Genomic DNA, 55,659 nt, shown 5'->3' on the forward strand with positions numbered 1-55,659 from the left:
ATGCAACATGCGCCGAGCGTCAATCAACAAACGCTTGTCAGCGTCAATCAACATCGGCATCATCAACCTCGCCGCGACATTCTCATCTTGTTTGTCGCGCGTCTCTCATCCAGATTGTCGCGCCACACTATGCCGTGAGCGTGCGCTCGCCGCTCGCGGCGCCGCGCGGTGCGGACCGGCTATGCCGCGCGTTCCAGGGCGGCGGTCGGGTCGGCGCGGCGGGCATCGATCATCTCGAGCGCGGCCGTTTCGACGAATTCGTTCGCGCGTTCGAGGGGGCTTTCGGCAGTGGGCGTGCGGACAGCGCGGCGTCATGACGTCGTCGAAGAGGCGACGCGATGCACGAAGGGTTGACCTGAGTCAACGCCAAGCTCCCGCTCGGGTCGATGATGAAATCTTCATTGACGTAAAGGAGGATTGATGATGAGCGAGCCAACCAGCAAACTGCCTGTCAAGAAAGCGGACTCGCTCACGCCACGTGAACACGTTGAGTGCAACAGCAAGGAGTTCCCATGAACGATCACATGAGGCCCTTCAAGCCGGGGGACCACAGAGACGTGTATCCCGGGCTCGAGCAAGATCCTTACGCGCTGAGGGGCAAACTTCCCGAACCCGCGGTTTGCAAGATCTGCGGCGCCGTCCATCAGGGCGGACGCTGGCAATGGGCGAAGGCCCCCAAAGGCGCCGAAAAGGTTCTCTGCACCGCGTGCCGTCGCACAGCGGATCAACTGCCGGCCGGGTATGTCCATATCGACGGCGAGTTCGCGGCTGCGCACCACGAAGAGGTGTTGCGGATCGTGTGCGCACATGAAGCACGCGCGAAGGCCGAGCACCCGATGCAGCGGATCATGTCTGTGAGCGAGGATGATGGAACGACGGTTGTGACCACGACGGACCTTCACTTGGCCCGCGACATCGGCACGATGCTGAAGTCGGCGTTCCAGGGCGAACTCGAGTTGAAATACGGCCGTGACGAGTCGCTCGTGCGCGTCTATTGGCGACGTTAGCGAGGCGAGCGTGACACCGCGTACGTCCTACCCTATCGAGCGCGCGCAATTGCTCGGGGCGGCACGAGGCGTGACGGAAGCCGCGTTGTGAGCAGGGAGAGACGCGCACGCGACATGGACAGCTCCGCGATCCGGAGGCGCGGCACCGTCTCGCTCGCCACGAAGGTGAGGCTGCTGAGCGATCCGCGGACCTGGCCGGAGTGCCCGCGCATGGTGACGGCGCTCGAAACCCATATGTCATGGGTTTTTCTGACCGTCGAGCATGCGTGGAAGCTGAAGAAGCCTGTTCACTACGGGGAACTGGACTTCCGTCGTTTGAGCGCGAGGCAGCATTTCTGCGGCGAAGAGGTTCGCTTGAACCGGCGTCTCGCGCCGTCGGTTTATCTCGACGCGGTCCCGCTTGTCGTGGATGCTCACGGGGCGCTTAGGCCCGGCGGTGACGGCCGCGTGGTCGACTGGCTCGTGAAGATGCGGCGTCTGCCCGCGAGCGCGATGCTCGATGCGCTGCTGGATAGCGCTCGCGTGACGCGGCGCGATGTGCGCCGGATCGTTCGGCATCTCGTCGCCTTCTATCGAACCCAACCCGCCGCCCCGATGAGCGGCGCGGCCTACAGGCGGCGCCTGCGCGAGGGCATCGACGCCAACGAAAGCGAGCTGCGTCACCCCGGGTGTTCGCCGTCTACGGAAGCCATTGCCGCGCTATGCGCTACGCAGCGTGCGTTGCTCGTTCGCCGGCGCGATCTGTTCGACCGGCGCATCGACGCAGGCCGGGTGGTCGAAGGCCACGGAGACTTGCGCCCGGAGCACGTCTATCTTGGACTACCGTTCGCGATCATCGACTGCCTCGAATTTTCGAAGGATCTGCGAACGCTCGACATCGCCGACGAGCTCGGCTTCCTGGCGCTGGAGGGCGAGCGGGTGGGCGTTCCCGAACTCGGCGCCGCGCTGTTTGCCGCATACGGCGAAGCCACCGGCGACACGCCGCCGCCCGTGCTGGTGCATTTTTACCAGAGCTATCGTGCCGCGATCCGCGCCAAGCTCGCGCTATGGCATCTGCGCGAACCCGCCTACCGGGATTCGGCGCATTGGCGCGCGAAGGCGCAGTGTTATCTGGAGCTCGCGCAGCGGCATATCGAACACTGCGCGAGCGCCCTGACGCCGGATGCTGTCAGCGCTGAAGCAGTGCGTTGATCGAACCGCCGCCGTGCAGGCGTTCGATCGCCTGCGCAAAGAGTACGCTGCAGTCGATTACGGTGAGTTTGTCTTTGAGTGTGCCGTCGGGCACGCGAAACGCCGGTACGCTATTCGTCACCACGACGCCGGTCAATGCCTCGGCCCCGAGCGCCTCGGGCGCGGACCCTACGAACAAGCCGTGCGACGCCGCGGCGTACACGGCCTTTGCGCCGAGCGCGCGGCAATCCCTTGCCGTCGCGGCGAGGGTGCCGCCTGTGCTGATGAGGTCGTCGACGATGACCGCGCAGCGATTCCTGACATCGCCGACGATCGGCTCGTGCGTGAGTACCCCCAGCGCGCGCAGCTTGCCAGCAAAGGCCGCCGAGACGGTGCGGCCGAGGGCGAGCGCAAGACGCTCGCGGAAATCGTCCGCGCGCCTGACGCCGCCCGCGTCGGGCGACACCACGACCACATCCTCGTCGCGCAAGCGCGGCACGAACCAGGAGACGAATAGCCCGTTCGCTTCCAGATGCTCGGTGCGGCAGCGGAACGCGTTCTGATACGCAGCGAGGTTGTGCACGTCGAGCGTGACGATCCGATCAGCGCCTACCGATTCGATGAGGCTTGCGACGTAGCGTGTCGTGACAGGGTCGCGCGGCTGTGACTTCTTGTCCTTGCGCGCATAGCAGAGGTAAGGCACGACCGCCGTGACGCTGCTCGCCGACGCATCTTTGAGCGCGCCGATGAAAAAGAGCAGCCTGCAGAGCTTGTCGTTCACGCTTTGCTCGCCTTCGCCGTATAGAGAATGGACGACATAAACATCGCGCCCCCGTACGCTGATGAGCGGCCGGGCTTTGTGCTCGCCGTCCTCGAAGCCGCGTTCCTCGTGTTGGGAGAGGGCGAGGCCGAGGTGTCGCGCCACGCTTTCCCCGAGGGCGCGGCTCGCGTCCAACGCAAAGATGATCGGATCGGCTGCAATCATGGTGGCGAACATGGCCTTGGCGGAGACCGGGGACCGCATCGAGGCCGGTGGCCCGGGAAGTATTCAGTGTGGCCGCGTCCTGTCGTCCATGATTGATGTAAGTCAACGGCTTGCCTTGCAACACCCGGGACGCTCGTCTGACCGGGAATGGAGCCACGGGCGGCGCTTGGTCCGCTCCTGCTGGTTCTGGAAGAAATCCGTAAAGTGATCGTTCGCCTTGATTGACCGCAGTTACATACCGAGGACTCGATTTCCGCCCGCCTTCGGATCGGCGTACGCGCGCAGCGCCTTCAGCGCCACGGCCACCGCGGCCCGATTTTCGTTCTCCGCGTGCCAGTAGATCGATACAGAGCCGGAGCCCTGCAATTTCATCGGCAGGATCTGAAGCGCGTTCAACTGTTGGAAGCGGAGTGCTGGCCGATGTGAGGCGACGCCCAGCAAATCCGTGTTGTTCAACAGCGTGAGGTTCAGAACCGACGAATTGGATTCGACGCAATGAGTCGGCAGCGTGCGCCCGGCGGCTGCGAGCGCCGCCTCCAGCGCATTGCGCACCGGTGTGCCTTGCGGCCAGACGACCCACGAGTAGGCGAGCACGTCGTCCCACTCGAGCGTGGCCTTTTGCGTCAACGGATGATGGGGACGGGCGACGAAGTCGATTAGTTCTGTATAGAGCGTCTCGCTTTGCAACTGCGCGTCTTCGTACTGCTCCCCCGAGCGGCCCACGACGATATCGAGCTCGCCGCGAGCCAGCTGCGGCATCAGCTGGTTCATCGTGCTTTCGACGAGACGCACCTGCGCCCGCGGCATGCACGCGAGCAGCCGCGACACGGCGAGCGGCACCGTGTCCGCCGCCGCTACGCCCGACGTGCCGATGCTCACGAGGCCACTGCCGCCTTCGCGCAGCGCATGCATGTCGTCGCGGGCGGTGTCGAGATGGGCTTCGATGCGCCGCGCGTGCTCGATCAGCGCCTCGCCGGGTGCTGTGGGCCGCAAGCCTCGCGCATGCCGCTCGAAAAGGGGCAGGCCGACGTCGTTCTCCAGCTCTTTCAGCCATTTCGACAGCGCCGGCTGCGTCGTATTGAGCGCCGTGGCCGATTGGCTCAGGTTGCCCGTTTCCGCCAGGCTCAGCAGCAATTGCAGGTGTCGCAGACGCAGACGGTATGTCCAGTCCATCGCGCAGTCCTCCGGTCACGATGTCACCAGGATTCCGGAGGTATATCCGAAAACACATGGATTAGATGATTTAACCATTTTACTAAGCATAGGTCTATCGCATATAAATAGCGCACAAGGTCCATCGAACCATCTATTCAATGCGGCGCCTGTACATCGCATCCGCCTAACGAGACACCGAAACGAGACGCACATGGCCAACAATCGTCCGGGCGCATCGCGCGCGGCCTACTACGAACAGATCGCCCGCCAGCATATGGCTGCGCTATGGGAATCGCTGCACAGCCTCGTTCCGAAAGCGCCGCAGCCGAAGGCTCGGCCCGCGATCTGGAAGTACGCACAGGTACGCGACCTCGTGATGGAGGCGGGTGGGGTGATCAGCGCCGAGGAAGCCGTTCGCCGCGTGCTGGTGCTCGAAAATCCCGGGCTGCCCGGCAAGTCGAGCATGACGCCGAACCTCTATGCGGGGCTTCAGCTGATTCTGCCCGGCGAGATCGCCCCCAGCCACCGTCATACGCAGTCGGCGCTGCGCTTCATCGTCGAGGGCAAGGGCGCGTGGACGGCCGTCGACGGCGAGCGGACGACGATGCGTCCCGGCGACTTCATCATCACGCCGTCGTGGACGTGGCACGACCACGGCAATCCGTCGATGGAAGAAGGGGGCGAGCCCGTGGTCTGGCTCGATGGCCTCGATATTCCGCTCGTCGCGCAGATGGACGCAGGTTTCGCCGAGAACTACCCTGAGGCGACCCAACCCATCTCGCGTCCCGAAGGCGACAGTTTCGCGAGATTCGGTCACAACATGGTGCCGATGCGGCATCGCGTGTCCGATCCGACGTCACCGATTTTCAGCTACCCGTATGAACGCAGCCGCGAAGCGCTCGATGCGCTGTACCGCAACGGCGAGCTCGACGACTGGGACGGCGTGAAGCTGCGCTACGTCAACCCGGCGACGGGGGGCTGGCCGATGCCAACGATTGCCACTTTCATGCAGTACCTGCCGGCCGGCTTTACGGGCCGCGCCTATCGCAGCACGGACGCCACCGTGTATTGCGTCGTCGAAGGCACGGGCAGCGTGAAGATCGGCAGCGACGAATTCACGTTCGAGCCACATGACGTTTTCGTCGCGCCATCGTGGGAGCCCGTGCAACTTTCGGCGTCGAAGGAAAGCGTGTTGTTCAGCTACTCGGACCGTCCGGTGCTCGCCGCGCTGAATCTGCTGCGCGAAGAGCGCAGCTAGACGGGCGCATCCTTGATCTTTGCGCGCCCGATCACAGGGCGCGTCCTCCATCCTTTCACTCGTCGAGTCGACCCCATCATGACTTTTGTTTTCACTCCTGAAGCGCCCGTCGCCGTTCCCGTCGCCGGTCGCGACGCTCAATTCGCAGTGCGCCGCGTCTATTGCGTGGGCCGCAACTACGCGGCGCATGCGCGTGAAATGGGCTTCGATCCCGATCGCGAGCCGCCGTTCTTTTTCTGCAAGCCCGGCGATGCCGTCGTCCCTGTCGCCTATGGCGAAACGCTTGAACTGATTTATCCGTCGCAGACGCAGAACTATCACTACGAAGCGGAACTCGTTGCCGTGATCGGAAAGGGTGGGGCGGACATCGAAGTCGAGCAGGCCCTCGATCACGTGTGGGGCTACGCCGTCGGCGTCGATATGACCCGTCGAGACCTGCAGATGAAGATGCGCGAAATGGGGCGCCCCTGGGAAATCGGCAAGGCGTTCGATCGTTCGGCGCCGATGGGCCCGATTCATCCCGCAAGCGCTGTCGGCCACATCCAAAACGCGGGACTGTGGTTGACCGTCAACGGCGAGACGAAGCAAAAGAGCGATGTGTCGCATCTGATCTGGTCGGTCGCGGAGACGGTCGCCTACCTGTCGAAGTTCTTCCGCCTCGAACCGGGTGACGTCATTTTCACAGGCACGCCGGAGGGCGTCGGCGCGGTGAAGGCGGGCGATCTGATGAAGATCGGCATCGAACATCTGGGTGAATTGGCCGTTCGCATCGTTTGACGCAGGGCATCCCTATCAACGGAAGACACGGCCGTGCAACTTCATAGTTTCTTCAACAGCTCGACCTCATACCGCGTGCGCATTGCGCTGGCACTCAAGGGCCTCGCGTACGACACGCTGCCCGTCAACATTCGGATCGGCGAACATCGCGCGACCGACTATGTGGCGAACGTGAATCCATCGGCGTCGGTGCCGGCGCTGATCGACGGCGAATTCAGTCTGGGCCAGTCGCTGGCGATCCTCGACTATCTCGACCGGAAATATCCCGATCCGCGCCTCATTCCGCTGGAACCGGAACGGCGGGCGCGCGTGCTCGAACTGGCAACAGCCATTTCGTGCGACATCCATCCGATCAACAACCTGCGCGTCTTGCGTTATCTGGAAACGGAGCTGAAAGTTACGCCGCAACAGAAAACACAGTGGTATCGACACTGGGTTACGGAGGGCATGGCTGCCGTCGAGCGCCTGCTCGAACGCAGCAACGAGGGCCCGTGGTGCTTCGGCGCGCAGCCTACGCTAGCGGACGTGTGCCTGGTACCGCAGATGGCCAACGCGTTGCGTGTGGACTGCAGCCTCGGGGCGTACAAGCGCAGCCTGGCGGTCTATGAGCACGCATCGCGAGACGCTGCATTCGTTGCCGCGCAGCCGCAGCGTCAGCCCGATTACGTGGCTTGAATGTGTCGGACCGAAGGCGATGCGCTTCGAATAGAGGATCGTCATGCAAAATGCGCTGATTGCGGCCGCTGCTTCAATGACGATCGATCGAACCCACGACAACGTCGTGCTCTCAATCGACTGATGTTCCGCAGTGGCTTGTTTCAGGCAGTTCCGATATCGAACCCTTGAAGAGTGCCTTGAACTTCGGGCACTCCACCAGCGGCGTATGCGTGCAACTCGCCGCGTGCCTCAGGCCATCGCGCATTCGCGAGAGCCGTGCGATCTCTTCGTCGAGTCGTTCGGCCTGCTCCGCCATTCGCGCTTGCAGATCGACATTGTTCGGCGTTGCGGCTAAGAAGCGTCCGATCTGTGCAAGCGTGAAACCTGCTGCTCGTGCGCAACTGATAAGTGCCAGCCGGCTGACCACTTCTGGATCGAAAGTGCGACGCAATCCGTTTCGGCCTCTCGAGACGATCAATTTCCGCTTCTCGTAGTACCGAAGCGCGGACGGCGCGAGGCCAGATTGCCTGGCGACCTCGGCGATATCGAGGAGCATGGCGGCCCTCCCTTGACTTGAACCGAGCTTCAATTTGCACAATGGCTGAACCCTTGTCGATCCTAGCTAAGGAGATCTGCGCCATGCCATTGCACCCTGAAGCACATGCACATCTTGAACGCCTTGCAAAGACCAGCTTTGCGGAACTACACACGCTCCCGCCGGAGCGAATCCGAGAGGGAATGCGACGCATGGCCAAGAGCCTCGGTGAGCCCGAGACCGTCGCCGATGTCAAAGATCGAACGATCCGCACGGACCGCGGCGATCTCACTATTCGCGTCTATCACCCGGCGCGGGCGAAGTCCGGCCTTATATCAGCCGTGTCACGCAAAACTGGTTCATGAACAACTATCTCAACAGCGAAGAGGAGAAGCTCGATCCGCTCGTATCGCCGCTGCTTGCGCCGAACCTCGCGGGCCTGCCTGCTGCCTTCATCATTACCGCCGAATATGATGCCCTGCGTGACGAAGGGGAGGGATATGGCGAACGTCTCCGCGAGGCCGGCGTCACCGTTGCGGTGAAGCGATATGAGGGGATGATTCATGAATTCATCCGATGGCCGTTCGACGAGAGCAAGCGGGCGCTGGGCGATGCCACCGATGCATTGCGTGCCGCGTTCGGTCTTTGAGTTCCGAACCGTGACGCGTCGAGCTCACATTGAGGGTGCGCGCGGCAGTGAATCTGCCGAATAGCCAGCGCCGTTGCCTCGCGAGCGCGCGCAACGCAGGCTTGCACGCGTTGTTGGACGGCCGCTTCAGGCCTTCCGACGCCCCTTTGCGACAGGTTCTCTATTCACTCGTAACCTGAACTGAAACGTATCGCCCTTGAAATACAGGTATTCGAAGTCGATGGGGCGATCGTTGCTGTCGTGCGTCAGCCGTTCGACGCGGAGCACCGGTGCATCGCGTTTGATCTCGAGTGCCCGTGCAACAGGGGAGCGTGCGGGTATAGCGTTGATGCTCAGGTCCGCGCTGCCCAGGGCAATGCCGCAGTCGTTCTCGAGCATGAGAAAGATGTCGCGCGTGGCGAGATCGGCACGCATCAGCTTCTTGCCGAGAGATTCGGGCAGGAAGGTAATTTCGTAGGAGGTCGCCTCGCGATTGAGCAGGCGCACACGATGAATCTCCGCCACCTTCTCGCCCTCGTGAAGCATGAGCTTCGCGGCGACCTCGGCGTTGGCTGGAACGAAAGTGAAAGAGACCACGCGATTGACGATCTCGTGTCCTTCGCTCGACATGGCCTCGGCGAAGCCTTGCAGGGACGTGATGTTCTGCGCCGCTTTGGGCTGTGACACGAATGAGCCCTTGCCGTGCACCTTGAAGATCAGCCCTTCCTTCTGAAGATCGCCGAGCGCCTGCCGGATCGTGATGCGGCTCACCTCGAACATCGCCTGCAGTTCGCTCTCCGAGGGCATGCGGCTATGCGGCGGGTACCTTCCGTCGAGGATACCGCTACGCAGCGTATCTTTGATTTGCTGATAGAGCGGAATCGGCGAGTCGGGTTCGAAGGCGATCTGGCTTGTCTGCATGGTCGATGAGCGAGAGCACGGGAGATTCCACGATGCAGCTTTGGCGATGGAAGATTATACCGCTGCATATCCACGTTGGCGACGCGAAAACCCATCATGTCATGTCATGGGATAGCGTGTCATTTCAAGAACTCATTCTCTGACGACAATCGGTTTCGATCAGACGGCGCCACGCACCGACTTATGGCGAAAATGACTGATGCGTGTGCCAAGTCGCACCCGCTTGGCGCGCACCGCCACAAGGAACGCCCGCGCGAACCGCATTTCAACGATGGCATCGTCCTTGCTTAGAACTACACGTCATGCCTTGTTATGACGAGTAGAAGAATGAAGCACTAACGGAGAGAACATTGGACGCTTTGCCCGCCCTGATCGTCACCGCGACCGCCGCTTACGTTTCGACCAACGTCGATGGATATGCACTGCTGATCGGATTCTTCAGCAACGAGCGTTATCGCTCGATGGAGATTGTCGCGGGGCAATTCCTCAGCATGGCGACACAGTTGGGGATATCGATCGCGGTCATGCGCTCGGGATGGGTGGCGCATTCACCATTGGTCGGTCTAGCCGGCGCCGTGCCGCTGTTCGCCGGGCTGAAGCGAATCGCGCGATTGCGCCGTCGAAACGGGCCCCGACAAGAAAATGCGGTGTGTCGGGCGAGTCCGGGTCACGGAACGTTCGGGCGCGTCGCGACGGTGACCGTTGTGACAACTTCCGTCGCGATCGACAACGTGATGGTTTATTCGAGCGTCATCATGGACCTCGCACCGTCCCAGATGACGTTCATTGCGGGGGCGTTTGGATTGCTCACGGCATTGCTCTGTCTTTGCGCATTCTGGACCGCAGGCTCCCGCTCGTCGATCCCGGTGTTGCAGTGCGCGGCGAATCGCGTTGCACCCTTCATGGCGGTGGCTATCGGCGTGTCTTTGTTTATTCGCTTCCGTACGTTTCCGTGGATCTATTCGCTTGCATGAGCCGCACAAGCTTGCACCAAGCCGGAGCCGTTTCTGCACCGGCAAGCCGTGCGCGCGCGCAATCGTGAGGCGCGAGAGACGCTGAAAGAGGGCAAGTCGGCCGGTCGGTGCCCCCGGTAAACGTTGGCATACGCCTTGCATCGATTCGACAACTTGTAATGACGAGTTATGTCCACGGAGATCGTGTCGAAGGACAGACGGTCGATGTCGACGGTTGATGTTTCTGGCTGGATCACACGCGGGCGGAGCAGGGACCCGATTCATGTCACTCACTCTTAGGGTTACACCATGCGAATCAGAGCTTTGGTAGGCCAGGCGTTGAGCAGTGCTTCGCTCGTCGCAATCGGCGCCATGCCGGCGTTCGGAGGCGCCGCGCACGCGGAAACGATCGACATCGGTATCGGCACGCAAGACACAACGACGAACACAGTCACGGGCGGCATCGTCATCAAGCAGCTCCATCTGCTCGACAAATATTTGCCGCATACGGGAAAGTATAAGGATGTCACCTACAACGTGACGTGGCAAAACGCGACCTCCGGGCCGCCCATCACCAACGCCATGATCGCGCGCAAGCTGCAGATCGGCATGATGGGCGACTATCCGCTGCTCGTGAACGGGGCTACGGGGCACGCAACGAACAACGATACCGAACTCGTGGCGGTCATCGCCTATAACGCGCACGGCGGCGGCAACGGCATCGTCGTACCGAAAGATTCGCCTTACTACGATTTGAGCGATCTGAAAGGCAAGCGCGTATCGGTGCCGTTCGGCTCGGCCGCGCACGGCATGCTGCTCGCCGCCTTGCAGAGCCGGCATCTGCCGAGTGACTACTTCGCGCTCGTGAATCAGTCGCCCGAAGTGGGCAGCACGAGCATCCAGGAAAAGCGAATCGACGCTCATGCGGACTTCGTGCCGTTCGCCGAGTTGCTGCCCTATCGCGGTTTCGCGCGCAAGATCTTCGACGGCGCCGAGACGGGACAGCCGACGTTTCATGGCGTGGTGGTCCGCAAGGACTTCGGCCAGAAGTACCCCGAGATCGTGACGGCTTACATCAGGGCTTTGATGGAAGCCGACGATTGGGTCCGCCGCGATCCGGAACAGGCCGCGGAAAAGATTCAGTCGTGGACCAAGGTGGACAAGGAGGTGGCGTACATCTTCCTTGGCCCGGGCGGCATCGATACGCTCGACCCAACCATCAAGCCACGCTGGGTCGCCGCGTTGAAGGCGGACTATGCGGTGCTCAAGAAGCTCGACATGGTGAAAGACCTCGACATCGACAAATGGGTGAACGACGCCTTCGTGCGGGAGGCTTTCAAGGAGGCCGGGCGCGATTACGACGCGCAGCTCGCAGACTTCTCCAACTACCAGGTCCAAGGCAACGACACCGTGTGCAACGCGCCGATCGGCGATCCCTCGCAGGCGGGACAGATCTGGGCCGCAGGCGGCAAGGTCGCTTCGTTCAGCTCCGCTGCATGCACGCTCGAAGGTGTGAACGCGTATCGCGCGCAAGGCAGGAAAGTCGATGCGGTCTATTTGATGGACAAGACGCTCGGCGTCAAGGTCTTTGCGGATGCCGCGTTCTATACGCTCGGCGCTGCAAGTGGAAAAAGACCGGACATCGGGTCATTCATGCTCAAGCGCGATGCCGAGGCGAGCGCGAAGAACTCGGGTGAGAAAGTCGTGAGCTTTGCGCAGGCGTTGAGCGCAGTCGGCAAGGGAGGGAAGTGACATGGAAGGATCCCTCGATCTCGAGATCAAGAACGGCGCATCGTCGTTGCCTGGAGAGCAACCGCCGGAAGCTGCGTCAAGTAACCGGGTCCGTAAGGGCGCCTGTGCGCCGAACGGTGCGCAAGCGCTCGCCGTGAGGCTCGTGTTCGCGATTGCTTCGCTCGGCGCGCCGTTCCTGATCTGGTACCTCGGCACGCGCTATCGGGTTCAGTTCTATATCCGCTTTCAGGACGTGCCGACTCCACTCGACGTGTTTCATGCGGCGGTACATGTCGCCGCGTCAAGCGCGTTTTCGACGAACATCGGCAACAGCTTGCGACGCATCTTCCTGGGCTTTTTCATCGCACTGCTTTCGGGCGTCGGATTGGGCTTGGTGATCGGGCGATATCGCATCGTGAAGCAGTTACTCATCCCGGCGATCGAAGTGCTGCGGCCGATCCCGGCGATTGCCTGGGTGCCGTTGTCGATCATGTTGTGGCCGACGACGGAATCGTCGATCGTGTTCATCACATTCATCGGCGCGTTCTATCCGATTCTGCTCAATACGGTAGATGGCGTCGAGTCGCTCGATGGCGTACTGCTGCGCGCCGGCCGCTGTCTCGGCGCGAGCGAAGCCCAACTGTTCTGGCATGTGATCTTGCCAGGCGTCCTACCCAATATCTTCACGGGGCTCGCGGTAGGCATGGGAGTGGCTTGGGTGTCGTTGATCGCGGCCGAGATGATCGCGGGGCAGTACGGCGTCGGCTACTACACGTGGGAGGCCTATTCGCTCGTCAACTATCCGGCGATCGTCCTCGGCATGATCACGATCGGCTCCCTTGGCCTCATATGCAGCGGCGCGATCCGTCTCGTCGGGCAGTTCTCGATGCCCTGGCTCGCATCCGTCAACGGAGCGCGCAAATGAGCAACGCAAACAAAGGCCGCATCGAGTGCCGCAACGTCGGCGTCGTGTTCGGCTCGGGCAACGCCGAGACCGAAGCAGTCAAGGACGTATCGCTGACCGTCGAGCCGCATGAGTTCGTTTCGTTGATCGGTCCATCGGGCTGTGGCAAGTCCTCTTTGCTGAGCATCGCGGCGGGCTTTACGAAGCCGACGCGAGGCACGGTCACGCTTGACGGCGTACTCATCAAAAAGCCCGGCGCGGAACGCGGCGTGGTGTTTCAGCAGTATTCGCTATTCCCTTGGCTGCGCGTGCGAGAGAACGTCGAGTTCGGCCTGAAGATGGCAGGCGTCTCGCGTGCCAAACGCGAAAGCACTGCCCGCACGCTGCTGGGACTTGCGGGGCTGCTGGCTTTCGAAAACCACTATCCGGATCAATTGTCGGGGGGCATGAAGCAGCGCATCGGCATCGTGCGCGCGCTTGCGGCGAACCCACAGGTGTTGCTCATGGACGAACCGTTCGGCGCGCTCGACACGCAAACGCGGACCGTCATGCAGGAGATCCTGACGAACATGTGGCAGCGCTTTCGGTTGTCGGTGCTGTTCATCACGCATGACATCGAGGAAGCCGTCTTCCTGTCGGACCGCATCTACGTGATGACGGCGCGGCCTGGGCGCATCAAGACTGAAATACACGTGCCGCTGCCGCGTCCGCGTTCGCCAGCGATGCTGAATACGCCCGAATTCATCGAATTGGTCCGTCGCCTGAAAGACCTGATTCGCGAGGAATCGCTCGCCGCGATGGGATCCGAACTCGGGCCGGGCGGCGTCGAGGGTTTCAGTATGGAGATGGGACCGAACGGCGTCGAAGAGATGCTCTGATCCTGTCAAGCCAGCATTTGGAGCAGTAAGACACCACGCGAAAAGCGTCCCTAACCGAGGGCGGGGGATAACGTTCTCGATCCGATGGAGTTTTGCAATGAGCAAGAAACCGAACATCCTGTTCTTCCACGTCGACAATCTGGGTATGGGGGAACTCGGCTGCTACGGCGGCGGCAAACTGCGCGGCGCGGATACCAAGCGTATCGATGCCTTCTGCAAGGAGGGCACCAAACTCACGCACTACGTGGTCGAGCCGCAATGCACGCCGACACGTTCAGCGTTGATGACGGGCCGCTACCCGATCCGTTCCGGCAATCACACGATTGCGCTGGGGGGCAACGGGGGCGGCCTCGTGACCTGGGAGGTCACCATCGCCGAACTGCTCGCGCAAGGGGGATACAAGTCCTCGTGCCTCGGAAAATGGCACATCGGCGCGGAAGACGGGCGTTTCCCGACCGATCACGGTTTCGACGAATGGTACGGCCCATTGCGTACTTATGACGAGTGCATGTGGTTGGAGGATCCCCACTACGTGCCCGAGCGCGATGGCTACTCTCACATGCACGAGGGCTTCAAGGGCAAGGGCGCGAGGCCGCTGCTCGACGAGCAGCTCACGATGGCAACCAAGAAGACCTGCGATCTCGAGTATCAGAAGCGCGGAATAGACTTCATGCAGCGTTGCGTGAAAAACGACGAGCCGTTCTTCCTTTACTTCAATCACTCGCTGATGCATTTCCCGATGTCGCCGCGCGACGAGTTCGTCGGCAAGAGCACCAACGGTGAATGGGGCGATTGCCTGCTGATGCTCGATCACGATTTCGGCGTGCTGCTCGATGAACTCGACCGTCTCGGCGTGGCGGACGACACGATCGTCATCTTGTGCGGCGACAATGGCGCGGAGGATCATTTGGCAGGCCGCGGCACCGGCGGATTCTTCGACGGCTCGTACTTCAGTTCGGCGGAAGGCGGCATCCGCACGCCGCTACTCGCGCGCTGGCCGGGCCGCATTCCGGCGGGCGTGGAGAGCAACGAGATGGTCCACGTCACCGATCTTTTCACGACGCTGCTCAAGTTCGCGGGAAGCGACACGCCGAAGGACCGGCTCATCGATGGTAAGGACCAGACCGCGTTTTTCCTCGGTGAACAAGCGACCTCGAACCGCGAGTCGTGCATGGTATGGCTCAAGGATGAACTGCATGCGGTGAAGTGGAAAGACTTCAAGATCAACTTCAAGCGCCAACAGCATTTTCACGACCCCGAGCTGCCGCTCGGCTTCGCGCGCATCACGCATCTGCAGGAAGATCCCAAGGAACGCGAGGCGGTCAATCAGCGCTACGTGCGGTGGTGGGTGATGCAGCACGCGCATCGCGTCGTACGGGAGTTCGAGGACAGCGTGAAACAGGAGGCGCTGATTCCGCCGGGCTCCGAGCTCGACTTCGTGCCGAAGTCGGTCTTCAACGCGTAACGCCACGGGCGCGCCGATCATGGACATCAAACCCGAGAAGCCCGCATGCTGCTGCTCCGCGAAAGCGGCGGCGCCCGCCATGAACGCCGTTCGCACCGAAGGCATGGTGTGGATCAGAGGCGGCGACTTCACGATGGGCTCCGATGTTTTTTATCGCGAGGAACGTCCGGCGCGGCGCGCCGCTGCGCCGGATTTTTGGATCGACGCGCACCCGGTGACAAACGCGCAGTTCGCTGCTTTCGTCGATGCGACCGGCTACGTCACGCTCGCGGAGCGGCAGCCCGATCCGGCGTTGTATCCCGACGCCGACCTGGCGCTTCTGTGCCCCGGCTCCTTGGTTTTCACGCAGCCGCAATCGCGGGTGACCTTGCACGACTTTCGGCAATGGTGGGCCTATGTGCCGGGCGCGTGCTGGCGGCACCCGCAAGGGCCGGGCACCGATCTGGGCGGTCTGGCCGACCATCCGGTCGTGCATGTGTCGTTCGCGGACGCGAGCGCCTACGCGGCATGGGCAGGGAAGTCTTTGCCGAACGAGATCGAGTGGGAGTATGCGGCCCGCGGCGGCCTCGATGGTGCGGTGTATCCCTGGGGCGATGAATTCGCGCCCGAGGGTCTGCAGATGGCGAATACGTGGCAAGGCGAATTTCCGTGGAGCAACGCTGCGCTCGATGGCTTTGAACGCACTTCGCCGGTGAAGTCGTTCCCGCCGAATGGTTATGGGCTTTACGACGTCGCGGGCAACGTGTGGGAGTGGACCGTGACCCGCTACGGCCAGCCGCCTGGCGTCGCGGATGTGAAGTCGTGCTGCATCCCGTCGACGGGCTCCGACGCTCCGGACGTGCGCAATGTGGTGAAGGGCGGATCGCATTTATGCGCGCCGGGCTATTGCCTGCGCTACCGGCCTGCGGCACGTCAGGGCCAGACGCTCGATACGTCGACCAGCCATATCGGCTTTCGATGCATCGTGCGGACGTGATCCGTTCGCGGCGCTCCACACGCGATGACGTGTGCCGCGTCTTATGTCTCAAACAACCGAGTACCGACATGACACATCCTGTGAGCAGGATCGATACGCCGCGCGCCGAGTCGCGCGTTGCATTGCCCGCGTCGCGCGCCGAACTGCGGCGCGAAATCCTCGCGGGCGTGATGACGAGCCTCGCGCTGATCCCCGAGGTCATCTCCTTCTCGTTTATCTCGGGGGTCGAGCCGTATTCCGCGCTCTTTGCCTCTGTGGTGCTGCTTCTCGTTACATCGCTGTTCGGGGGGCGGCCCGCGATGGTCACGGCGGCGGCGGGCTCGGTGGCGCTCGTCGTCGGCCCGATGGTTCGCGCGCATGGCGCAGGCTACATTTTGCCGGCGGTGCTGCTCGGCGGGACGGTCCAGGTGGCATTCGGCTTGATGGGCTTCTCGCGTATCGTGCGCGTCATTCCGCGGTCGGTGATGCTCGGCTTCGTCAACGCGCTGGGCATTCTGATTTTTTGTGCACAGCTGCCGCACGTGATCGACGAGCCATTCGAGGTATATGTGGTCTTCGCGATCACGCTCGCTATCGTGCTGGTCGGCCCGCGATTCTTGCGATCCGTGCCTTCTCCGCTGATCGCGATCGTGGTCGCGACCGGCATTGCCGTCGGGCTGCAATGGAGCGTGCCGACAGTCAGCGGTGCGCATCCCGGCCGAGCGGAGTTGCCGGGGCTCACGGCATGGACAGTACCGCTCGACTTGAGTACGCTGACGATCGTATGGCAGACCGCGACGAGCATCGCGTTCGTGGGGTTGCTGGAAACCTTGCTGACGGCCAAACTCGTCGACGAAATGACGCAGACGCGCTCCAACAAGGGGCGCGAATCTTGGGCGCTCGGGCTCGGCAATCTTTGCGCGGGGGCGTTCGGCGGGATCGCGGGTTGCGCGATGATCGGCCAGACGGTGGTGAACGTCGGTATCGGGCGCGCGCGCACGCGCGTCTCCACGCTCGCCGCTGCATTCACACTGCTTTTGCTCATGACCGGGCTAAGCCCGGTCATGGCGCGTATCCCGACGGCCGCCCTTGCCGCGGTGATGATGGTTGTGGCGGTGAAGACCGTCGATTGGCACAGCTTGCGCCCCGCTACGTTAAAGCGGATGCCGCTGATGGAAACGTCGGTGATGTTTGTCTCCGTCGCGTTGACCGTGTATACCGGCAATCTTGCTCTTGGGGTGCTGGGCGGCGTGCTGCTGGCGATGGTGTTGTTCGCGCGCCGCGTCGCGCATGTCATCAGTACCACGCGCGCCACGTCCGCCGACGGACAAAGCGTGCGTTACGAGGTGCACGGTCCGCTATTCTTCGGCAGCAGCAACGATCTCGTGGACCGCTTCGAGTACGCGACCGATCCGCGCTCGGTGGTCATCGATTTCTCGAAGTCGCAGATCTGGGACGCATCGACGGTGGCCGCGCTCGATTCCATCCAGATGAAGTATCGGCAGCACGACATCGCCGTGGCGTTCACCGGGCTAGACGAACGAAGTCGCGCGTTCCACGCACGACTCAGCGGTAATCTTAACGTCAGCTGAGGGGGCGCGTTGGTGACCCAGTTGCCGATATGTTTTTGCCGAAGACGACAGCCGACGGCGCGCTCGCGCTCGCCGCTCACTTCATATCGCGCGCCACGCGAAAACCATTTGCCGTATAGCGGACGCTGCCGTCGTACTTGAAGCGTGTCGACGACAGCATATACCCCGCGCCGTCGAGCCAGGAGCCGCCGCGAATGACGCGCGATTGGCAAAACGGGTCTTCCCATGACCGCCCGTCGGACGGCGCGTTCTTGTACGAGCTATGCCAGCAATCGCTGACCCATTCCCATACGCCGCCATTCATGTCGTAAAAACCGAGCGGGTTGGGGGCGAACGATCCGACGTCGACCGGCGAATCGGCGCGCCATGGCGGGCCGCAGTCCTTGCAGTTCGCGTGGCCCTTGCTCATCGCATCGCCCCACCAGTAGCGCGTCGTCGTGCCGCCGCGCGCTGCGTATTCCCATTCGGCTTCGGTCGGCAGCCGATAGGGCTTGCCGGTCGTTTTCGTGAGCCACTTCAGATATTGCTGCGCGTCGTCCCAACTTACGTCATGCACAGGTGCGTTCGGAATCTGCGCGCCCTCGCTCGCAGGGCGTTGGCATGCGCCGGCGGCGACACACGTGTTCCATTGGGCGACCGTGACCGGGTATTTGGCAAGCGCGAAGCGATGAGCGATCGTCACCCGATGGGCCGGCTTTTCCGATGGGTCGTCGGAATTGTTGCCCATCGTGAATGTGCCGGAATCGACCTCGATCAGAGCCGGGCAAGTGGCGCAGTCCCTTATCTCATGGCTTGCCGGCAATGCCGGTGAGCGCGGCGGCATCGCGGCCGTAGGCGGTGCGGCCACGGGCGGGGACGCGGGTCGCGAGTAGGTCTGCCCGGGCGATGCAGGCGGTGACGTTGCCGATGGCGGCGGCGAGGGCGGCGGCGAGGGCGGCGGCGAGGGCGGCTGCCCGGCGTTCTGTCGGGCCGCCGGCGACTGCCCTGGGGGGGTCGCGGAAGCCGCCGCACGCAGGCGGGCGATCCGCGCCTGCGCGAGCGGAGCGAAACGGCCGTTCGGATAGGCCTTCAGGTACGCTTCATAGTCGCCCGCGTAAGTGCTGTCCTTGATCGAATCCCAGAACGTGATTTCGTACTGCTCCGCGCTGTCTTTCGGCAGCACCCCTGCGCCGGACCATCCAGGCCCCGCAGCCAATGTCGACGCGATGAGGCCTAGGAAGACGAGTCGTCGCCACATGGTCAGTCTCCTCATTGTTCTGTCCAAGCATCCATCGCGATAGACCCGTAGTGTGCGCGCAGGAAAGAGCCGATAGTCTGTGCGCCAACGCGCAGTACCGGACCTCGCTCATAAGCGAGGATAGGTGCTCGCCGGCATGGATGCGAACCGCCCGGCGCGATGAATCGACGAACGAGGGGACACACCATGCAGCGAAGAACGATGCTCATCGCGTGGGCGGCGGCGGTGCTTGCACCGCGGACGTCGTTCGCTGGTCCGACGGCTTCGCCGCCGGGTGCCGAGGTTTATATCATCTGGCCTTACGACGGCGCTGTCATCAAGGGCGGGTTCTGGGTGCGCATGGGCCTGCGCAACATGGGCCTCTGTCCGAAAGGCATCGATCGCCCCAACGTCGGGCATCATCATCTGCTGATCGATACCGATCTGCCGCCGATGGATCAGCCGATCCCGTCGGACCGAAACCATCTGCATTTCGGTGCCGGCGAAACCGAGGCGCGCATCGAGCTTGCCCCCGGAAGACATACGCTGCAATTGCTGATGGGGGACTACAACCACGTGCCGCACAACCCGCCCGTTCAATCGAAAAAGATCACGATCACTGTGACGTAGCCAGACTCGGAGACAGACGCCATGAACAAGAGATTTGCCTTCGCCGCAGGTGTCGCCCCATTCGTCGCCCCATTCGTCGTCCGAACGATCGCTGCCGCGCTGCTCGTATCGGCACCGCTTGCGTGGGCCGGCAGCACCCCGGCCGACCCGCGCGCCACCGTCTATATCGGCTGGCCCAACAACGGCCAGGTGTTGCCGGCAGGCAAGCCGTTTCGCGTCTGGTTCGGGCTGCGCTACATGGGCGTCGCGCCAGCCGGTGTCAAGTTTCCCAATACGGGGCACCACCATCTGTTGGTCGATACGGACCTGCCGTCCATGGACGACAAAATTCCTTCGGACAGGAATCATCTGCACTTCGGGGCAGGCCAGACCGAGACCATGCTCGATCTTCCGCCCGGCAAGCACACGCTGCAGTTGCTGATGGGCGACTTCGATCACACGCCGCACAATCCCCCCCTCTATTCGAAGAAGATCACGATCATCGTCAAATGACGTGAGTGTCGGCTCGCGGCCGACACGTTCTCCGCAATCTGTTGTCCGCGCACCGTCATACGCCGTTCGAAGCATCGCGAGCGGCGGCACCTGCCTCGGTTCCCCTCATCGCTCAGCGCCAATGCCGGCAAGCCTTCGCGCGCTGCCGAGAGCCTCGCGTCGCGCGCCTGGCATAGCCTGTGCAGTATGAGGTCCGAGCCCGCAACACTTGCAGCTCACTATCCTCGAAGTCCCTTTGCTTAATCTTTTGGAGAACTGTCATGAAAGCGCTGATGATCGAAGACCTGAGCGTCACCAAAGAACTCGACGGCCGTGCAATGTCCGCAGTACGCGGCGGCACGCTGGGCTACTACTGGCCGCTGGCGTATTCGCCCGTGCATGTCACCGATACGACCAATTTCAGTGCGCAGCAGGTCATCGGTCAAACGAACAGTATCGTGAACAACACGGGCAACAACGTCGCTTTCGCGAGCGACATCCACTCGACGGTCAAGCCCCAGCAAACCGCCTCGAACACGATCAACTTCTGATCGTGCGGGCCCCGCCGCCGTGGAGGCGTCAAGCCTCCACGGCCGGCGCGGCCGGGCAGCCGCCGGGCACTCGCTTTTTTCGCGGCAGCATACGAGAACGCCACTTCCTCCGCAGTTCGTCCCATCGATAAACGTCATCCCAGGAGCAGAACGTGAACCATTCGACAGGCCCGGCTCGCGCGTCGATCTTCCGCAGCCACACGCGCGCGTTCTTCGGGCACGCTATCGCAGCGGGTCTCGGTGCAATCGTCCTCTCCGGCTGCATGGACCTGAAAATCCCCGCTTACCAGCGCCCCGACATGCCCGAGAAGACCACCTGGGCGCATACGGAGCGACCGGTGTCGGCGTCCGACACGGTGGACCCGCAGTGGTGGCGTTCATTCGACGACGCATATCTCGATTCGCTCATCGACAAGGCGATCGCCGGCAATGTGGACATCAAGGTGCTCGCCGCGCGCATTCGTGTCGCGGGGGCCGAGATCGGCGAAGTGCGCGCCGGCGCATTGCCGAGCGCCGATTTGGGCGCCGGTGCCGATTTCGAAAAGAGCACGCACCAGCGGCTCACGAAAACCATCAATCTAGGCACCCAGGTCAACTGGGACATCGACATCTGGGGCAAGGTCGAGAAGGGCGTCCAAGCGCAAAAGGCCGAATACCACGCTTCCGAGGCGGACTGGCGCGCCGGTTATCTGACGCTCGTCGCGGGCGTATCGAGCACGTACTTCCAGATTCTTCAATTCGACGATCAGATCGAGCAGGAGCAAAAGACGCTCGCCAAGAACAAGCAGATTCTCGCCATCTATCAGTCCATGCTCGCCGGCGGTCTCGTGCCGCAAACCGAAGTGCTGCGCCAGCGGGCGGAGATCAACGGGCTGGCGAACGAACTCATCGATTTACAGCGCTCGAGAGATCTCGCCGAGAACGCGCTTGCCACGCTCGTCGGCGTCCCGGCCGGCGAGTTCAAGATGCCCGCCGGACACTTGCGCGAGCGCGTCAAGCTGCCCGAGGTGCCGATGGGCTTACCGGCACAGTTGCTGGGCCGCCGCCCCGATGTCGTCGCCGCACAGTACCGCGTGCTCGAATCGTATGACTCGATCGGAGCGGCGAAGCTGGCGCAGTTGCCGAGTATCAGTCTCACCGGCCGAGGCGGCACGGCGGCGTTCGCACTTTCCGATCTGTTCAAGGCGTTCACATTCAGCTTCTTGCCGAGCATCAATCTGCCCATGTTCGATCCGAGCGTGAAAGCGCACATCAGGACGACAGAGGCCCAAAGCGAGGTGGTGGAGCAGCAGTACCGGCAGACTGTGTTCGCCGCCTTCGAGGAGGTCGAGAACGCGCTCGTCAATCTCGACGCGCACAAGAAGCAACGCCTCGAGCTTCAGCAGCAAAACGCGCATCTGCGCGTCGTGGCCGCCCAGATCGAAGCGCAGTTGAAAGAGGGCGTGGTGTCGCAGCTGGAAGTGTTCGAATCGGAGCGCTCGCTCGCAGCCGCGGAACTCGCGCTCGTCGCGAATCATCAGCAGATTCTTACCGATACGGTCACGCTGTACAAGGCGATCGGCGGTGGCTGGCCTGCTGTCGTCGTCGAGAATGCGAGCAGCGATGCCGCGCGCGGCGCCGGGGCCGGCGCTCCAATCGTCAAGTGAACGGTGCACACGTGTAGGTAACCCGACGAGCCCCGATCGGTCCGGATTGACTGCCGTCTTACGTCGCCTACACTTTCCTCACGCTCTCCCCGCTTCGCACGACCCCTTCGTCTCAGGGGAAGCAAGAAAACTGGGGCGGCCCGGCGCTCATCTGCAGGTGTCGAACCATGGCTTCCGATGGTCTTCCGATTGCCGAAATGGAGATGCCGCTCACGCGGCGCTTCGATGTCGTCTTGAAACCGGTATCGCATCCGGAGATCGGCGATATTCGCATCGAGAACGATCTGTTCGCGATAGGACGGGCCGAACCGCCATTTGCGTCCGCGCGTGCCGAGATCGTCGCGGAGCTGTCGCGCCGCCATGCGAAGCTCTTTATCGAGAACGGCGCCGCATACATCGCCGATCTCGGCAGCAAGAACGGTACGATGCTCAACGGTCGCGACGTGCGCGAGAAGCCGCAAGTGCTCCAAGACGGGGATGAGTTGCGCTTTGCCGGGGTACTCGTTTGCCGCGTCGCACTCGTGCCGCGCACGGCAAATCGCGCGGTACGCGATGCGCGTTCGGTGGTCCTTACGCTGACGCCGGAGCGCGCCGACCTCGGTCTCGAGCCGATCGTCGTGACGAGTTTTCCGTTCCTCGTCAGCAAGACGGACGAGACCTTTGCGCGATACCGCGATGCTTATCCCCATCAAGTGAATTACCTGTCGCGCCGTCACGCGCACGTGTTCGCCGAAAACGGCGAGCTGTTCGTCGAGGATCTCGGCAGCACGAATGGCACGTTCGTCGAGGGAACCCGTCTCGAGGAGCGTGCGGTACGACTCGAAGACGGCGCGCTGCTCGCTTTTGGCGGCAATCACTTCGCGTATCGCGTGGGTATTCGCCGCGGCAGCGTTGCCGATCCGACGCTGACGCAGATGCAAGCGCAAGCCCGGACGCAGATCGAAGCCCCGGCAGATGCTGGGCAGCGCGCCGAGCCCGCGAACGCCGGATCCGCCACCGTACCCGCGGCCATGCCGTTGGCGGATATGGACAGGACGACGTTCATCGCTGCCCCGCACTCGTTTCTCGACATCTTCTGCGTCGATCCCGCGGGAACGCAGGAAGACGGAGCGAGCCGCGGCACCGCGGCGGCGAAATCGAGCGGCGCCGCGCATGAAGCGCCAAGGCGCCGGGGCGCAATCGAGACGTTCATCGACGAACTATCCATCGCGCTGGGCGGCAACGCCGCGCCGGACATGCGGCGCATCGGCCGCTGGGGCGCAATCGCATTCGCGCTCGTCTGTGCGCTCGTCGCAACGCTCTATCTGCGAGGCAGCCCGCAACGCGATATGAGAGCGCTCATGGCGGCTGGACGCTTCGATGCGGCGGCGCAATTGGCGAACGGCTACCTGGCACGGCATCCGGGCGACGCCGCGTTCGAGGCGGCAGGCGCCGAAGCGCTGATCAAGGCGAAGGTGCCGGACTGGCTTGCGGCGTTAAAGGCGAACGCGTTCGACCGGGCGCGCGCCATGGCCGCCGAGATGCAGGGATTGGCGAGCCACAACCGGGAGGCGGCGCCGCTCATTGCCGAGCTCGTCTGGATGGGCGAGCTCGAATCGTTCTGGAGGGGACGCGGCGGCTCGGACGCGCCGATCAGGATCTATCGCGACGAGGTCCCGATCACGTCACTGATCACGCGCTGGAACGATGACCCGAACGAGCATCAGCGCGCACTCGAGCAAATCCTGTCGTATCTGCCAGCGTTCAGCGAACCGTATGCTGACGCCCTTAGCCATCTGCGCAAGCTTCAAACCGACGACTCGGTGTACGTGGCCGCGCTCGAGCGTCTGAAAGCGGCCATCGAAGCCGCGCTCAACGACGCGCGCACCGACCGGCTCGATGCGCTGCCCGCGATGATCGACGACTACAGCGAGCGGTATCCGCGCCTGGCGGGCTTGTCGCTCCTGCGCGACGATCTGCGCGCTTATCGGCAGATCGAGCGCGATGCGCGTGCCGGCCGGGCGCAGGCGGCAGCGGACGAACTCGCGTCGGTACACTTCGCGACGCCGCCGTTTCAAGTGCGAATTCCAAAACTGCAAGCGCTGAGCGCATCGGCATCGGGGAGTGCGAGGTGAGCGCCGCGCGCGAGCCGCGTCGCCTCGAGCCGTTGAACGAGGCGCTCGAGGAGCACGGTGCCGAGGGCATCGCGATCCTCACCGAAGAGCCGCGGCGAATCATCGAGGCAGCCGTCGTCGCAGTTGCGGCACTGATCGTCATCGCGCTCGCGTGGTCGTTCATCGGACGGGCGGACGTGATCGTGACAGCCGATGGCGCGCTTGCACCCGAATCGGAAGTGCGTCGCATCTATGCGCCTGTCGACGGCGAGCTCGCCGATATCTATATCGCCGAAGGGCAGCCTGTGAAGAAGGACGACGTGATCGGCCGCATCAACGCGCGCGGCGCCATCGAAGCCGCGACGAACGCGCTCGACGCACGCTTGAAACTCGAGGACGCCGAGCATGAATGGCAGCAGTTTCCGCAAAAAAAAGCATTGATGCAGCGTAAGGCAGACGCGCTCAAAGCGCAGATCGAAGTGGCGGAGCACCAGCACGAAAACCGCATCGCCGAGGGCACGAGCAAGCTCGCGCAAGCGCAAAAGGCGCAGCTCGACGCGGCGCGCAGCAACATCGACAACGCGGCGCGTGCGCGCGATCTCGCGAAAGGCGAGGCGGACAAGTTCGCACGCCTTTTCACGTTGCCCGGCGGCGGAGGCGTATCGCAAACGCAGGTCGAGGAAAAGAAAAGCGCATACCTGCAATCCGAGAACAACGTGCGCATCGCACAGGCCAAGCTCGCGGAACTCGAGGCGCAATCGAGCCACGAGTTCGCGCAGGCCAAGGCGCAGCTCGAAGGCAGTGGCGAGACGCTCACGAATCTGCGCATCGAATACGACGCGACGCTGCGCGACATCGCCAATACGGAAGACAAGCTGCGCCTCCAGGTGCAAACAGCACGCCTTGCCGCCGATGCCGCTGCGCGCATTCGCTTCGAAAATATCGACAAGGACAATTTTCTGCTCGTACTTGCGCCGGTCTCGGGGGTCATTACCGACGTGACGACCACGCAGCCCGGCGACAAGATCCAGGCCAACACGCCGCTCGGCGGCATCGCGCCGGCCAACGCGCGGCCCGTCGTGAAGGTGGAGATCGCCGAACAGGATCGCGCCTTCTTGCGAGAGGGCCAGCGCGTGAAGCTCAAGTTCAACGCGTTCGCCTATCAGCGCTACGGCGTGATCTCGGGCGTACTCGAATACATTTCGCCGGCGACGAAGCCCTCGGCGCGCACGAAGCTGCCGGTCTATGAAGGCCGTGTCACGCTGGCGCGCGACTATTACGCGATCGGCGATACCAAATACCCGTTGCGCTACGGCATGACGGCGACCGCGGAAATCGTCGTGCGCGAGCGCCGCCTCATCGATTTTGCGCTCGACCCGTTCCGTCAGGTCGCCGGATAAGCGGCAAGGATACGAACCAGGCATAGGAGACCGATATGGCGTCAATCGTGCGAATCGACGACGAAGTCATCGATACCGAAGACTTCGTCAGAATGCTGAAGCTCACGGGGCAATTCGAAAGCCTCGTCGAGCAGCAAGTCCGCGACCGGCTCACGGTCATCGCCGCGAAAAAGCTCGGCGTGAGCGTGTCGGACGACGAGATTCAGGCGCGCGCCGACCAGTTTCGGCGGGTGCGCGGCTTGCACCGCGCGGCGGACATGAACCGCTATCTCGACGCGTTCGGGGTGAGCCTCGACGAGTTCGAGGCATTCGTGACCGACACGCTCTACCAGGAGAAGATGCTTGCCGAGATCGGCTCCGACGAGGCGGTCGAGGCGTACTTCAAGCTCAATTCGCCGAAGTTCGACAGCGTCGAGGTGAGTCATATCGTACTCGAGTCGGAAGGGCAGGCACGCGAGATGATGTCGATCCTTGCCGACGATCCGGAGAGCTTCGCTGACATGGCACGCGAACATTCGATCGCCGACACGCGCGAGAGTGGAGGCGTGATCGGCAAAGTGCTGCGCGGCTCGCTCAAGACCGAGATCGAAGCGAAGGTCTTCAATGCGCAAGCCGGCGACCTGATTGGCCCCTTCGCGGCTCCCGACGGCTCTTTCTACGAGATTTTCTCGGTGACGGCGAAATATCCGGCGACGCTCGACGCCGACGTCGCATCCGAAGTACGGCGCGTCTTGCGTGAGGAATGGTTGGCCGCGCGAGCTCAGGAACACATCATCGAAGCGCGCTGAAACGCGACGAAAGGCGAATATCCATGGACGCGCAAATCCCGGTACCGGCCGAAGTTCAGTCCCTAGTGGAATTTCTGTCCACGGTCGAACCGTTGTCGCTCTTTACGCGCGATGAACTCGAGCGCCTCGCCGGGCAGGCGCTGCCGCGCACGTTTGCATTCGGCGATACCGTGTGCAGCCGCGGTGAGCCCGCCGACGGGCTTTTCGTGGTACGTGCCGGCACGGTGCGTCTTTTCATCGAGGAGCACGGCAAGGAGACGAGCCTCGGCGTGCGCAAGGCCGGCGAAGCGTTCGGCGAAATCGCCATGTTGCGCACGTACTGGCATGAGGCCTCGGTGCGAGCCTCGTCGAAGGCCGAACTGGTGTTCATTCCGCGCACGGCGATCGAGGCGGCGCTTGCCGGCAACGACGCCGCGCGTTCGTTCGTGACGAGTTACGTGGCGCTCAGCTCGGCCGGCGGTTTTGTCGCACGGCTTTTCGATTTGCGCGGCAAGCTGACACGCGCGGAGCTTGCCGAATACGTTTCGAGCGTAGGCGTCAAGCGTGTCGGGGCGGGCAAGGCCATCCTGGAGCAGGGGTCTCGCGACGATATGCGGCTTTACGTCGTACGCCAAGGCGAAGTACGCGTGACATATCGAGCGGACAGTGAGGATTATCCGCTCGCCACGCTCGGCGCCGGCGCCGTTTTCGGTGAGCGCGCTTGCGTGCTGCGGCAGGAACAGCAGGCCACGGTGACGGCCGTCACGGAAGTGCGGCTCATCGTGATTCCCGAAAAGACGCTGCACTTCATGCTCGAGCGCAACCCGAAGCTGCGCGAAGTACTCGAAGAGCGCATCCGCTTCATGGACCGCGAGCTGCAGCGGCACAAGCTCCTCGCCGAGCGGCGTAAGCGTCCCGTCACGCTCGATCTCGGCGCAAGCGAGGAATTCGGCGCGAAGCTCATCAAGCGCTTCGCGCTCGTCGAGCAGGCGGAGGAGATGGATTGCGGTGCGGCCTGTCTCGCGATGATCTGCCGCCACCACGGTATTCCGATGACACTCGGCAAGCTGCGCGAGCTCGCCAATGTCACGACACAAGGCGCAACGCTCGATAGCCTCGCGCGCGCGGGGGAGTCGCTCGGCTTCACGGCACGCGGCGTGCAATGCACCTACGAGGCAATGCGCGGTTTCGATTTGCCGTTCATCGTGCACTGGGAGGGCTATCACTACGTCGTCGTCTATGGTGTCTCGAAGCGCTGGGTGCGTGTCGCGGACCCGGCGCTCGGGTTTCGCAAGCTCACGCTCGAGGAGTTCGAGCGCGGCTGGAGCGGCACATGTCTGCTCCTGGCGGCCGGCGAGGCAAGCACGCGAGACGCGGCGTCGCGCTCGCCATGGGTGCGCTTCGTCGGCTATCTGAGGCCGTACAAGAAGATCCTTGCGCATCTTTTTCTTGCGACGTTCGTCATTCAGGTGCTCGGCATTGTCCCGCCGCTCATCATTCAGAACATCCTCGATGGCGTCGTCGTTCACCAGAACGTGAGCCTGCTCAATCTGCTCATCGTCGGCCTCGTCATTTCGAATCTGTTCACGCAACTGATGTCGACGATTCGTGCGTATCTCTCGAACTTCATGGTGCGCAGCCTCGACTTTTCGATGATGTCGCAGTTCTTCAAGCACACGATGTCGCTGCCGCTCGGGTTTTTCGCCAAACGCAAGACGGGCGATGTCTTCGCACGCTTCCAGGAGAACCAGACGATCCGCGCGTTCCTGACCGAATCGACGGTGACGACGGTGCTCAATCTGCTGATGATCGTCATCTACTTCACGGTGATGTTTCTCTATAACGTGCAGATGACGTTGCTCCTGATTGCGTTCGTCTTGCCGATCATGGCGTTGACAGCGATCGCCACGCCGAGGATCAAGCGGTTTGCGCGCGACGTGTTCGCGGCGTCGACGGACGCGAAATCGCTACTGATGGAGACGCTGGGCGGCATCGAAACCGTCAAGGGCATGGGCATCGAGCGGCCCGTGCGGCTCAAGTGGGAGCGCAAGTACGCGAAAGCGCTCGACGTGCAGTACCGCGCCCAATCGTTTCATATCCTGGTTGCGCTTGGCAGCCAGTTGCTCAATGCCGCCACGACGATCGTGATCCTCTGGGTTGGCGCGAAGCTGGTGCTCGCACAGGAGTTGAGCATCGGTCAGTTGATTGCGTTCAACGCTTTCATGGGTAGCGTGCTCGCGCCGTTGATGGGGCTCGTGGGGCTGTGGAGCCTGATGAACGATGCGGCGGTGGCGATGGAGCGGCTCGGCGACGTGCTCGACATCGAGCCCGAGCAAAAGCCCGCCGAATGCGCCTCACGCGTGCTGCTCCCGGACCTGCAGGGCGATATCAAGCTGAGCGGCGTCTACTTTCGCTACGGCAGCAACGAAACGCCCTATGTGCTCGAGAACATCAGCTTCGACATCAAGCCGGGCGAAATGGTGGCGATCGTCGGCAGAAGCGGCTCGGGCAAGACGACGCTCGCGAAGCTGCTCGTCGGTTTCTATACGCCGACGGATGGCAAGATCGTCGTCGACGGCTACGACATGAGCAACGTCGATCAAGCGTATTACCGCGCGCAGATAGGCTACGTCATGCAGACCAACCTGGTGTTTTCGGGCTCGATCGCCGAGAACATCGCGTGCGGCGATGCAAGTCCGGACCGGCGCCGCATCGAGGAGGTCGCGAAGATGGCCGACGCGCATGCGTTCATCAGCAAGATGCCGCTCGGCTATGAGCAGATCGTCGGCGAGCGCGGCGTGGGGCTGTCGGGCGGTCAGATCCAACGGCTTTGCATCGCGCGTGCGCTTTATCACAACCCGAGGCTGATCGTGTTCGATGAAGCGACTTCGTCGCTCGACACGCAATCGGAGAGCAACATCCTCGCTAACATGCAGGAGATCCTGGCGGGACGCACGGCCGTGATCATCGCCCACCGTCTGAGCACGATCATGCGCGCCGACAAGATTCTTGTACTGTATGACGGCGCGATCGTCGAAGACGGGCGGCACGATGAACTCGTGCAGCGCAAGGGCATGTACTACCAGCTGGTTCAGAAGCAGTTGACGCCATGAAACTCTTCAACCCTGTCGGCCTCGGCAGCACGACCGTCTCCTACGCCGGCCTTTTGGAGAAGATCGAGATCTTCCGCTCGATGCTGCGCTGGGCGCCCAAGCTCGAGCGCGGCGATATCGAGAAGCTCCTCAATCAGGCGAACACGCTGCGCGACGACGTCATGCAGCTCTCGCGCAAGGAGCGTTTCGTCGAGGCCGCGGAGGTCGAGCCGACGAACGCTGTCAGCGCGCCCGAACTCACGGCTCGCATGCGCAGGCAGGCGCTCATCGATCGCAGCTTCATCTTCGAAGGGACCTTCGGCGACAATCCGACGCTGCTCGCCGCGCTCGAGATCGCAGAAAAGGCCGCGCCGACGGACCTGCCGGTGCTCATCGATGGCGAGAGCGGCACGGGCAAGGAACTGATGGCGAAGGTCATTCACGCGAACGGCTCTCGCCCGGACAAACCCTATATCTCCGTGAACTGCGGCGCCATTCCGGACAATCTGCTCGAGTCCGAACTCTTCGGCCATAAGAAGGGTGCGTTCACGGGGGCGTCCAGCGATCGCAAAGGCAAGTTCGAAAGCGCGCACACGGGTACGATCTTTCTCGACGAGATCGGTGAGCTGCCGCTAAGCGGCCAAGTGAAACTCTTGCGCGTGCTCGAGGCCCATGAAATCCAGCGCGTGGGATCGGACGAGACGATCGCGGTCGACACCCGCATCGTCGCCGCGACCAACCGCAACCTGCGTCAGATGAGCGAGCAGGGCCGCTTTCGCGAGGATCTTTTCTATCGGCTCAGTGTGATTCACCTGACGCTCCCGGCCTTGCGCGAGCGGCGCGACGAAATCCCGCTGCTTTTCTCGTACTTCGGTGACGAGGCGGCGGAAGTGCTCAAGCGTCGGCCTGTCAAAATGACGCCGAAGCTGCGCGAGTTTCTGCTCAACTACGCATATCCCGGCAACATCCGCGAGTTGCGCAATCTCATCTATCGAATCTCCTGTCTCGCGGGCGACGTAGCCGAGCTCCATCATCTGCCCGAGGACATTCGACCGCGCGAGCAGCCTGGACTCGCCGCGGTTTCGGCGATGAACCGGGATGCGGACAGCGGCGACGGCATTCAGAGCGCCGCGTCAGCGCCGATCTCGCTCTCGGAGGCAAAGCGCGCCGCGAGCGATGAGGCCGAACGCGCTTTTCTCGAACGCGGGCTGCAGGAAACGGGCGGCACGGTGGCCGAACTCGCGCGACGCTGCGAGATGAATCGCTCGCATCTGCAAATGCTGCTCAAGAAGCACGGCATTCGATCGAAGGACTTTCGTCATCAGAGCGGCACCGCGTCGGGGAAGGGCTAGCCGTAGCCGTTACCGCGCGACGGAAGGATTGACGAGCGTCCGGTCGGCGGCACCCGGGTCGTCGACGCGTATGACGATGACGGATACGTTGTCGCGACCGCCTTCGCGCAGCGCCATCTCGACGAGCGCATGCGCGGCCTCGGCGCACTCGCTTCGCGCAAGTGCGAGGGTGAGCGCGATGTTCGTGTCGCCGACTTCGTTCGTGAGCCCGTCGCTGCAAAGGAGGAACACGTCGCCGTCGCACAGGTCGACACGCGCCTCCTCGATCTCGAGCCAATCCGCCGCGCCGATTGCGCGCGTGATCAGGTGATGTGCCGGATGATTACGCGCTTCTTCGCCCGTCAGATAGCCCTGCGCTCTCAGTTCTTCGACTTGGCTGTGGTCGCGCGTGAGCTGCCGCAGCGATGTATCGCGGTAGCGGTAGACGCGGCTGTCGCCCGCCCATAGCAGGGCACAACTGCGTCCGCTCGCGAGGCACGCTACCACCGTGCTGCCGATCGCGCGCACGCCGCGCCGCGCAGCTTCCTCGCGCAACCGCAGGTTCACCGATTGAAGCGCGTCGCGTGCCGCGGCGACGAACTCAGCGAGGCTGTCGGGCTCCGGAAGCGCCGCGAGTGCATCGACGACCAGGCGGCTTGCCACGTCTCCCGCCGCGTGCCCGCCCATGCCATCGGCAACGGCCCACAGGCCGCGCTGCGGCATATCGAGGCAAGCATCCTCGTTGATGTTGCGCACGTGGCCGACGTCGCTGCGCGATGCCGATGTCCAGATGAGTTCGGTTGCCATGAGCCACCGCCTGAATCGTTTCAGCCCAGCCCGTTCCTGCCGTTTTCACCCGCGACGACGGTGAGATTCGCGTTCGAGCCCGCGTTGTTCACATCGATATTCTGAAACTGATTGACGATCTGATTCGCGTAGAACGTGTTGTTGGTCTGATAAAGATTGACGACGGGGCCGACACTCGGCACGGGTGGCGCGAATGGCTGAATCCAGCCGAAGACCCAGGGCGCGCCTGCGCCCCGGATGAGCGACATCGCGTGGCGCGGCATTTCACGCGTCGTATTCAAGTCGGTGATCCTGATGACGGCCATGACCGATCTCCTTCATGTTGCGGTGGCGGGTGCTTAGGAACGATACGCGGGAGGACGGAGGACCGCCACGCGCTTCTCGCCGGATCACGCAAGCGTTATGCCATGAGGCCCTGTGCGTGCGATGTGAGCAGTGCCCTCGTTGGAAGCCGCGTCCCGCAAGCCGCCGGCGCACGCGGCGCCATAGCCGTCGTCTCCCCGCATTCCGCTCGCCCGTGCGAAGTGTCGGTGCACGGCCGACAACGACGTTGCGGCAGTGCGAGCCGAACCAACACGAGACCGCCCCCGCCGGGTGATCGTCGATATCGATCGAGCGATGCTCACACACCAACACAATGCCGCTTGGAATGTTGGGCCCAGACAGACGAATCGCTCCCGTGAGCAGCAGTGAATTCCGCACAGCCTTGCTGCATAAGGCTTCGAGCAATTGGCATAGTCGATGCAGAGTAGTCGGCAACAGGCAAACCTCTTCGAACCGTGGAACTTGCCGATATCACTCAGACGGACGAGCGCCATGAACACCGACCTCCAACCAGCCGAAACCGAATACGCCATCGGCGCTCATTTGGTCTCGCGTCGTGCCGGCTACAGCCATCACGGCATCTACGTCGGCAACGGCAACGTCGTTCACTACGCGGGCTTTTGCACGACCCTCCATCGCGGTCCGGTGGAAGAAGTGTCGCTCGAGCGGTTTGCCGCGGGGCATGGGATAGAGGTCATCGATGAATCGAATGCCCGCTACGCCGGCCTCGAAGCCGTACAACGCGCGCGCTCGCGCCTTGGCGAAAACCACTACCGGCTGCTGACCAACAACTGCGAGCACTTTTGCACGTGGTGCCTCGAAGGGGCGGCCCGCAGCGAACAGGTCCGCGAGTGCGTGCGGCATCCGGCCATTGCGATGCGTGCGATGACGGGCATGTATCGCGCCTTCATCGCAGCTCGCCGTCAGTACCACGCGCCGTCCGACATCGGCCGCATGGCGCTCACGGCGTGAGCACAAGACCCTTCACCCATCACTGACAGCCGCACGACGACTGCCCGCCACCGAACCGACAGGGAGACGACAAATGAATACCGACCACGCATCCTCTGCCACAGCGCTTCGTCAACTGGTCGACAAGTGGCTGGCTCCCACGCCGTCCGTACCGGCTCGCGTAACGCGCGTTGGCCGCATGACGCCCGCCCGGCATCGCTATGTGCTCGTTGAAACCGCCCATACGACAGGCACGCTCTCGATCTTCTTCTTCCGGCACGACGATGGTTCGTGGTGCGTATTCCCGCCTGCCATTACACGTCCTGCGATGTTGCGACTCGCTGCTTGATTCCGAGATACGCGGGAGTTCGAGCGTCGAGTATGACGGTCCCGGTGCGCGCTAACGCAGCAGCGTGGTGCGCACGCTGCCCTTGCCGAAGAACGGCCCGACCGATTCCGCCTTTTCGACGACGGTTGTCTGAGGAAAACCGGTGAATGTTTGCCGACGCGTGAACAGCGTTCGATGGACTTGAACCATCGAGCCGCCTGTGATAGCGGACATCGCTTGCCTGTCGAGCTCGACGCTCTCCGGTAGATCTTGAATCACGAGCGTGGCCATGGGGGACTCCGCGCGACGAAATGGCGTGACGATGTGTCGGCGCCTCCGAGGCCTGCCGGCCGAGCAAGCGCGCAACGTGCCATTCAGTATAGGAGGCGATGCGGGTATTCGCACGCCGAGCGCTGCCATAAAAAAGGCAACCGAGACGGGGGAGCCTCGGTTGCCTTGATCGGCGAGTGCCGCCGGCGGCTCACAGACGAAAGCCGGTACTCGCGAACTGCGACGGATTGACGTTGAACTTGAGCGGGCCCAAATCCGCGCCGATGACGCCGTTGTTGTTGAGAGCATTGACGACGACAGCCTGATTCTGCTCGATGTTCTGGCTCACGCCGACAGTGACATTGGCGATGGGGCCGAGCCCCGCGAGCCACGAATTGGTGCCGCCGCGAATCCGGGACATGACCTTGCGGTCGAGTTCCGAGTCGGGCGCCAACTCGCGAATGACGATGGATGACATGGCGTTACTCCGAAAAAGGGTGGTGGCGGGGCGAGAGAGGCGGCGCCCGGCCGGGGCCGGCCATGGAGGCTTGACGCCTCCGCAGCGGCGGGTTCGCACGATCAGAAGTTGATCGTGTTCGAGGCGGTTTGCTTGGGCTTGACCGTCGAGTGGATGTCGCTCGCGAAAGCGACGTTGTTGCCCGTGTTGTTCACGATATCGTTCGTTTGACCGATGACCTGCTGCGCACTGAAATTGGTCGTATCGGTGACATGCACGGGCGAATACGCCAGCGGCCAGTAGTAGCCCAGCGTGCCGCCGCGTACTGCGGACATTGCACGGCCGTCGAGTTCTTTGGTGACGCTCAGGTCTTCGATCATCAGCGCTTTCATGACAGTTCTCCAAAAGATTAAGCAAAGGGACTTCGAGGATAGTGAGCTGCAAGTGTTGCGGGCTCGGACCTCATACTGCACAGGCTATGCCAGGTGCGCGATCCGGGCCTTCCGATTGGGCGAAGAAGGCCATGGGGCAAGCCTTTGCGGCATTTCGACGGGGCATTGCGCACGGCGAGCGATAGCGCATCGCGCGCCCGCGGTGATGGTCGTGTGCCGACACACTGCGCCCACCTGTTGTCTGCCCGGCAACAGCTATGTGTCGCTTCGCACGCTGAGTTCGGGCACCGATTGCGCAAGGTCTCGGCGCAGACTAGTATCGATCGACGAGCGCGCGTTTGAACTGGCGTGAAAGGACGGTGAAGCGTCGCGCACGTTGGAAAAACGCGTTGTTTAGAAGCCTGAGAGGCGCATGCATGACGAGCCTTGCGGAGCTGATCCAGACCTTCCGAAGGGGTGCGCTGTCGCACGACGCGTTCATCATGCAGATCGATCGCACGCTGGCGCTCGACCACGCCAACTGTGCGCGGCTGCGTGAAACGCTCGACGAAACGCAGACAAAAGATCCGCTGCCCGACGACATCTATGCCGAGCTCATTCGCCACATCGAACGGTTTGCGGGCGCGCAAGCCGGCTTTGGCGATGAAACGCGCGTGCAAGTCGCGTCTCCGCCGCCGGTGCGGCGGGCGGCGGCGCCGGGCCCCGCGGCCGAGCCCGCCGAAGGCACGTTCGAGCGTGCGAAGGGCATCGGCGATACGCTCAATGGTCGTTTCGTACTCGAGGAATGCCTCGGCGTGGGCGGCATGGGCACCGTCTACAAGGCGCTCGATCTGCGCAAGCTCGAAGCAGCGGACCGCAAGCCGTATATCGCGATCAAGGTGTTGAACGTTCAATTCCGCGGCCAGCCCACTTCGCTCATCGCCTTGCAGCGCGAAGCGCGCAAAGCGCAGACGCTCGCACATCGCAACATCGTCACCGTCTACGACTTCGACCGCGACGGTCCGATCGTCTATATCACGATGGAGTACCTCTCGGGCAATCCGCTCAGCAAGCTGTTGCGCGAGCCCGGCTTTGCGGGCATGCCCTACGAGAAGGCGTTGCCGGTCATCGCGGGTATGGGGCGCGCGCTGGCTTATGCGCACGAGCGCGGCTTCGTGCATTGCGACTTCAAGCCGGCCAACGTGTTTCTCACCGATGCCGGCGAAGTGAAGGTGATCGACTTCGGCATCGCACGTGCGCTCACGCGTCCGGAGGAAGAGAGCGATGTGACGGTGTTCGATCCGGCGACGCTCGGCGGCATCACGCCCGCCTACGCGAGCCCCGAAATGTTCGAACATCGCGAGCCGGATCCGCGAGACGATGTCTATGCCCTCGGTTGTGTGACCTATGAACTGCTGACGGGACGTCATCCGTTCAACCGCGTATCGGCCATCCAGGCGCGCGGCGAGAAGCGGCAGCCGGAGCGCCCGAAGGACCTCGATCGACGGCAGTGGCGAACCCTCAGCGAGTCGCTATCGTTCGATCGTGCGACGCGCACGTCGAGCGTCGAACGGTTTCTCGAGGGCATGGGCGCCCAATTGCACACGCGGCCGTCGCCGCCGCCATCGCGACCTTCGCAGCCGATCAAGGCCCCGCAACCGGCGGGCGCTGCGCAGCCTTCGCACATGGCGACGCCTCGCCTAAGCCTTACGGTGTGGAAGGGGGCGGGCGTTTCGTTAGCTGCGCTGATCGCTGTCGCGACACTTTGGTATGGCTACCACGAGTGGTCCGGCCCGCGCTCGAGCGCCGACTCAAAGGTGAATGCCGGCTCCGGCTCGGGCACCGGCAGTGGCCAACCTCAGCCGCCTGCCGCGGCGCAAACGCACGCATCGCCACCGCCACCCGTGCCGCTGTCGCTTGCAGCGGTGAGCCTGGTGCTCGCCGCGCAGCCGTGCTCGTCGTTGAGCGCATCGATCGACGGCAAGGCGTTGCAGGTTCGAGGCTATGTCGAAGGGCACACAGGCGTCACGCATTTGCGCGATGCGCTTGCGCGATTCGCCGGAGCAACGGCGCCAAGCATCGACGTGCAGCCGGTTAGCGAGAACAACTGCGACGTGGTGACAGCTTTGGCGCCGTACTGGACGTCGACGCATCAAGCGGGCAGTGTCGCTGCGGGCACATCGATCCGCACGAAGGCTCCGAACGGACAACTGACTGAAGGCAGTCCGCTCGTGCTGGACGTGACGACACCCGGCTATGACACGTATGTCAACGTGGATTACTACGTCCTCGACGGAAGCGTGGTGCATCTCGTGCCGAGCCGACGTGCAAAAGACAACCAGGCGCCGCCGAACTACAAGGCGACGATCGGGAGCATGGGTGACTGGGTCATCGGCAAGCCGTTCGGCACTGAGATGATCGTTGTCGTCGTAACGCCCGCGCCGCTTTTCGACACGATGCGACCGGATTCGGAACCGCGTGCGGACTATCTTGCCGCGATGAAAGAGCGCTTGAGGCAAATGGGCGAGAAGTACGGGGCCGCCCGTATCGGCGTCGACTATGCGCAGATCACGACGCGCGCGGGGCATTGAGCAGGCTCGAAATTGCGAAGCAACGACTTGCGCCGGACAAATCCCTACGTATTCCTACGTAGCGGTCCTAAGTAGTTATGCGCTTGCGGACGACGTACCGACCGCGAATACTACGCCCGTCAATCGCACCCGATTTGCATAAGGACAGGCCAGTTCCTCCAAGCAAGCTTCGCGTTTGGCTCGATTCTTCCCACGATAGTTCAAAAAAAGACAACGAATGTCGGCCCGCAGCCGCGGAACGCCGCTCCATTCTTCGTCAGCCCTAAGGAGATGGTATGGAGACCTCCAGCCCACCACGCCGCGCGTGGTTGCCGTTGATTTTGCTGTTGCCTTATTTCGCACTGCTATGGCTGCCGTTCTATAACGGCGCGCGTCCTTCGCTGCTCGGCTTTCCATTCTTCTACTGGTACCAGTTCCTTTGGGTGCCCATCACTTCATTGCTGATGTACGCCGTCTATCGGAGCGCCAAATGACCGAGCCGACTGCGATCAACACCACCGCCCTCGCGATCTTCATCGCGTTCTTCGCACTCATCACGGTGCTCGGCTTCGTCGCCGCGCGCTGGAAACGCGGCGATCTCACGCAATTGCATGAATGGGGACTCGGAGGACGCCAATTCGGCACAGTCATCTCTTGGTTCCTCGTAGGCGGCGATTTCTACACCGCGTATACGGTCATTGCCGTGCCCGCGCTCGTTTATTCGGTGGGTGCCTATGGCTTCTTCGCCTTGCCCTACACGATCATCGTCTATCCGTTCGTGTTCGCCGTCATGCCCAAGCTCTGGCAGGCGTGCCATAAAGGCAATCACATCACCGCGGCCGACTACGTCCAAGGCGTGTTCGGCGGCAAGTGGTTCCCGGCAGCTATCGCGGTGACCGGCATCGTCGCCACGATGCCCTACATTGCGCTGCAGCTCGTCGGCATGCAAGTCGTCATCAAGAGCCTCGGCGTCACGGGCGAGTTGCCGCTCATCGTCGCGTTCGTGATTCTCGCGCTCTATACGTATGCGAGCGGACTGCGCGCGCCCGCGATGATCGCGTTCGTGAAGGACATCATGATCTACATCGTCGTGATCGTCGCGATTTGCTGGATTCCGGCCAAGCTCGGCGGCTACGGCGCGCTGTTTGACACCGCGGACAAGTACTTCACGGCCAAAGGCGGCGCAACGGGCATTTTGCTGAAGCCGTCGCAGTTCACGGCTTATGCGACGCTCGCGCTGGGCTCCGCGCTGGCGGCGTTCATGTATCCGCACACGATGACGGGCGTGCTCTCGTCGAGTTCCGCCGCCACCGTCAAGAAGAACGCGATTTTCCTGCCGGCCTATACGGTGCTGCTCGGCTTGATCGCGCTGCTCGGGTACATGGCGATCGCCGCGGGCGTGCACGTGAAGTCGCCGTCCGATGTGGTGCCGACGCTGTTCCTCACGTTGTTCCCTTCGTGGTTCGTGGGCTTTGCCGCTGCGGCCATCGCGATCAGTGCGCTGGTGCCGGCCGCGATCATGTCGATCGGTGCGGCCAACTTGTTCACGCGGAATCTTTATAAACCTTTGATTGCGCCGAACGCCACGCCTGAAAAGGAAGCATCGAACGCTAAGCTCGTCTCGCTCGTCGTGAAGTTCGGCGCGCTGCTGTTCATCATCGCGCTGCCGACGCAATATGCGATCGACATGCAGTTGCTCGGCGGCGTATGGATTCTGCAAATCTTCCCGGCCGTGGTGTTTTCGCTCTATACGCGTCGTCTGACGACGCAGGGCTTGTTCCTGGGTTGGCTCGCGGGTATCTCGCTCGGCACGATTCTCGCCGCGATGCAAGGTCTGAAGCCGGTCTACGCGCTGCATATCGCAGGCGCGACCTATCCGACTTATATTGGTTTGATCGCGCTGGTGGTCAACGTTGTCGTTACGGTCGCCGTGTCGGCGGTGACGGCAAAGAGCCGCGCGGCGCAACCGAATATTGCCGCGCAGTAAGCGGCTCCGCCTCTCGCAGCATGCAACGGCCATCGATCGACGATGGCCGTTTTTTTGCTAGTTGCGACTTGCAGGTCAACGGACTCGCGGCGGGGCTGGACAAATTACGTAAGATACGTAAAATGCGTAGTATTCTGACCGGGGGTCGTCATGACTACTGTAACCGCCACCGATCTCGCCCGGCGCACCAACCAGGTGCTCGACGCGTTAGCGCGGGGGGAGTCGGTCACAATCACGCGCAATAACACGGTGCTTGGCACGATCAACCCGCCAATGCGGGCTGTCACACTTCGCGAAGCGTTCGAGCGCATCCCTAAGATGTCGCCCGACGTCGCCGATCGGTACATGGCCGACATCCGTCACGCTGATTTCGACGACGAGGTGCGTGATCCGTGGCAGAAGTAATCGTTGATACGTGTGTGTGGATCGATCTCAGTAAAGGCGCTCTCGATATTGAAGCGATCTACAACGTCGCTGGATCTCAATTGGTCCATGTCTCCGCGGTCTCGCTTGGTGAATTGGAGTTCGGCGCACAACTTCCAAGTGACGCCCGAGAACGAGCGCAGCGCACAGCGTTTCTGCGTGCCGTGGAACGCATGTCGGTGCTGGCAGTGACGCGTGAGACCGCTCGTTCATTCGGGCTGCTCGCGACTGTAATGAAGTCGGCGGGTCGCAGCCCACGCCCGCGTTATAACGATCTCTGGATCGCTGCTCAGGCTCATGAACATCATCTGCCGCTTCTCACCAGCAACCCTGATGATTTTCGCGCGCTGGACATGATCGAAATCATCGATGCTCCCAAGACGGCTCATTGAACCGGCTCCGGCATCGGCGAAAAAGTGTAAAGCTATGCCGTTTTGGCGAGCTTGATCGCGCGTTCAGGGCATGCCGTCACGCAAAGACCGCACGACCGGCAGGCGTGTGCGTTCGGCGTGTAGGCGACTTTCATTCCATGCACGCGCAGCTTCAGGCGATGCATCAAATCGAGGCCGAGATAATCGAGTTCATCGATACGCCGGACCTCGAACACCTTTTCCGGGCAGACCTTCAGGCAATCGCCTTTACCTTCGCAACGTTTCAAGTCGACGACTGGCGCGATCACGCCCGGCTCCTGTTTGCAGTCGCGCATCGAGTTCTGGCGCATGTTCAATCCTTCGTGGGCCGGGTATCGCGCGAGCGCCACACTGTCTGAAAATGCTCCTGTTCCTCGGGCGTCATCGCTTCCCATTTGCGCCAATGACGCCGTGCGCGCCAGCCGCCGTATCCACGGAATCCGCCAAAGAAGATGCGGCTCAAAACCAGCAAGCCCAACGCATGGGCGAAGTCGATCGCACGGGCGCCAACGAATAGGCTGGGAATCACCCAATTCCATAGCGCCATGACGACCCACCCCAACACGCCTATGGCGACGACCCCAAGCAGCGCTTTACCGGCAAGCCCGAACGAATTCATGGAAGACATCCTGCAGGATGTCCTCGGCATCGTCCGGGTCGCGGATTCGACGCCGGATGAAATTGACGAGCCTCGTGCGCTCACGCACGACCGTTGCGGTGATGTCGCTGTCTCGGTCGGTCATCGGACACGGGGTAGGTGCCGGTTCCATGCGCCTGAAGACGTTTCAGGAGCGCGAATATTGTGGCGAGCGCCAAAAAATATTTTCTTGCGCGACAGCCGGCGGCGATCCGGCATTTCCCGGGCGCAGCCCCGTGGACGAATGGACGCCGATCGCCTTGGACTACACCTCGGGCACGACCGGACGGCCAATGTTCTTTCTGCGATCGCGAAACACGGCGGCGGTCACTTTTGTGCGTCACCCATCGTTCTGGCAGGCATCGCGAGCATGCCGATGACGTCGAGCGTTACTGCGGACATTCGGCCGTCGCCGTCGATCAGGCAGCCAGGCTACTTTTCTGCCGTTCGCACCACCGCGGTCGCCTTTACTGGCTTCCCCCGTGCGGTAGACCTGCATGTCCGCCGGCTCCGGCCGGAGCGTCGATCGCATGAGCAGGGGGGGCGGAGCGGGAGCAGGGGTGGCAGGAGCGGGAGCAGAAGCAGCGGCGGCAGGAGCAGAAGCGGCAGCGACGGGGGCTTCGCTAGAGGCAGCGCTGACAGCGCTCGAAGTTGCGGCTGCGTCCGACGCAGCGGGTGCAGCAGATTCATCGCTGCCCTTGCTGCATGCGGCCAGGGACATAGCCGCCAACAGGGATGCCATGAGGAGGGATTTCTTCAAGATCGCGTCCTTTTACGGTTACAGAAGAGCTCGAGATCATGCCGCTATACCGCCAACCGGCATCGACCTCCAGATTCACCCAAAGCGGCCGTTCGGCGCTAGAGGTCTAAGGTCGATTGGATTCCGGCTTCATCCGTTTCATTGAATATCTTTTGATACTTGTCATGTGTTCGCGTTCCCCACGCGGGCGGGGAGGGAGCAGAAAGACTGTTTGCTTTAGGCAAGCCCGATCTGAAACGATACGCGAGCGTGACGCCCGGGCCGATTTCGGGAGAGGGTGAGCGTCGATAGCTGCGTATTTCGGAAGAACGTGACCGGTCGTTCCGGGATCGTGACCGATGATTTCGGCAACGTGACCCGTCATTTCGGGAACGCGACCGAGCGGACAGGAAGGCAGGATTGGCGTTGCGCATGACATCAACCACGCGGGCTATGCTCGCCGGCTTTGGCCGGAGAGAACATGCCCGCGCACCGGATGAACATGCGCATGATCGTTCGAAAGGCTCTCGATGGAATGGGACCTTCGGTGTCATAATGCGCACGCGCATCGCGCGATCGATTCCGCGTCCATGTCATGCATTTCGCATGCCGTGAACGTACTGGAGGCACTCCAGATGGCGCTTGTCCCTGTCGTCCATCTCGTCCTGCTGGTCTCGGCCACCTGGCTCGTCACCGGTACGCTTGGGCTCGGGGTTCTGCATCGCACTCGGCTCGTCGCACACGGGCTGTTTCCGCTCGGCGCACTGGGAGGCCTGCTGTTGGGTGCAGCAGGCCTCGTCGGCATCTTTGCCGAGCCGTCCGTGGCGGTGCTGCCAATCGGGCTGCCCGGCTTGCCCTTCCATTTACGCGTAGACAGGTTGTCCAGCTATTTCCTGTTTGTGCTCGGCGTCGTCAGCGCGGGGATCGGCGCCTTTTCGGCCGGCTATTTTCGCAAGGGCGAGGGCGCCGCGCCGGGGCTCATCTGCTTCGAATACCACCTCTGCCTGGCGAGCATCGCCCTTGTACTCATTGCGGACGATGCGTACGCGTTCATGGTCGCCTGGGAAACACTGACGCTGTCCGCGACGTTTCTCGTGATGACCAACCACCGGATCGCCGAGATACGACGCGCGGGCTATCTGTATTTCCTGATCTCTCACGTCGGCGCGCTTGCGCTGCTGCTGTGCTTCGGCATCCTACAGGCGCGCACCGGCGACTACACGTTCGCCAACATGCGCGCGCAATCGCTCGATGCGTTCTGGGCGTCGCTTGCGTTCCTGTTCGCGCTCGTCGGTTTTGGTGCGAAGGCCGGCGTGTTCCCGCTGCATGTGTGGCTGCCGGAGGCGCATCCGGCAGCGCCGTCGCCCGTGTCGGCGCTGTTGAGTGGCGTCGTGCTCAAAGTCGGCCTGTATGGCCTGCTGCGTACCGTGTTCGACCTGCTGCACGTGCAGATCGCGTGGTGGGGCGTGCTGTTGCTCGTGCTGGGTGTCGCTACCGCGCTGCTCGGCGTTGTGTTCAGCACCATCCAGGTCGACATGAAGCGCTTGCTCGCGTATTCCTCGATCGACAACGTCGGCCTGATGATCGTCTCGCTCGGTGTCGCGGTGCTGTTTCGCGCGTACGGGATGACGGGCCTATCGGCGCTCGCGCTCACCGCGATGTTTTACCAGATCCTCGCACACGCGACTTTCAAAAGTTTGTTGTTCCTCGGCACGGGCGCCGTGCTGCATGCCACTGGGGAGCGCAACCTCGGCAAGCTCGGCGGGCTGATTCGCTTCATGCCTTGGACCGCGTGGGCAGTCCTCGTGGGCGTCGCGGCAAGTGCGGGCCTGCCGCCGCTGAGCGGGTTCGCCGCCGAGTGGTTGTTGCTTCAGAGCGTCCTGTTCACGCCGCGCTTGCCGGACTCGGTGCTCGCGATGACGGTGCCGCTCGCGGCCGCGCTGATCGCGATGTCGGCCGCGCTAGCCGGCTATACGATGGTCAAGTTCTTCGGCATCGTGTTCCTCGGGCAGCCGAGAGAGACGAAGCTGAACAGCGCGCGCGACGCAAACGCGTGGGAGCGGCTCGCGTTCGGATGGTTCGCGGCTGCCAGCGTGCTGCTCGGCCTGTTGCCCGCACAATTCGTCAAGCTGCTGGATCGGGTTACGCGCGGGCTAGTCGGCGCCGGCATCGGCGGGGAGAATCACGGCTGGCTGCTGTTCGTGCCGGTGTCGGCCGCGCGTGCGAGCTATATGCCCGCGGTGTTCATGCTGTTTTTCATTGCATGCTGCGCTCTCGCGTGGCTGCTGGTGCGGCGCTTCTATCACGGCCGGCTGCGACGCGCACAGCCGTGGAGCTGCGGTTTCCCGTTTACGACGGCGCGGATGCAGGATACGGCGGAAGGATTCGGGCAGCCGATTCGCGAGATCTTCGCGCCGCTATTGAGCATCGAGCGGCAATTGCCGTCGCCGTTCGACACACGGCCGGCGTATTGGGTATCGGTTACCGACCGCACCTGGCCCGCGCTCTACGAACGCATCGCGGCGTTGACGCAGCGTGCCGCCGACTGGGCGGGCCGGCTGCAGACAGGCAAGATCGCGGTCTACCTGACCTATAGCTTCGCAGTGTTGATCTTGCTCCTGATGCTGGTGAGAAGATGGTGACCTTGTCGGGCGCGATATCGCAGGCCCTTGAGATCGTGGTCGCGCTAGCAGCGGCGCCCTTGCTTACGGGCTGGGTGAACCAGTGGCGAGCGTGGCTTCAGAACCGGCGCGCGCCGTCTATCTGGCAGCCTTACCGGATGCTGCACAAGCTGTTCAACAAGGAATCGGTCGTTGCGCACGGCGCAAGCCCGATTTTCCGCGGCGCACCCTATGTCGTCTGGGCCGCGATGACCCTGGCGTGCGCGATCGTGCCGACGCTGTCGATCGATCTTCCGCTGTCGCCCGCCGCGGACGCGATCGCGCTCGTCGGCCTGTTCGCACTCGCGCGCGTCGCGCTGTCGCTCGCGGCGATGGACGTCGGGACGGCGTTCGGCACGCTCGGCGCCCGTCGCGAAATGCTGATCGGTTTCCTTGCGGAGCCGGCGCTGCTGATGGTGCTGTTGTCCGCTTCGCTGATCACTCAGTCAACGCTGCTGACGAGGATCGTCGCGACGATCGGCCGGGGCGAACTCGTGATCTATCCGAGCCTCGCCTTCGCCGGCATCGCATTTACGCTCGTGTCGCTTGCCGAAAACGCGCGGTTGCCAGTCGACAATCCGGCGACCCACCTCGAGCTGACGATGATCCACGAGGCGCTCATCCTCGAATATTCGGGCCGGCACCTCGCGCTGATGGAGTGGGCGGCCAGCCTCAAGTTGTTTGCGTATTCCTGCATCGGCCTGGCGCTGTTCCTGCCGTGGGGCATCGCGAGCGCGGGCAATCCGGCCGCGCTACTGCTGGCCGTGCCCGCGCTCTTCGTCAAGCTGATGGTGGGCGGCATCGCGCTCGCCGTCGTCGAGACCACCAACGCAAAGATGCGGATCTTTCGGGTTCCGGAGTTTCTCGCGACTGCTTTCCTGCTCGCGGTCATCGGCATGCTCGTCCATCTGTTGCTGGGGGCATGATGCACGGCTATGCGACGCAGTTGATCAATTTCCTCGCGGCGTTGCTGCTGCTGCTGTCGTTCGCGATGCTGAGCCAGCGCCGCATCCTGTCTCTGATCCATCTCTATACGTTGCAGGGCGTCGCGCTCGTGTCGGCAAATCTGGTCCTCGGCTTCGTGACGGATGACGCGCACCTATATGTGTCCGCCGGGCTGACGCTCGTGCTGAAGGTTGGCCTGATTCCGTGGATCCTGTATCGGCTCGTTCGCAGGCTCGACGTCCAGACTGACGTCGAGCCGCTCATCAATATTCCGACGACGCTGCTGATCGGCATAGTGCTCGTGATCGTCGCATTCAATGTCGCGTCCCCGATCAGCCAGCTCGCGACGTCAGTTGCGCGCGGCACGCTTGGCATCGCGCTCGCGTGCGTGCTGCTGTCGTTCATGGCGATGATTACGCGCGCGAAGGCGATTCCGCAGGTGATCGGCTTCCTGTCGATGGAAAACGGACTATTTTTCGCGGCCACCGCCGCCACCAACGGCATGCCGATGATCGTCGAACTCGGTATCGGGCTCGACGTGCTGATCGGCATCCTGATCCTCGGTGTGTTCATGTTCCAGATTCGCGAGCAGTTCGACAGCCTGGACATCCGTCACCTCGAGAAACTCAAAGATGAATGACGCCCACGTCGTGCTCGCTGTGGTCGGCATCCCGCTCGTCGCGGCCGCTTGCCTCGCGTGCGTGCGGCCGAGCCACGTCGCGCGCAACCTGAACGCCGGCTTTAGCTTTCTGACATTCGTGGCGACGCTCGTGCTCGCCGCGCGCACTGTCGAACACGGCCCGTCGTTTGCATTCGGCCGGGCATTTTTCGTTGACCCGCTCAACGTCTATCTGGTCGCGCTGACCGCGTTCGTCGGCTGGACGACATCGCTGTTCTCGCGGCCGTACATGCAGATCGAGCAAGCACGCGGCCGGATGACGGGCGCGCGGATGCGGCTTTATCACAGCATGTATCAGCTCTTCATGTTCGCGATGCTGCTTGCGCTCCTGACTGACAACCTCGGCGTGCTGTGGGTCGCGATGGAGGCCGCGACGCTCGCGACGGTGCTGCTCGTCAGTGTCTATCGGACCGCTGCGAGCCTCGAGGCCGCGTGGAAGTACTTCATCTTGTGCGGCGTCGGCATCGCCCAGGCGCTATTCGGCACGATCCTGCTCTATCTCGCCGCGAGCCGGCAACTGACCGGGGGCGATGCGCTGCTATGGACGAGCCTGGCAGCCGTCAAGACGCACCTCGATCCGACGATCGTGTCGATCGCATTCGTGTTCCTGTTCGTCGGCTATGGGACCAAGGTCGGGCTCGTACCGATGCACAACTGGCTGCCCGATGCGCATGCCGAAGGCCCGACACCGATCTCGGCGGTGCTGTCCGGTTTGCTGCTGAACGTCGCGCTGTACGCGGTGCTGCGCTGCAAGGTGCTTGCGGACGGCGCGCTCGGAAACGGCATGCCGGGGCGGCTGTTGGTCGGCTTCGGGCTTGTGTCGGTGCTGATCGCGTCGTTTTCGCTCTTTCGGCAGAAAGACGTCAAGCGCCTGTTCTCTTATTCATCGATCGAGCACATGGGGCTGATGACGTTCGCCTTCGGACTCGGGGGGCCGATCGCGACGTTCGCAGGTCTGCTGCACATGACGGTTCACTCACTCGTCAAGTCGGCGATCTTCTTTGCAGTCGGCCACGCGGTGCAGAAGGCCGGCACGCAGGCGATCGACGGCATTCGGGGGCTGCTGCAGGTCAGCCCGGCGATCGGCTGGGGAATGATGCTCGGCACGCTCGCGATTCTCGGTCTGCCGCCGTTCGGCGTGTTCGCAAGTGAATTCCTGATTCTGACGACCGCCATGAACTCACTGCCATGGACTGCGCCGTTGCTGCTGCTCGGGCTCGCTGTCGCATTCGCGGCGATCTTCGCGCGCACACAGCAGATGGTGTTCGGTGGAACGACGACCGCGAAGCAGCTTGCGCACCGGCCGGCGCTGCTGCCGGTGTTCGTGCATCTCGGTCTCGGCCTGATGCTCGGCCTTTACGTACCACCTTACCTGGCGACGTGGTATCGCCAGGCCGCAACGATGCTGGCAGGGTAGACAATGCGACTCGATTTGATGTTGCGTGAGCATTCGACTCGCCTCGCGGATGGCTTGGGCCGGGTTTCGGCGGTTGTGACCGACGTCGACGAACCGCGATGGCTCGAGATTGCGCATGCTGCGCGGTCCCAACGAAGCCGGCTGATTGCGATGTGGGGTGGCGCAGCGCCCACGCGAGAATGCTCATTGAACGCCGCGTACGAATGCGAGGATGGAATCCTGTGGGCGCGCCTCGTGTCGGGCGACACGTTGCAACCTGAAGGGGACTTTCCCGATTTGGCCTCGATCTTTCCGTCCGCTGTTCGTATGCAGCGGGCGATATTCGATTTGACGGGCTTGCGCGCGCGCGGCGCGCAGGACGTCCGCCCGTGGCTCAATCACGGGAACTGGCCTCGAGACTACTTTCCGCTGCACAAGCAAGCGACTGGCACGGAGAAGTTCGAGTCTCGAGAAGCGGATTATTCATTCGTTCCGGTTGCCGGCGACGGGGTACATGAAATCGCTGTCGGGCCGATTCACGCTGGCATCATCGAGCCGGGTCATTTCCGGTTTTCGGTCGTCGGTGAGAAGGTGCTGCGGCTCGAAGAGCGGCTCGGGTATGCGCATCGTGGGATCGAACGGTTATTCGAACGCACGCCTGCGTCGCACGGCCACCGCGTCGCCAGCAGGATTGCTGGCGACTCGACGGTAGCGTTCTCGTGGGCCTATTGCATGGCGCTCGAGCAGGCGTGCGGCACCGTATTGTCGAAGCGCGCGCTGTACCTACGTGCGCTCATGCTTGAGCGCGAGCGCGTCGCCAATCATCTGGGCGACCTCGGCGCGCTCGGCAACGACGCCGGATTCGCGTTCGGTCTCGCGCAGTTCTCGAGGCTCAAGGAGGACTGGATACGGGCGAACGCTCGCGTGTTCGGGCATCGATACCTGATGGATCGGATCGTGCCGGGAGGTGTGGCGGACGACGTACGCCCCGAGCACCTGGCCATGCAGGCGGAGCAATGCCAAAGCATCGAGCGTGAAGTCCACGTGATGCGGCAAATCTATGACGATCAGTCGGGGCTGCAGGATCGCTTTCTCGGTGCGGGCCGATTGACCGCCGACGTCGTCGAGCATTTCGGCGTGCGCGGCATGGCAGCCCGCGCCAGCGGCCGGACGTTCGACGTGCGTGCGGCCTTGCGGCCGGCGCCGTACGACGAGGTGGCAGTCAAGGCGGCAAGCGACCCGCGCGGCGATGTTGCCGCGCGTGTCGCCGTACGCTTTGCCGAAATCGACGAATCCCTGCGTCTGATACGGACGCTGTTGGCCGATCTTCCAGACGGCCCTATCGTGGTCGACGTTACGCCTCCCGGCGCGCCCTCTAAAGGGATCGGCTGGGTCGAGGGCTGGCGTGGCGACGTGTTCGTCGCACTCGAGGCCGAACCGGGCGATAAGATTGCGAGATGCCATTGCCATGATCCGTCGTGGCAAAACTGGCCGGCACTCGAGCACGCGATCATCGGCAACATCGTTCCTGATTTTCCGTTGATCAACAAATCGTTCAACCTGAACTATGCGGGGCACGATCTCTGATGTGGCAACTCATCCGGCAGTTCGCGCGCACCGATTTTCCGGACGAACCCGTGCCGGCGGCGGAAGACGCTTGGCGTCACGAGGAACAGGGGCTTCGCCAGGGCGTTCTCGACTTGCTCGGACGGGCGCTGTGCATTCGGCAGATCGACGCGGGCTCATGCAATGGTTGCGAGTTGGAGATCCATGCGCTGAGCAACCCGTACTACAACCTTGAAGGCCTTGGGATCAAATTCGTCGCCAGCCCGCGGCACGCGGACCTGCTACTCGTGACCGGACCCGTGACACTGAACATGAGAGAGGCCATGCTTGCGGCGTACGAAGCAACACCCGCTCCGAAGCTGGTGGTCGCGGCGGGCGAATGCGCATGTACGGGAGGCATCTTCGCTGAAAGCTACGCAGTGTGCGGACCCGTTGCGTCGATGCTGCCGGTCGACGTTTCGATCCCGGGGTGCCCGCCGGCGCCCATCGACTTGCTGCGCGGGATCTTTGCGGCCTGTCGAGTGCGCCAGCGCTGATTACCTAGGTAATCGGCACGTATAGACCTAGGTAATTTGAGCCTCTACCCTCGTTTCGATGCGGGAAGGAACCGAAACTTGAAGAGGGAGTGAACCATGCCAGCTCAGCGCAGCCAGGAAGTCGATACCAGGACGCTACGGCGAGTCATCGCCGCTGCATCGATCGGCAACTTCGTCGAGTGGTTCGATTTCGCCGCGTACGGATTTTTGGCGACCATCCTGACGCGCGAGTTTTTCCCCAGTGGCGATCCTACGGTCGGGCTGCTGAAGACATTTGCGGTGTTTGCGGTTGCGTTCGCGCTTCGTCCTTTGGGCGGCATGTTCTTCGGAAGCGTCGGCGACCGCATCGGACGCAAGCGTACGCTTGCGGTCACGATCCTCATGATGGCCGGCTCCACGACATTGATCGGCCTGCTGCCCACTTACGCGCGCATCGGCTACTGGGCGCCGCTGATGCTCACGATCATTCGGTGCGTACAGGGTTTCTCCGCAGGTGGCGAGTACGCGGGCGCGTGTGCCTACGTGATGGAACATGCGCCGCGCCGCCGCCGGGCGTTTTTTGGCAGCTTCGTTCCGGTTTCGACGTTCTCGTCGTTCGCGTGCGCGGCGGTTGTCGCTTATGCGCTCGAGTCTTCGCTGTCCTCGGCCTCGATGATCGAATGGGGCTGGCGCATTCCGTTCCTGATCGCGGCGCCGGTCGGTCTCATCGGTGTCTATCTGCGCGTCAATCTGCACGAAACGCCGGCGTTCACGGCTCTCGAAGGCAAGCATGAAGTCGCGCATGCGCCTTTGGCTGAGACTCTGAAGTCCCAGTCGGGGAATATGCTCAAGCTCGGTGCGTTCATATCGGTGACGGCGCTGTCGTTCTATACGTTCACGACTTACTTCGCGACCTACCTTCAAGTGGCCGGCCATTTGTCTCGCGGTGCGTCGCTCCTGGTGACGGTGCTCGCCCTTTGCTTCGCCGCGGCCTTTTGCCCGCTCGCGGGCCTGTTCTCCGACCGCGTGGGCCGCCGCATGACGATTGCGACCACTGGCATCTTCATCATCGCGGCTGTCTATCCGGCGTTCTCGCTCGGTGGCTCGGGCGTCATGTTGCAGTCGTTGCTCGGCGTTGCGCTGCTCGCCGTCGGCGCCGTGCTCTCGGGCGTGGTCACAGCGCCGCTCATGTCGGAAGTGTTTGCGACGAAGACGCGATACACCGCGTCCGCGATTACCTACAACGTCGCATATACGATCTTCGGCGGCACCGCGCCGCTGGTCGCCACGTGGCTGATCGCCTCCACCGGCACCAATCTGTCGCCTGCGTACTACCTGATGGCAGTGGCGATCTTCGCGATGATCGGCGGTCTCTCACTGCGTGAGACATCGAAAACCGCGCTGGAAGACGCAGGTGCCGCAATCGATGGGCGAAGCGATGCAGCGCCGGTCGAGCCTGTCTTCAAACGCACTATGTGAAGCAGAAACGCCGGCCTTTGCGAATGGACGGTGAAATCTGGGCCGGCTGAATTTGGGCGCTACACTTACGTAGGAGCCTACGTATCTCCGGTTCAGAAGGCAGTCCGCATCGACCGACATAATGCCGAGCATGGCCGACACGATGTCCCCTCTCGACTACGAGGATCTCTTCAGACACCTACCCGTGGCGGTCATCGTGGCCAGGGAGCGAATCATGGTGGACTGCAATGCGCGCGCGCTGGAACTGTTCAGGGCGAAACGCAGCGATATCGTCGACCAATCGTTCTCCAAGCTTTATCCGCAGCGGAAGGACTTCACGGCGATCGGCCGGCGACTCGCGCCGCTCATTGCGAAACGTGAGGCGTTCAGCGATGACCGCATCATGCGCCGGATCGACGGTAGTCATTTCTGGGTCACGGTTTGCGGCTTCGGATATAACCCGAAGCGGCCTTTCGAACTGGCCATCTGGACTTTTACCGACCTGTCGGAGAGCGCGAAGCAGACTCACGTCGCGGGTACCTTGACGGAGCGCGAGCGCGATGTCGCCGCCTTTCTAGTACACGGCTTGACGAGCAAAGAGATCGGCAAGGAGTTGAACATCAGCCCCCGCACGGTCGACATTCATCGCGCGAGCCTGCTGCGAAAGTATGAAGTGCGGACGACCCCCGACCTCATCGCACGGCTTCTAGCCTGAAGGTGAGCATACGTCGCGCGAGTAGGGGACTGAGCTATGCCGCCAATCGATGTTCGTAGTACGGCCGCTCGCGGTCGTCGAGGATGTCATACAGCGCTGCCAGATCGTCGGGCGAGGGGTTCAGCCATGCATCCAAGTTTTTCTCGCGAAGCGCAATGACGAAGCGGTCATGGCCGACTGCCGCGACTTCCGGTGGTGGCTCGTCTGTGATCGCCGCAAATGACATTAGGTCGGGCTCGTTCTTCTCTTGCCAGTGGGACCAAAGGCAAGCGACGAACATGTCTCCTTCGGGGCGGGGTTTGAACTCCAACACAACGTTTTCGTCTCGCTCTCCTGGCCGTAGCTCTCGCCCCTCGATCCGCGTGTTCTTGACGTTTTCATAGAAAGCGTTTGCGATCATCACAGCGTGTGAGCGACCGAAGAGCGCCTTCCAGAACCCTTCGAGATTGTCCCTTCGGGCGTTGTAGAGTCCGGGGTACTTCGTGTCGTAGGACGCCGGCTTTCCGCTAGGGCGGCACTGATATCGCATCGGTTTGACAACGCGTTCCCCGCCCTCCATGACGATGACGGGCGCGTAGTTTCCCGGGAAAATCCGCGCATCTCGGTCTATCAATTCCGGGCGACGCAAGTCGGCAAGTCTGCGGAGGGCAGCCGCAATCTTTTCGCTCGCTATTCGCTTGCTTTCCGTGGCGGCCTTCGTCGTCTTTGTCTGCAATGCACGCTCGGCGTCGGTGAGGCGGGCGCGCTGTTGGAACAGTTCCTTTTGGAGCTTCGCCGTTCGGAGCGCGTTGAATCGGACGATCATCTCGTGGATGCGGCGCTCCTCGTCTGTCTGGGGATCGCTGAACATCGCATCGACCGCCTTCGGAATTGTGATTGCTCGGCCTTGCTCGCGCTCCCAGTACAGGCGCACGAATTCGCGCAAGTCTATCCTCGCCCCGAAACGTCGGACAAATCGCCGATAGTCCGCCTGTATCTGCGCTGAGTAACACATGGTGGCCGTCCCCTTGAGGCTCCATGATAGTACTCGATATACTGTACATCCATACAGTTGCCGCGGGGAACAACCATGAGCCTGGCGCCGGACAACTTTGAACCGATCACGGACAGTGAGCTGCGCGAGCTTTGGCGGCAGTACCGTGATCCGGACGTTCGTCGGCTGATCCTCGAAGTGCATCGTGCGCGAGGCGTAGTGGACGCCGCGCATGCCGACGCCCTCAGGGCGCTCTATGCGTCTTGGGACAAGCAGCCGGGGGACGTGAAGGCATCCTTGCAGGCAGTCATCGACCGCCTCTTGGGCGAGAAGGTGCGACTGGGGGCCATCGGAGGTAAGCCCCTAAAGGGGTAGCGGGTGGTTTTCGAAGGCTGACCGTTTGCCCGTATCAAACGAATGGAAGTCCCCGCTGGCATGTCCGTTGCTGCTATCGGTGGCGAAAATTCTCGCGAGGAGGTACAGCAAATGGCAGGCGATAATTCGTTCCGACCGGGCGAAATTGTGAAGACTTCCGGCATCTATTCGGTCGTTCACGATGACGGACACGGCGCCTTCGAAGTGACATGCGTAGAAGGCGAACATTTCCCGCCCACTCGCAGCGGCAAAGGCGCTCGTTACGAGCTCAAGCACGCGGCCACGCATGCGCACCGGCATAGCGAGCTGAAAGGCAGTGAGGCCCGAGGCAGCTAGCGCTTCATACCGACAGCACGGCGCATTGCGGCGGTGATTCCTTGCTGCGTGCGCCAGTAACCTTCCCAGGGGTCTGCTTTTAGCCTTCTTTGCCGCTCAACGGCTTTGGACATCGACCATTGGTCGCCGCGCGTCACTTCGTTCAGTTCCTCCCACGATACCGGCATCGAGACTGCCATGCCGCTGCGGGCGCGAACCGAAAAAGCAGTGACGGTGCTGGCTCCGCGGCTGTTGCGCAGGTAGTCGATGAAAATGCGGCCGACACGATTCCTCGCTCCCATCACCGCGGAAAAGCGGTCGGGTATCGTGCGCGCCATATGCTGCGCCACGGCGTGCGCGAAGTCCTTGACCTCGTCCCAGCCCTGCCGGCGCGTCAGGGGCACGACGATATGGAAGCCCTTGCCGCCACTGGTTTTTGGAAACGACCGCAGGCCGACTTCATCAAGAACGACTTTCAGCAAAGAGGCCGCGTCGATCATCGCTGCCCAGGGCAGAGCCGGATCTGGGTCCAAGTCGAAAACTACGCGGTCGGGATGAGCCAAGTCGGGTGCTACTGCGTTCCATGTATGCAATTCGACCACGCTCATTTGCGCGAGACCAACCAGTGCTTCAGTCGTATTCGCAACGAGCAGCGGCGGATGACCAGGGTGAAGTTCGATGGGCAACTCCACGATGCCGGGAATGCGTGCCCGCTCACTGTGTTTCTGGAAAAACAGCTGGCCCTGAATGCCGTCCGGCGCGCGAACTAGCGCGAGGGGCCGGTTGCGCAGATGCGGAAGCGCCCATTCGGCGATTGCCTCGTAGTACCTGACCATCTCGAGCTTGGTGCGTCCGCTCACTGGGTCCATCACGCGACCAGGATTGCTCACACGCACCGTACCAATCGTGACGGTCCCCTTGGGGTTGCGACGAGCCCGCGTCAACCCAGCGTCCGCATCCGCCCGTCCAGCGCCTGCGAGCGCTACCACTGGTTCTTCAACTACGGCGGCAGCGGGCTTGTCGTCGCGCACGGCATGAAACACCGCATGACGAACCTCGCCCCCAGGCGTCCATTCGAGAAACGAGCATTCGACGACGATGGACGGCGCAAGCCAGAAATAGTCGCGGTCCTTTTCCGGAGTCGGCGGGTTATAAAAGGGGCATTCTCGTTGCCTCAGGGGATCGGCGCGTCGCGCAAACGACGTTGCTTCCCGCGAGTGAAAATGTGGTTTGACGCTGCCGGCATACCGTAGAGAGCCGTCGTTTTCATGGACGCCAAGCAGGAGCGCATGCACACCCGCTTTCGCGCCTTTTATCCGGCTGAAACCGCCCACCACAAATTCCTGTCGCTGGTTGCACTTGAGCTTGATCCAGTCCATTGACCGGCCGGTCCGATAGGGGGCATCGCCCCGCTTGCCGATGATGCCCTCCAGCTTCATCTTGCATGCCGCTGCGACAAGGGAGGAAGGGTCTTCGGCGAAGTCCTGGGAGAATCGTAATAGTGGCGTGTCGGTGTGCTCCATCAGCTCGCGCAGGAGGGCACGGCGGGCCCGTAACGGCTGCTCGCGAATGTCCGTGCCGTTCAGCCACAACAAGTCGAAAACGAACATGACGATTTCCGATGTGCTGCGCCGATCAAACGCGTTCTGCAGAGCATTGAAGTCTGGCGTGCCGTTAGCATCGAGCACGACCGCTTCCCCGTCGATCCAAGCGTTCTCGATTGGCAAGCTGGCGAATGCGTGGGTCAGGCTCTCGAGCCGCGCTGTCCAGTCGTGGCCGTTGCGAGTGAAGATGCGGACGTTGCCCCTATCGAGCCGGGCAAGCATTCGATACCCGTCAAACTTGATTTCGTATGACCAGTCGCCTCCTGCAGGCGTGCGGTCAACTAGCGTTGCGAGCTCGGGTTCGACGTGGGTTGGCATTTCGCCGTACGCGGCAGCTGGTGCGCGTACACGACGAGTGCCTGCCGATTTCCAGCGCCCGCCCATTTACAGTTCCGCGTGGAACAGCGGCGCAGCCATACAATCAGGGCGCAGGGCGACAGTGCCAGGGCTCCGCTGGTGACGGAGAGACGCCAGACCGCACTCAAAATTCGCTTTCATCGTCGCAATCATGATGGTCGGTGGCTTATGAAAGCGGACCATGCAACGGTCGGACAGATAGCGTCGAAAGTGAGATCCAGCGTGCGAGCGCCGCATTGAGCGCTCACGGCCGGTTCATGTCATGCTCGGCAATGGGAATATGCCAGAGAAGGCCACCATCTTCCGTCCTTCATTGGGTGAGCACAAATTGGACCGCAACTCTCGCCGCCCAAACGATGATCAGCTCGCCGCGAATTCCCAAAGGTCCGGACTCAAAGCTGCCGAATAGGTCATCGGTCTCGATGACTTGCTCGCTTTTGCTACTCAGCCTCGTTGCCTGCAGAAGGCCGTTACGCCAAATTTGCGCCAAACGAAAAAGGCCCAGCCTTGCGGGCTGGGCCTTTCACGTCAATCTTTGGTGCCCAGGAGAGGACTCGAACCTCCACGATGTTGCCACCGCTAGGACCTGAACCTAGTGCGTCTACCAATTCCGCCACCTGGGCAGGTGTGCGTTGTGCAGCAAAGATCGCCATTATATGGGCCCTGAAATTGCTGTCAAGCGCTTTATCGCGCTTCGTCGCAACTCGTCGGTCGGCGCGGGCAATACCGCCCCATTACGGCCGCAACGCGCGCGCGAAGCCGCCCGGTTCCGTGCCGCGGCCCGCCGGCTGCCCGGTGCCTCGATCCACAGTGTTAGAATCGCCCGCATTGCCATGATGTCTCATACCCCGGAACAAGAACAAACCACCGACACGCGTCCTTTGAGCAAATATCCATACCCGATCCCGAGCCGCGAAGAGATTCTCGGCGTGCTGCGTACCAGCGACACGCCGCTCACCGCGAGCGACATTGCCGAGACGCTTTCGATCAAGCGCCAGGAGCGCGAAGGCTTCTTCAAGCGCCTGGGCGCAATGGAACGCGACGGCCAGATCCGCCTCG

55 protein-coding genes, 1 tRNA gene and 3 pseudogenes (1 of these 59 only partly in view) are annotated in these 55,659 nt (G+C 62.5%); 42 read left to right on the forward strand and 17 right to left on the reverse strand.

All coding sequences use genetic code 11. The annotated features are described in order from the left end of the window. Positions 1-128: 128 nt before the first annotated feature. The 3 genes and pseudogenes from GWC77_RS29530 to GWC77_RS06265 form a co-directional block, all read left to right on the forward strand. Positions 129-317 (forward strand): annotated as a pseudogene (locus tag GWC77_RS29530) (acetyltransferase); the annotation flags it as partial. Positions 318-512: 195 nt separating this feature from the next. Then, complete coding sequence (locus GWC77_RS06260; protein ID WP_173256036.1) at positions 513-1,007, forward strand: BCAM0308 family protein; 495 nt, start codon at positions 513-515, stop codon at positions 1,005-1,007. A 114-nt stretch (positions 1,008-1,121) separates the two neighbouring features. Next, complete coding sequence (locus tag GWC77_RS06265; protein WP_173256037.1) at positions 1,122-2,198, forward strand: hypothetical protein; 1,077 nt, start codon at positions 1,122-1,124, stop codon at positions 2,196-2,198. Here GWC77_RS06265 and GWC77_RS06270 read toward each other — a convergent pair. Together GWC77_RS06270 and GWC77_RS06275 are read right to left on the reverse strand one after the other, a co-directional pair. After that, positions 2,176-3,174, reverse strand: a complete 999-nt coding sequence (locus GWC77_RS06270) for a ribose-phosphate pyrophosphokinase (protein ID WP_254366843.1) — start codon at positions 3,172-3,174, stop codon at positions 2,176-2,178. The genes GWC77_RS06265 and GWC77_RS06270 overlap by 23 nt on opposite strands. Before the next feature lie 219 nt (positions 3,175-3,393). After that, complete coding sequence (locus tag GWC77_RS06275) at positions 3,394-4,335, reverse strand: LysR family transcriptional regulator (protein ID WP_173256038.1); 942 nt, start codon at positions 4,333-4,335, stop codon at positions 3,394-3,396. 193 nt (positions 4,336-4,528) lie between these two features. Between GWC77_RS06275 and gtdA the strand changes: the two genes are divergently transcribed. From gtdA to maiA, 3 genes are all read left to right on the forward strand, one after another. Then, positions 4,529-5,575 (forward strand): gentisate 1,2-dioxygenase, encoded by a 1,047-nt coding sequence (gtdA, locus tag GWC77_RS06280; RefSeq protein WP_173256039.1) that lies wholly within the window; start codon positions 4,529-4,531, stop codon positions 5,573-5,575. 78 nt (positions 5,576-5,653) lie between these two features. Beyond that, positions 5,654-6,352 carry a fumarylacetoacetate hydrolase family protein gene (locus tag GWC77_RS06285; RefSeq protein ID WP_173256040.1) on the forward strand — a complete coding sequence of 233 codons (699 nt, stop codon included), beginning with the start codon at positions 5,654-5,656 and terminating at the stop codon, positions 6,350-6,352. Between the two features lie 33 nt (positions 6,353-6,385). Then, positions 6,386-7,027 carry a maleylacetoacetate isomerase gene (maiA, locus tag GWC77_RS06290; RefSeq protein ID WP_173256041.1) on the forward strand — a complete coding sequence of 214 codons (642 nt, stop codon included), beginning with the start codon at positions 6,386-6,388 and terminating at the stop codon, positions 7,025-7,027. 112 nt (positions 7,028-7,139) lie between these two features. On the opposite strand, the gene GWC77_RS06295 is transcribed toward maiA, so the two are convergent. After that, entirely contained in the window at positions 7,140-7,565 is a 426-nt protein-coding gene (locus tag GWC77_RS06295) for a MerR family transcriptional regulator (RefSeq protein ID WP_173256042.1), read from the reverse strand. Positions 7,566-7,756: 191 nt separating this feature from the next. On the opposite strand from GWC77_RS06295, the gene GWC77_RS06300 reads away from it, so the two are divergent. After that, a complete protein-coding gene (locus tag GWC77_RS06300; protein ID WP_173256043.1) occupies positions 7,757-7,909 on the forward strand; it encodes a hypothetical protein in 153 nt (50 codons plus the stop codon). After that, positions 7,906-8,193, forward strand: coding sequence for an alpha/beta hydrolase fold domain-containing protein (locus GWC77_RS06305; RefSeq protein ID WP_173256044.1), 288 nt, complete (start codon positions 7,906-7,908; stop codon positions 8,191-8,193). The genes GWC77_RS06300 and GWC77_RS06305 overlap by 4 nt, the downstream gene beginning before the upstream one ends. A 126-nt stretch (positions 8,194-8,319) precedes the next feature. Here GWC77_RS06305 and GWC77_RS06310 read toward each other — a convergent pair whose 3' ends face one another. Beyond that, positions 8,320-9,093 (reverse strand): GntR family transcriptional regulator, encoded by a 774-nt coding sequence (locus GWC77_RS06310; protein WP_173256045.1) that lies wholly within the window; start codon positions 9,091-9,093, stop codon positions 8,320-8,322. Positions 9,094-9,443: 350 nt separating this feature from the next. On the opposite strand from GWC77_RS06310, the gene GWC77_RS06315 reads away from it, so the two are divergent. The 7 genes from GWC77_RS06315 (at position 9,444) to GWC77_RS06345 (ending at position 17,571) form a co-directional block, all read left to right on the forward strand. Next, a complete protein-coding gene (locus tag GWC77_RS06315; RefSeq protein WP_173256046.1) occupies positions 9,444-10,067 on the forward strand; it encodes a cadmium resistance transporter in 624 nt (207 codons plus the stop codon). Between the two features lie 288 nt (positions 10,068-10,355). Next, the gene (locus GWC77_RS06320) at positions 10,356-11,798 is read left to right on the forward strand and encodes an ABC transporter substrate-binding protein (protein ID WP_173256047.1); all 1,443 of its coding nucleotides are present in this window, start codon (positions 10,356-10,358) and stop codon (positions 11,796-11,798) included. Between the two features lies 1 nt (position 11,799). Further along, positions 11,800-12,702, forward strand: coding sequence for an ABC transporter permease (locus tag GWC77_RS06325; RefSeq protein ID WP_173256048.1), 903 nt, complete (start codon positions 11,800-11,802; stop codon positions 12,700-12,702). Further along, complete coding sequence (locus tag GWC77_RS06330) at positions 12,699-13,559, forward strand: ABC transporter ATP-binding protein (RefSeq protein WP_173256049.1); 861 nt, start codon at positions 12,699-12,701, stop codon at positions 13,557-13,559. Before GWC77_RS06325 ends, GWC77_RS06330 begins: the two co-directional genes overlap by 4 nt. A 97-nt stretch (positions 13,560-13,656) precedes the next feature. Next, the gene (locus GWC77_RS06335) at positions 13,657-15,024 is read left to right on the forward strand and encodes an arylsulfatase (RefSeq protein ID WP_173256050.1); all 1,368 of its coding nucleotides are present in this window, start codon (positions 13,657-13,659) and stop codon (positions 15,022-15,024) included. A gap of 79 nt (positions 15,025-15,103) precedes the next feature. Beyond that, the gene (locus GWC77_RS06340) at positions 15,104-16,000 is read left to right on the forward strand and encodes a formylglycine-generating enzyme family protein (RefSeq protein WP_254366844.1); all 897 of its coding nucleotides are present in this window, start codon (positions 15,104-15,106) and stop codon (positions 15,998-16,000) included. A 68-nt stretch (positions 16,001-16,068) separates the two neighbouring features. After that, positions 16,069-17,571, forward strand: a complete 1,503-nt coding sequence (locus tag GWC77_RS06345; protein ID WP_173256051.1) for a SulP family inorganic anion transporter — start codon at positions 16,069-16,071, stop codon at positions 17,569-17,571. Positions 17,572-17,647: 76 nt separating this feature from the next. Here the strand turns inward: GWC77_RS06345 and GWC77_RS06350 are convergent, their stop codons facing one another. Beyond that, positions 17,648-18,808: a formylglycine-generating enzyme family protein gene (locus GWC77_RS06350; RefSeq protein ID WP_173256052.1), complete on the reverse strand. Its 1,161-nt coding sequence runs from the start codon at positions 18,806-18,808 to the stop codon at positions 17,648-17,650. Between the two features lie 186 nt (positions 18,809-18,994). Here GWC77_RS06350 and GWC77_RS06355 point away from each other — a divergent pair, with 186 nt between their 5' ends. The 9 genes from GWC77_RS06355 to GWC77_RS06395 all read left to right on the forward strand — a co-directional run bounded on the left by GWC77_RS06355 (position 18,995) and on the right by GWC77_RS06395 (position 30,789). Further along, positions 18,995-19,417 carry a DUF4399 domain-containing protein gene (locus GWC77_RS06355; protein WP_173256053.1) on the forward strand — a complete coding sequence of 141 codons (423 nt, stop codon included), beginning with the start codon at positions 18,995-18,997 and terminating at the stop codon, positions 19,415-19,417. Between the two features lie 21 nt (positions 19,418-19,438). Beyond that, a complete protein-coding gene (locus GWC77_RS06360; protein ID WP_173256054.1) occupies positions 19,439-19,909 on the forward strand; it encodes a DUF4399 domain-containing protein in 471 nt (156 codons plus the stop codon). Between the two features lie 260 nt (positions 19,910-20,169). Beyond that, positions 20,170-20,439 (forward strand): hypothetical protein, encoded by a 270-nt coding sequence (locus GWC77_RS06365; protein ID WP_173256055.1) that lies wholly within the window; start codon positions 20,170-20,172, stop codon positions 20,437-20,439. A 224-nt stretch (positions 20,440-20,663) separates the two neighbouring features. After that, positions 20,664-22,085, forward strand: a complete 1,422-nt coding sequence (locus GWC77_RS06370) for an efflux transporter outer membrane subunit (RefSeq protein WP_367949009.1) — start codon at positions 20,664-20,666, stop codon at positions 22,083-22,085. 167 nt (positions 22,086-22,252) lie between these two features. Continuing rightward, on the forward strand, positions 22,253-24,199 hold the full coding sequence (locus GWC77_RS06375; RefSeq protein WP_173256056.1) for an FHA domain-containing protein: 1,947 nt from the start codon (positions 22,253-22,255) through the stop codon (positions 24,197-24,199). After that, complete coding sequence (locus GWC77_RS06380; RefSeq protein WP_173256057.1) at positions 24,196-25,578, forward strand: HlyD family efflux transporter periplasmic adaptor subunit; 1,383 nt, start codon at positions 24,196-24,198, stop codon at positions 25,576-25,578. Before GWC77_RS06375 ends, GWC77_RS06380 begins: the two co-directional genes overlap by 4 nt. A gap of 35 nt (positions 25,579-25,613) precedes the next feature. Beyond that, positions 25,614-26,366 (forward strand): peptidylprolyl isomerase, encoded by a 753-nt coding sequence (locus tag GWC77_RS06385; protein ID WP_173256058.1) that lies wholly within the window; start codon positions 25,614-25,616, stop codon positions 26,364-26,366. 23 nt (positions 26,367-26,389) lie between these two features. Continuing rightward, entirely contained in the window at positions 26,390-29,458 is a 3,069-nt protein-coding gene (locus GWC77_RS06390; RefSeq protein ID WP_173256059.1) for a peptidase domain-containing ABC transporter, read from the forward strand. Next, positions 29,455-30,789 carry a sigma-54-dependent Fis family transcriptional regulator gene (locus tag GWC77_RS06395; protein WP_173256060.1) on the forward strand — a complete coding sequence of 445 codons (1,335 nt, stop codon included), beginning with the start codon at positions 29,455-29,457 and terminating at the stop codon, positions 30,787-30,789. The genes GWC77_RS06390 and GWC77_RS06395 overlap by 4 nt, the downstream gene beginning before the upstream one ends. 9 nt (positions 30,790-30,798) lie before the next feature. Here the strand turns inward: GWC77_RS06395 and GWC77_RS06400 are convergent, their stop codons facing one another. Together GWC77_RS06400 and GWC77_RS06405 are read right to left on the reverse strand one after the other, a co-directional pair. Next, a complete protein-coding gene (locus GWC77_RS06400) occupies positions 30,799-31,575 on the reverse strand; it encodes a PP2C family serine/threonine-protein phosphatase (protein ID WP_173256061.1) in 777 nt (258 codons plus the stop codon). A 20-nt stretch (positions 31,576-31,595) separates the two neighbouring features. After that, complete coding sequence (locus tag GWC77_RS06405) at positions 31,596-31,880, reverse strand: hypothetical protein (RefSeq protein ID WP_173256062.1); 285 nt, start codon at positions 31,878-31,880, stop codon at positions 31,596-31,598. Positions 31,881-32,391: 511 nt separating this feature from the next. Here GWC77_RS06405 and GWC77_RS06410 point away from each other — a divergent pair. Together GWC77_RS06410 and GWC77_RS06415 are read left to right on the forward strand one after the other, a co-directional pair. Then, on the forward strand, positions 32,392-32,871 hold the full coding sequence (locus GWC77_RS06410; RefSeq protein WP_173256063.1) for a lecithin retinol acyltransferase family protein: 480 nt from the start codon (positions 32,392-32,394) through the stop codon (positions 32,869-32,871). A gap of 73 nt (positions 32,872-32,944) precedes the next feature. Further along, positions 32,945-33,199 (forward strand): hypothetical protein, encoded by a 255-nt coding sequence (locus GWC77_RS06415; RefSeq protein WP_173256064.1) that lies wholly within the window; start codon positions 32,945-32,947, stop codon positions 33,197-33,199. 51 nt (positions 33,200-33,250) lie between these two features. Here GWC77_RS06415 and GWC77_RS06420 read toward each other — a convergent pair whose 3' ends face one another. The 3 genes from GWC77_RS06420 to GWC77_RS06430 all read right to left on the reverse strand — a co-directional run bounded on the left by GWC77_RS06420 (position 33,251) and on the right by GWC77_RS06430 (position 34,297). Beyond that, positions 33,251-33,469 (reverse strand): hypothetical protein, encoded by a 219-nt coding sequence (locus GWC77_RS06420; protein WP_173256065.1) that lies wholly within the window; start codon positions 33,467-33,469, stop codon positions 33,251-33,253. Positions 33,470-33,659: 190 nt separating this feature from the next. Next, entirely contained in the window at positions 33,660-33,926 is a 267-nt protein-coding gene (locus GWC77_RS06425; RefSeq protein ID WP_173256066.1) for a hypothetical protein, read from the reverse strand. 101 nt (positions 33,927-34,027) lie between these two features. Further along, a complete protein-coding gene (locus GWC77_RS06430; protein ID WP_173256067.1) occupies positions 34,028-34,297 on the reverse strand; it encodes a hypothetical protein in 270 nt (89 codons plus the stop codon). 416 nt (positions 34,298-34,713) lie between these two features. Here GWC77_RS06430 and GWC77_RS06435 point away from each other — a divergent pair, with 416 nt between their 5' ends. From GWC77_RS06435 to GWC77_RS06455, 5 genes are all read left to right on the forward strand, one after another. Continuing rightward, complete coding sequence (locus tag GWC77_RS06435; RefSeq protein ID WP_173256068.1) at positions 34,714-36,867, forward strand: serine/threonine protein kinase; 2,154 nt, start codon at positions 34,714-34,716, stop codon at positions 36,865-36,867. A 275-nt stretch (positions 36,868-37,142) separates the two neighbouring features. Further along, complete coding sequence (locus tag GWC77_RS06440; protein WP_173256069.1) at positions 37,143-37,340, forward strand: DUF3311 domain-containing protein; 198 nt, start codon at positions 37,143-37,145, stop codon at positions 37,338-37,340. Continuing rightward, entirely contained in the window at positions 37,337-38,833 is a 1,497-nt protein-coding gene (gene mctP, locus GWC77_RS06445) for a monocarboxylate uptake permease MctP (RefSeq protein ID WP_173256070.1), read from the forward strand. The genes GWC77_RS06440 and mctP overlap by 4 nt, the downstream gene beginning before the upstream one ends. Before the next feature lie 150 nt (positions 38,834-38,983). Continuing rightward, a complete protein-coding gene (locus GWC77_RS06450) occupies positions 38,984-39,238 on the forward strand; it encodes a type II toxin-antitoxin system Phd/YefM family antitoxin (protein WP_173256071.1) in 255 nt (84 codons plus the stop codon). Next, positions 39,226-39,648 carry a type II toxin-antitoxin system VapC family toxin gene (locus tag GWC77_RS06455; RefSeq protein WP_173256072.1) on the forward strand — a complete coding sequence of 141 codons (423 nt, stop codon included), beginning with the start codon at positions 39,226-39,228 and terminating at the stop codon, positions 39,646-39,648. Before GWC77_RS06450 ends, GWC77_RS06455 begins: the two co-directional genes overlap by 13 nt. A gap of 32 nt (positions 39,649-39,680) precedes the next feature. Here GWC77_RS06455 and GWC77_RS06460 read toward each other — a convergent pair whose 3' ends face one another. From GWC77_RS06460 to GWC77_RS29535, 4 genes and pseudogenes are all read right to left on the reverse strand, one after another. Beyond that, positions 39,681-39,977 (reverse strand): 4Fe-4S dicluster domain-containing protein, encoded by a 297-nt coding sequence (locus GWC77_RS06460; RefSeq protein ID WP_173256073.1) that lies wholly within the window; start codon positions 39,975-39,977, stop codon positions 39,681-39,683. Positions 39,978-39,979: 2 nt separating this feature from the next. Next, entirely contained in the window at positions 39,980-40,285 is a 306-nt protein-coding gene (locus GWC77_RS06465) for a hypothetical protein (protein ID WP_173256074.1), read from the reverse strand. Continuing rightward, positions 40,263-40,436, reverse strand: a pseudogene (locus tag GWC77_RS06470) (RNA polymerase subunit sigma-24); the annotation flags it as partial. The pseudogene GWC77_RS06470 and the gene GWC77_RS06465, both read right to left, overlap by 23 nt. A gap of 414 nt (positions 40,437-40,850) precedes the next feature. After that, positions 40,851-41,063 (reverse strand): annotated as a pseudogene (locus GWC77_RS29535) (hypothetical protein); the annotation flags it as partial. Between the two features lie 614 nt (positions 41,064-41,677). Here GWC77_RS29535 and hyfB point away from each other — a divergent pair. The 8 genes from hyfB (at position 41,678) to GWC77_RS06510 (ending at position 50,976) form a co-directional block, all read left to right on the forward strand. Then, positions 41,678-43,684, forward strand: a complete 2,007-nt coding sequence (gene hyfB / locus GWC77_RS06475) for a hydrogenase 4 subunit B (protein WP_173256162.1) — start codon at positions 41,678-41,680, stop codon at positions 43,682-43,684. After that, on the forward strand, positions 43,678-44,628 hold the full coding sequence (locus GWC77_RS06480; RefSeq protein WP_173256075.1) for a respiratory chain complex I subunit 1 family protein: 951 nt from the start codon (positions 43,678-43,680) through the stop codon (positions 44,626-44,628). Before hyfB ends, GWC77_RS06480 begins: the two co-directional genes overlap by 7 nt. Beyond that, a complete protein-coding gene (locus tag GWC77_RS06485; RefSeq protein WP_173256163.1) occupies positions 44,628-45,287 on the forward strand; it encodes a formate hydrogenlyase in 660 nt (219 codons plus the stop codon). The genes GWC77_RS06480 and GWC77_RS06485 overlap by 1 nt, the downstream gene beginning before the upstream one ends. Beyond that, positions 45,280-46,743: a hydrogenase 4 subunit F gene (locus GWC77_RS06490; protein ID WP_173256076.1), complete on the forward strand. Its 1,464-nt coding sequence runs from the start codon at positions 45,280-45,282 to the stop codon at positions 46,741-46,743. The genes GWC77_RS06485 and GWC77_RS06490 overlap by 8 nt, the downstream gene beginning before the upstream one ends. Positions 46,744-46,746: 3 nt before the next feature. Continuing rightward, entirely contained in the window at positions 46,747-48,309 is a 1,563-nt protein-coding gene (locus GWC77_RS06495; RefSeq protein WP_173256077.1) for an NADH-quinone oxidoreductase subunit C, read from the forward strand. Next, positions 48,309-48,824, forward strand: coding sequence for an NADH-quinone oxidoreductase subunit B family protein (locus GWC77_RS06500; RefSeq protein WP_173256078.1), 516 nt, complete (start codon positions 48,309-48,311; stop codon positions 48,822-48,824). Before GWC77_RS06495 ends, GWC77_RS06500 begins: the two co-directional genes overlap by 1 nt. 96 nt (positions 48,825-48,920) lie before the next feature. Further along, positions 48,921-50,282, forward strand: a complete 1,362-nt coding sequence (locus tag GWC77_RS06505) for an MFS transporter (RefSeq protein WP_173256079.1) — start codon at positions 48,921-48,923, stop codon at positions 50,280-50,282. Between the two features lie 121 nt (positions 50,283-50,403). Next, positions 50,404-50,976, forward strand: coding sequence for a LuxR C-terminal-related transcriptional regulator (locus GWC77_RS06510; protein WP_173256080.1), 573 nt, complete (start codon positions 50,404-50,406; stop codon positions 50,974-50,976). Positions 50,977-51,010: 34 nt separating this feature from the next. Here the strand turns inward: GWC77_RS06510 and GWC77_RS06515 are convergent, their stop codons facing one another. After that, on the reverse strand, positions 51,011-51,970 hold the full coding sequence (locus GWC77_RS06515) for an SOS response-associated peptidase family protein (RefSeq protein WP_173256164.1): 960 nt from the start codon (positions 51,968-51,970) through the stop codon (positions 51,011-51,013). Between the two features lie 75 nt (positions 51,971-52,045). Between GWC77_RS06515 and GWC77_RS06520 the strand changes: the two genes are divergently transcribed. Together GWC77_RS06520 and GWC77_RS06525 are read left to right on the forward strand one after the other, a co-directional pair. Next, positions 52,046-52,324 (forward strand): hypothetical protein, encoded by a 279-nt coding sequence (locus GWC77_RS06520; protein ID WP_173256035.1) that lies wholly within the window; start codon positions 52,046-52,048, stop codon positions 52,322-52,324. Between the two features lie 111 nt (positions 52,325-52,435). Beyond that, the gene (locus GWC77_RS06525; protein ID WP_173256081.1) at positions 52,436-52,660 is read left to right on the forward strand and encodes a hypothetical protein; all 225 of its coding nucleotides are present in this window, start codon (positions 52,436-52,438) and stop codon (positions 52,658-52,660) included. Here GWC77_RS06525 and ligD read toward each other — a convergent pair. After that, positions 52,657-54,627, reverse strand: coding sequence for a DNA ligase D (ligD, locus tag GWC77_RS06530; protein WP_367949008.1), 1,971 nt, complete (start codon positions 54,625-54,627; stop codon positions 52,657-52,659). The genes GWC77_RS06525 and ligD overlap by 4 nt on opposite strands. A 509-nt stretch (positions 54,628-55,136) precedes the next feature. Then, positions 55,137-55,223, reverse strand: a tRNA-Leu gene (locus GWC77_RS06535). 213 nt (positions 55,224-55,436) lie between these two features. Here GWC77_RS06535 and rnr point away from each other — a divergent pair. Continuing rightward, a protein-coding gene (gene rnr, locus GWC77_RS06540; RefSeq protein WP_173256166.1) for a ribonuclease R crosses the window boundary here: on the forward strand, positions 55,437-55,659 show its 5' portion. The gene runs 2,282 nt beyond the window's last position; 223 of the gene's 2,505 nt are visible here — the first part of the coding sequence; its start codon is at positions 55,437-55,439; its stop codon lies beyond the right edge, outside the window.

Source organism: Paraburkholderia sp. NMBU_R16, assembly GCF_013282575.1.
Taxonomy (GTDB): domain Bacteria; phylum Pseudomonadota; class Gammaproteobacteria; order Burkholderiales; family Burkholderiaceae; genus Trinickia.

What these genes read in the sequence shown, in the direction of transcription:
- GWC77_RS06285 (WP_173256040.1), top strand. Translation starts at nt 5,654, where the DNA reads ATGACTTTTGTTTTCACTCCTGAAGCGCCCGTCGCCGTTCCCGTCGCC.
- GWC77_RS06485 (WP_173256163.1), top strand. Translation starts at nt 44,628, where the DNA reads ATGCACGGCTATGCGACGCAGTTGATCAATTTCCTCGCGGCGTTGCTG.
- GWC77_RS06400 (WP_173256061.1), bottom strand. Translation starts at nt 31,575, where the DNA reads ATGGCAACCGAACTCATCTGGACATCGGCATCGCGCAGCGACGTCGGC.
- GWC77_RS06510 (WP_173256080.1), top strand. Translation starts at nt 50,404, where the DNA reads ATGCCGAGCATGGCCGACACGATGTCCCCTCTCGACTACGAGGATCTC.
- GWC77_RS06495 (WP_173256077.1), top strand. Translation starts at nt 46,747, where the DNA reads ATGCGACTCGATTTGATGTTGCGTGAGCATTCGACTCGCCTCGCGGAT.
- GWC77_RS06395 (WP_173256060.1), top strand. Translation starts at nt 29,455, where the DNA reads ATGAAACTCTTCAACCCTGTCGGCCTCGGCAGCACGACCGTCTCCTAC.
- GWC77_RS06355 (WP_173256053.1), top strand. Translation starts at nt 18,995, where the DNA reads ATGCAGCGAAGAACGATGCTCATCGCGTGGGCGGCGGCGGTGCTTGCA.
- GWC77_RS06300 (WP_173256043.1), top strand. Translation starts at nt 7,757, where the DNA reads ATGGCCAAGAGCCTCGGTGAGCCCGAGACCGTCGCCGATGTCAAAGAT.
- GWC77_RS06345 (WP_173256051.1), top strand. Translation starts at nt 16,069, where the DNA reads ATGACACATCCTGTGAGCAGGATCGATACGCCGCGCGCCGAGTCGCGC.
- GWC77_RS06520 (WP_173256035.1), top strand. Translation starts at nt 52,046, where the DNA reads ATGAGCCTGGCGCCGGACAACTTTGAACCGATCACGGACAGTGAGCTG.
- GWC77_RS06340 (WP_254366844.1), top strand. Translation starts at nt 15,104, where the DNA reads ATGAACGCCGTTCGCACCGAAGGCATGGTGTGGATCAGAGGCGGCGAC.
- GWC77_RS06310 (WP_173256045.1), bottom strand. Translation starts at nt 9,093, where the DNA reads ATGCAGACAAGCCAGATCGCCTTCGAACCCGACTCGCCGATTCCGCTC.
- GWC77_RS06440 (WP_173256069.1), top strand. Translation starts at nt 37,143, where the DNA reads ATGGAGACCTCCAGCCCACCACGCCGCGCGTGGTTGCCGTTGATTTTG.
- GWC77_RS06505 (WP_173256079.1), top strand. Translation starts at nt 48,921, where the DNA reads ATGCCAGCTCAGCGCAGCCAGGAAGTCGATACCAGGACGCTACGGCGA.
- GWC77_RS06320 (WP_173256047.1), top strand. Translation starts at nt 10,356, where the DNA reads ATGCGAATCAGAGCTTTGGTAGGCCAGGCGTTGAGCAGTGCTTCGCTC.
- GWC77_RS06405 (WP_173256062.1), bottom strand. Translation starts at nt 31,880, where the DNA reads ATGGCCGTCATCAGGATCACCGACTTGAATACGACGCGTGAAATGCCG.
- GWC77_RS06425 (WP_173256066.1), bottom strand. Translation starts at nt 33,926, where the DNA reads ATGTCATCCATCGTCATTCGCGAGTTGGCGCCCGACTCGGAACTCGAC.
- GWC77_RS06525 (WP_173256081.1), top strand. Translation starts at nt 52,436, where the DNA reads ATGGCAGGCGATAATTCGTTCCGACCGGGCGAAATTGTGAAGACTTCC.
- ligD (WP_367949008.1), bottom strand. Translation starts at nt 54,627, where the DNA reads ATGGGCGGGCGCTGGAAATCGGCAGGCACTCGTCGTGTACGCGCACCA.
- gtdA (WP_173256039.1), top strand. Translation starts at nt 4,529, where the DNA reads ATGGCCAACAATCGTCCGGGCGCATCGCGCGCGGCCTACTACGAACAG.
- GWC77_RS06430 (WP_173256067.1), bottom strand. Translation starts at nt 34,297, where the DNA reads ATGAAAGCGCTGATGATCGAAGACCTGAGCGTCACCAAAGAACTCGAC.
- GWC77_RS06325 (WP_173256048.1), top strand. Translation starts at nt 11,800, where the DNA reads ATGGAAGGATCCCTCGATCTCGAGATCAAGAACGGCGCATCGTCGTTG.
- GWC77_RS06375 (WP_173256056.1), top strand. Translation starts at nt 22,253, where the DNA reads ATGGCTTCCGATGGTCTTCCGATTGCCGAAATGGAGATGCCGCTCACG.
- mctP (WP_173256070.1), top strand. Translation starts at nt 37,337, where the DNA reads ATGACCGAGCCGACTGCGATCAACACCACCGCCCTCGCGATCTTCATC.
- GWC77_RS06295 (WP_173256042.1), bottom strand. Translation starts at nt 7,565, where the DNA reads ATGCTCCTCGATATCGCCGAGGTCGCCAGGCAATCTGGCCTCGCGCCG.
- GWC77_RS06435 (WP_173256068.1), top strand. Translation starts at nt 34,714, where the DNA reads ATGACGAGCCTTGCGGAGCTGATCCAGACCTTCCGAAGGGGTGCGCTG.
- GWC77_RS06270 (WP_254366843.1), bottom strand. Translation starts at nt 3,174, where the DNA reads ATGTTCGCCACCATGATTGCAGCCGATCCGATCATCTTTGCGTTGGAC.
- GWC77_RS06420 (WP_173256065.1), bottom strand. Translation starts at nt 33,469, where the DNA reads ATGGCCACGCTCGTGATTCAAGATCTACCGGAGAGCGTCGAGCTCGAC.
- GWC77_RS06500 (WP_173256078.1), top strand. Translation starts at nt 48,309, where the DNA reads ATGTGGCAACTCATCCGGCAGTTCGCGCGCACCGATTTTCCGGACGAA.
- hyfB (WP_173256162.1), top strand. Translation starts at nt 41,678, where the DNA reads ATGGCGCTTGTCCCTGTCGTCCATCTCGTCCTGCTGGTCTCGGCCACC.
- GWC77_RS06415 (WP_173256064.1), top strand. Translation starts at nt 32,945, where the DNA reads ATGAATACCGACCACGCATCCTCTGCCACAGCGCTTCGTCAACTGGTC.
- GWC77_RS06350 (WP_173256052.1), bottom strand. Translation starts at nt 18,808, where the DNA reads ATGTGGCGACGACTCGTCTTCCTAGGCCTCATCGCGTCGACATTGGCT.
- GWC77_RS06480 (WP_173256075.1), top strand. Translation starts at nt 43,678, where the DNA reads ATGGTGACCTTGTCGGGCGCGATATCGCAGGCCCTTGAGATCGTGGTC.
- GWC77_RS06385 (WP_173256058.1), top strand. Translation starts at nt 25,614, where the DNA reads ATGGCGTCAATCGTGCGAATCGACGACGAAGTCATCGATACCGAAGAC.
- GWC77_RS06330 (WP_173256049.1), top strand. Translation starts at nt 12,699, where the DNA reads ATGAGCAACGCAAACAAAGGCCGCATCGAGTGCCGCAACGTCGGCGTC.
- GWC77_RS06460 (WP_173256073.1), bottom strand. Translation starts at nt 39,977, where the DNA reads ATGCGCCAGAACTCGATGCGCGACTGCAAACAGGAGCCGGGCGTGATC.
- GWC77_RS06490 (WP_173256076.1), top strand. Translation starts at nt 45,280, where the DNA reads ATGAATGACGCCCACGTCGTGCTCGCTGTGGTCGGCATCCCGCTCGTC.
- GWC77_RS06390 (WP_173256059.1), top strand. Translation starts at nt 26,390, where the DNA reads ATGGACGCGCAAATCCCGGTACCGGCCGAAGTTCAGTCCCTAGTGGAA.
- GWC77_RS06465 (WP_173256074.1), bottom strand. Translation starts at nt 40,285, where the DNA reads ATGAATTCGTTCGGGCTTGCCGGTAAAGCGCTGCTTGGGGTCGTCGCC.
- GWC77_RS06515 (WP_173256164.1), bottom strand. Translation starts at nt 51,970, where the DNA reads ATGTGTTACTCAGCGCAGATACAGGCGGACTATCGGCGATTTGTCCGA.
- GWC77_RS06260 (WP_173256036.1), top strand. Translation starts at nt 513, where the DNA reads ATGAACGATCACATGAGGCCCTTCAAGCCGGGGGACCACAGAGACGTG.
- GWC77_RS06360 (WP_173256054.1), top strand. Translation starts at nt 19,439, where the DNA reads ATGAACAAGAGATTTGCCTTCGCCGCAGGTGTCGCCCCATTCGTCGCC.
- GWC77_RS06410 (WP_173256063.1), top strand. Translation starts at nt 32,392, where the DNA reads ATGAACACCGACCTCCAACCAGCCGAAACCGAATACGCCATCGGCGCT.
- GWC77_RS06265 (WP_173256037.1), top strand. Translation starts at nt 1,122, where the DNA reads ATGGACAGCTCCGCGATCCGGAGGCGCGGCACCGTCTCGCTCGCCACG.
- GWC77_RS06305 (WP_173256044.1), top strand. Translation starts at nt 7,906, where the DNA reads ATGAACAACTATCTCAACAGCGAAGAGGAGAAGCTCGATCCGCTCGTA.
- GWC77_RS06450 (WP_173256071.1), top strand. Translation starts at nt 38,984, where the DNA reads ATGACTACTGTAACCGCCACCGATCTCGCCCGGCGCACCAACCAGGTG.
- GWC77_RS06365 (WP_173256055.1), top strand. Translation starts at nt 20,170, where the DNA reads ATGAAAGCGCTGATGATCGAAGACCTGAGCGTCACCAAAGAACTCGAC.
- GWC77_RS06275 (WP_173256038.1), bottom strand. Translation starts at nt 4,335, where the DNA reads ATGGACTGGACATACCGTCTGCGTCTGCGACACCTGCAATTGCTGCTG.
- GWC77_RS06335 (WP_173256050.1), top strand. Translation starts at nt 13,657, where the DNA reads ATGAGCAAGAAACCGAACATCCTGTTCTTCCACGTCGACAATCTGGGT.